Origin of the sequence: Bradyrhizobium sp. 179 (genome assembly GCF_023073535.1) — a bacterium.
Taxonomy (GTDB): Bacteria; Pseudomonadota; Alphaproteobacteria; order Rhizobiales; family Xanthobacteraceae; genus Bradyrhizobium.
Genome location: NZ_JADPJR010000023.1, coordinates 113,943 through 154,520 on the forward strand (window position 1 = coordinate 113,943; position 40,578 = coordinate 154,520).

Consider the following 40,578-nt stretch of genomic DNA (forward strand, 5'->3'; position numbering starts at 1 on the left):
AACGTCGGTCTCGCTCGTTGCTGCGGCCAGCGGCTCGGGCTCACTCAGCGGCAGCGCGATCGTCGGCACCTGGTCGCGCAGCGACGGTGCGGGATCGGCGGTGATCTCAGGCTCCGCCTGTAAGACCGCGAGCACGGGCTGAGCCGGCTCTGGCGCCTGCGCAAACACCTTCTCCTGCGGGCCGTTTCGCCAGGAGGGGCTGCTGACATACTGCTCATGGCTCGCCCGCAGCAGCGCGGCGGCCCCTAGGCCGAACACCAGGATGGAGGTTGACAGCAGGATCGCGGCAAACAGGAAGCGAAAGCCGGGAAGCATCGAGCGGTTGCGAATTTCCGCCCCGGCGGCCAAATGGCCAGGGCCCAAGAGCCATCTGAACGCGGTGACGGTACTGAGTGCCGCATTCGCCACGCGGGGATCGGAGCTCAAAAAGGTGACGAATCAGGCTGATTCGACCATATCGCAACGCTCGGCATCGCTTCGTTAAATTCGAGGCCGAACACCGCGGCAATTGACGGCGCGATACGATTTCCGCCCCCGTGATGCAACGGGGCAACGGTAGTCTTGCGGATCACAAATCGGCAAATCCGGCGCAAATGAGCCTGATACGTCTTGAATGTGCCGCTATCTTCCGTCATTTGGCCGTTAACGGTCCGATCGGGCTTGGGGACTATACAAGAGCGATGATGATCAAACACTTTCTGACGATATGCGCTGCCGCGACAGTCGCTGCGGCGGGAACCTCGCTCGCTCAAGCTCAGAGCTATCCGGTCCAGCAGGCGCCGGGCTATGGCGCTCCGGCTGAATATCGCCCGGGCGATCGCACGCCGAACTTCGACGCCCTGGACGAAGACGACGACGCGATGCCGCAGGCCTCGCTGCCGCCGCCCGGACCGGCGGACGATCCGCGCTACGGCCGTCCGGCCGGCGCGCCTCCGGTCTATTCGGCCGCCCCGCAGGGCCCGGTGATGTCGCCGGATGATCCGCGTTACGGCCGCCCGGCCGGCGGTCCGCCGGTCTATTCGGCGGCGCCGCCCCAGGCCCCCGTGATGTCGCCCGACGATCCCCGCTACGGCCGGCCCGCCGGTCCGCCGCCGGTGATCTATGCCAATCGTCCGGGTCAGGGCCAGGCACCGGCCAATGACGGCCTGCGTCCGCCGGAGGCCGTTGGTGGTCCCGCCGCGACCGGTACGGTCCAGGCCGGCCAGCCGCCCGTCGGCGCCGATGGCCGGCCGATGACGATCGCGTCGCTACCGCCCGAGGAGCAGCCGGATGCTGCTCCCGCGCAGCTGCCTCAGAACCTGCGCCGCCAGGAAGTCGCGTTCCAGACCAAGGAGCCGGCCGGCACGCTCGTGGTCGATACGCCACACACCTACCTCTATTACGTGCTCGGCAACGGCCGCGCGATCCGCTACGGCGTCCGCGTCGGCCGCGACGGCTTCACCTGGACCGGCGTGCAGAAGATCACCCGCAAGGCCGAGTGGCCGGATTGGCATCCGCCGACCGAAATGATCGAGCGCCAGCCCTACCTGCCGCGCTTCATGGCCGGCGGCCCCGGCAATCCGCTCGGCGCCCGCGCGATGTATCTCGGCTCGACCGTCTACCGCATCCACGGCACCAACCAGCCCTCGACGATCGGCAAGTTCGTCTCTTCTGGTTGCATTGGCATGCTGAACGAGGACGTCTCCGACCTGTTCGACCGCGTCAAGGTCGGCACCCGTGTGGTGGTGCTGCCGGGCGGCCCGTCGCCGGGAACGGCGACCGCATCCGCTGCGCCGACTCCGGGTGCTGCCGGTCCGGCTCCGATGTCCGCCCAGGCCGGTCCCGTCCCGGGCACGCAGCCGACGGTGGTGCCGCCGCTGCCTGCGCCGGTCACCGTGCGCTAAGGCGATCGCTCAAACATCGATCGAGAAACGGCGCGTGCGCTTCGGCCACGCGCCGTAATCATTTGACGCATCCTTCCCGCCACGTCCGCACGTTCGCTCGCTTGAATCCGAGCCGGGATCAACTACGTCCCGGCTGGTTGGCAAAAATGCGAGAAACACAAGATGCGAATCTTTGTTGCGGGCGCCACCGGTGCCGTAGGTCGCAAGCTCGTCCCCCTCCTTGTCGCCACCGGTTATTCGGTCATCGCCTCAACCCGGAGCGCCGCGAAGGCCGGCCGTCTCAAGGAGCTTGGTGCCGAATCCGTCGTTGCTGATGGTCTCGATGCGGAGAGCATGCGCGCGGCCGTAAAGGCGGCACGGCCGGACGTGGTCATCCATGAGATGACCGATCTCGCCTCAGCGACCGATCTGCGGCATTTCGATCGCGTGTTCGCGAGAACCAACGAATTGCGCACCCGCGGAACCGACATTCTGCTCGCGGCCGCGCGCGAGGCCGGCGCCAAGCGCTTCATTGCCCAGAGCTTCTGCGGTTGGACCTTCAGCCGCGACGGGGGAGCGATCAAGACGGAAGCGGATCAGCTTGACCCCCATCCGCCGCAGGAACTTCGCCGCACCCTGGAAGCGATCCAGTATCTGGAGCGCGCGGTGCTGGCATCGACTAGGCCCGAAGGGATCGTGCTGCGTTATGGATTCTTCTATGGCCCGGACACCGGCACGCTGTCGCCGCAGATGAGAGAGCAGCTTCGTCGCCGGCGCGTGCCGGTGATCGGCGATGGCGGTGGCTATTGGTCATTCATTCACACTGAAGATGCCGCCTCTGCGACGGTCGCCGCCATCGAGCGCGGACGCGCAGGCGAGATCTACAACATCGTCGACGACCGTCCGGCCCTGGTCAGGGACTGGCTGCCGGCGCTCGCCGAATTGCTCGGTGCCAAGCCGCCGCTTCACGTGCCCGCATGGCTCGGGCGGCTGCTTGCGGGCGAGCATATGACGGCGATGATGACCGAGGTGCGCGGCGCCTCCAACGCCAAGGCCAAGCGCGAACTGGCTTGGCTGCCGGCACACCCGTCCTGGCGTGATGGCTTTGCCGACGCCGCAAGCTCTTCCGCCGGCCAGCGCTCGGCGGCCTGAGATCATGCTCAACAACGCTGGCAGCGAGACGATGATTATCCCGATTTCATGGCGTTTCAGGCCAGCTTGCGCGGCAGCTCGCCGCCCCTGGTGAAGGCGTCGATCGCCTCGACCATCTGGCCGTAATGGATGCGCAGGCCGTCCGCAGTGGCGTAGCCGAGATGCGGCGTCAGCACGAGGTTGTCGAGCTTGCGGAAGGGATGATCGACCGGCAGCGGCTCGACCGAGAACACGTCCAAGCCGGCGCCTGCGATCTTCCTCTGCTGCAAGGCCTCGAGCAGCGCCTGCTCGTCCACGATCGGCCCGCGCGCGGTGTTGACGAGGAAGGCGGTCGGCTTCATCCGCGCGAGATCCGCAGCTCCAACCAGCCCGCGTGAGCGCTCGCTCAGCACCACATGGATCGTGACGATGTCCGCTTTCGCGAACAGCTCATCCTTGCTGGCGTAGCCGACGCCGGCCTCCTTGCACTTCTCCGGCGTCAGGTTCGGGCTCCAGGCGATCACGTCCATGCCGAACGCCTTGGCGATCCCCGCCATCTTGCTGCCGAGCTTGCCGAGCCCGACGATGCCGAGCGTCAGTCCCTCGATCTCGATGCCGGCAAAGGTCTGCCAGGGCTCGCCGGCATGCATGCGCGCATTCTCGCGGCCGATGCCGCGGGTCAGTTCCAGGATCAGGCCCATGGCGAGCGGGGCGGTCGGATCGCGCGAATATTGCGTGCCGCCGACGGCGACGCCGCGCGCTTTCGCGGCCTCCATATCGATGGCGGCGTTGCGCATGCCAGAGGTCAAGAGCAGCTTCAGCTTCGGCAGCTTGTCGAGCAGGCTCTTCGGAAATGCCGTGCGCTCGCGCATGGCGCAGATGATCTCGAAGTCGGCCAGCGCGCTCGCCGCGGCCTGCTCGGACGCAAATGGGTGGCTGAACACGGTGACGTCGACGCGGTCGGAAAGCTTTGGCCAGTCGGCGACGTCGAGGGCGAGGTTGAAATAATCGTCGAGAATTGCACAGCGCAGCCGCGTCATCAGCATTCATCCATGGCGAGAGGTGACGGCGCGAGCGGGGGCGCCCTCCTCGGAGCCGGGCCATGGTTGCGCGCAATCACGCCTGCGCGCAAGCAGCTCACGTCTTCAAAAATCCGATAGGGACGGGCTCAGAGGTCGCGGGGCTTCAGGCGGAACGGCGCGTCCATGCCGTGCTTGGCGCGCCAGGCCGGGCCGGGGCCGCGCATGTAGTGCAATTCGGGCCGGTACGGGTTGAAGGCGGTGGCGAAGAAGCGCTTCCAGAAGCTCTGGATCTCCGAAACGAATCCGGAGACCTGCCCGACGTCTGCCGGACCAGGGAGAGAGTTGGTCTCGATCATGGCCATGACGCTGTCTCGCTGTGCTCCCCGTTCATTCTGAGCGGGTGGCGCTGTTTCCGCGCGACACCGAGCTTTGGCCTGATTTATTAAAAGATGGTTTCAATTGTCCGGATCGGTGGCCGGATGGTGTCCGTTCCGTATTCAACCGTGGTGAACGGACGGAAAACATTGCCCTTTGGGGGCGGGATCGCTACATCGGCGGCAGCAAATTTCCTCAAATCGAAGGTTTCACGGGACCGATGGCGCGCCAGTTCATCTATTTCATGCAGGGCCTGACCAAGAGCTACCCGACCCGGAAGGTGCTCGATAACGTTCATCTGAGCTTTTACCCGGACGCCAAGATCGGCGTGCTCGGCGTCAACGGCTCGGGCAAGTCGACCCTGCTCAAGATCATGGCCGGCCTCGACAAGGAATACACCGGTGAGGCCTGGGTCGCCGAAGGCGCCCGCGTCGGCTATCTCGAGCAGGAGCCGCAGCTCGATCCCAAGCTTTCTGTGCGCGAGAACGTCATGCGGGGCGTCGCCAAGCAGAAGGCGATTCTCGACCGCTACAACGAACTCGCGGTCAATTATTCGGACGAGACCGCGGACGAGATGACCAAGCTCCAGGACGAGATCGAGGCTCAGGGCCTCTGGGATCTCGACAGCAAGGTCGACCAGGCCATGGACGCGCTGCGCTGTCCGCCCGACGATGCCGATGTGACGAAACTCTCCGGCGGTGAGCGCCGCCGCGTCGCGCTATGCAAGCTGCTGCTCGACCAGCCCGAGCTGTTGCTGCTGGACGAACCGACCAACCATCTCGATGCCGAGTCGGTGTCATGGCTCGAAGGGCATTTGCGCAATTATCCTGGCGCGATCCTGATCGTCACCCACGACCGCTATTTCCTCGACAACGTGACCGGTTGGATCCTCGAGCTGGACCGCGGCCGCGGCATTCCCTATGAGGGCAATTACTCGTCCTGGCTGGTGCAGAAGCAGAAGCGCCTCGAGCAGGAAGGCCGCGAGGACGCCGCGCATCAGAAGACGCTCGCCCGCGAGCAGGAATGGGTCGCCTCCTCGCCGAAGGCGCGCCAGGCCAAGTCCAAGGCGCGCTACCAGCGCTATGAGGAGCTGCTCAAGAAGGCGAGCGAGAAGCAGACCCAGACCGCACAGATCATCATCCCGGTCGCCGAGCGGCTCGGCGCCAACGTGGTCGATTTCGAGGGGCTCAGCAAAGGCTTCGGCGATCGTCTCCTGATCGACGACCTCACGTTCAAGCTGCCGCCAGGTGGCATCGTCGGCGTCATCGGTCCCAACGGCGCCGGCAAAACCACTTTGTTCAGGATGATCACGGGCCAGGAGAAGCCGGACTCCGGCACGATCACGGTCGGCGAGACCGTGCATCTTGGCTATGTCGACCAGTCGCGCGATGCGCTCGACGGCAAGAAGACCGTGTGGGAGGAGATCTCCGGCGGCAACGAATTGATCCTGCTCGGCAAGAAGGAAGTGAACTCGCGCGGCTATTGCTCGGCGTTCAATTTCAAGGGGGCTGACCAGCAGAAGAAGGTTGGCGCACTCTCCGGCGGAGAGCGCAATCGCGTGCACCTCGCCAAGATGCTCAAGTCCGGCGCCAACGTGCTGCTGCTCGACGAACCGACCAACGACCTCGACGTCGATACGCTACGCGCGCTCGAAGAGGCGCTGGAGGATTTCGCCGGCTGCGCTGTCATCATCAGCCACGATCGCTGGTTCCTCGACCGCATCGCGACGCACATTCTCGCGTTCGAGGGCGACAGCCATGTCGAATGGTTCGAGGGCAACTTCCAGGATTACGAGAAGGACAAGATGCGCCGGCTCGGCCAGGACAGCATCATTCCGCACCGCGTGAAGTACAAGAAGCTGACGCGGTGATTCCGGCATGATGTGGCGGGCGCTCATCGCTGCGGTGATCACTGTCACTTGTGGCCTGTCGCCCGCCCGCGCCGCCGACGCAGCCTTCACACAGTTCATCGCCTCGCTGTGGCCTGAGGCGCAGGCCGCCGGCGTCTCGCGCGCGACCTTCGAGGAACAGACGCGCGGGCTCGAGCCCGACTACAAGCTGCCCGATCTGATCCTGCCGGGTCGGCCCGCCACCGGTGCGCCGTCGCAGGCCGAGTTCGTGCAAGTGCCCGCCGACTACGTCAAGGAAGCCTCGATCGCGCGGCTTGCAGGCGAGGGGCAGCGGCTGCTGCAAAAATATCGCACCGCGCTGAACGAGATCGAGAAGAAATCCGGTGTACCTGCGACCGTCATGCTCGCGATCTGGGGCCGCGAGACCGATTACGGCCGCTACACGCTGCCTTACGATCTCGTCCGCGTGCTGGCGACGCAGGCCTATGTCGGACGCCGCAAGGATCAGTACCGCAACGAGTTCATCCTTGCGCTGAAGATCCTCGGTGAGGGCGTGGTGACGCGCAACGACATGCGCTCGTCCTGGGCCGGTGCGACCGGCCTCACTCAGTTCCTGCCGTCCGAATATTACAAGCACGGCGTCGATTTCGACGGCGACGGCCGCATCGACATCTGGCATTCGGTGCCGGATGCGCTGGCGTCCGCTGCGCAGCAGCTCGTCAACAAGGGCTGGCAAAGTGGCGTGCGCTGGGCCTACGAGGTGCAGGCGCCGGCCAAGGTCGATTGCACCACCGGCGTGCCCGAGGTGACGAAGCCGATCGGCCAGTGGCTGCGCGAAGGCTTTGTGCCGGTGCGCGGGCAGAAACTCAGCGCGGCCGAGCAGGCGCAGCCGGCCTCGTTGCTCCAGCCCGAAGGGATCTACGGCCCGTCGTTCCTGACCACGAAGAACTACTTCGTCATCAAGGAGTACAATTTCTCCGATCTCTACGTGTTGTTCGTCGGCCATCTCAGTGACCGCATGACCAGCCCGCTGCCGTTCGCAACACCCTGGTCGGCTTCGAAGCAGTTGCGCACCAAGGACGTCGAGACCATGCAGCGCGGTCTCACGCGCATCGGGCTCTACAAGGACAAGTTCGATGGCAAGGCGGGCATGCAGACCCGCGCCGCCCTCGGCGCCTATCAGAAGTCGGCGGGCCTCAAGGTCGATTGCTGGCCGAACGAAGAGGTGCTGCGCTCGATCCAGGCTGCGCGATAGCGCAGCAAAAGAAAAAGCCCGGCCGAGATGCTCGGCCGGGCTTCGATCGCGGCGCGTCTGAGCGCCACGCGAAGGGATCAGTAGCAGACGCGGACCGGGCGGACGACCCAGCCGTAGCCGTCCCAATATCGCTCACGACGCCAGTAGCAGGGCGCGGGCGGCGGGGGCTCAGCCACGTAAACGGGGCCGCCATAGGCGGGACGGCTCGACGCGATGGCGCCGCCGACGATCGCGCCACCGATCAGGCCGGCCGCGATTCCGGCGCCGACGCCGTCACCGGCTTTGGCCGGCGGGGTGGCGGTGACCAGCGAACCGGCGACCGTCGCAACCGTGAGGGCGGCAACTAAAGTCTTCTTCATGCTCAGGGCTCTCCTGGGAGATGGGCTCCCCTTGTTAGAGGCGCCCGGGTTTCAAAGGTTCACGCACACTCTTATGGAATTGACCGTTGGGCTAGGAAGCGCGCAAATGGTCAATCCACGGTAAACGCGCACGGAGCTGTGACGAGAAAAAGCGGTCTTTTTCAGGCTCCAAGATGAACGGCGCCTCCGTAGTGAACCGGTTCAGGGCGACTCAGCCGCAGACCCTGACGCGGCGGGCGCGCCAAGCGTAGCCGTCCCAGAAGCGCTGCTTCTGCCAGACGCAGCCGCCGCCGTAATAATCGTCGGCGACATAGCCCGGGCCCGGAGCGTAGTAGCGGGGCGGATAGTAGCCGGGCTCGTAATAACCGGGGCCCGGTCCGTAATAATACGGAGACGCCAGCGCGCCACCGACAATGGCGCCGCCGATGATCCCGGCCGCCACGCCCGCAGCGACGCCGCGTTGCGCATGGGCGGGTGCTCCGGCCGTCAGGACCAGAGTGACGATGGCAGCGACTGCCAGGAGCGACTTCTTCATTGGCTTGACCTTTCGCATAATCATGCGGAACTCTTTGGGGCAGAGTTCCATACTTCGCTTGAATGATCAATGAACGGCGCCCTTGCCGGGTACGACCAATTCGTATGGACCGCAGCTCCGGGGCGATGATGAGCAACGCGTTGGCAAATGCATTGATTGCGGCCGGGATCGTCTTCGCGATCGGCTACGGCTGGATCACATATCTGCAGAACCGCGGACGCCGGTCCCGCGCAGCAGCCGCTAGCGACGGAGGCCGTAGCAGCGGCGACGGCTATTCGGGAACGAGCGACGGCTTCTCGCTGGGAGGCTGGTTTTCCAGTGACAGTGCGGGGAGCCCGACTGACGGCGGCAACTGTTCCAGCAGCGGTGGCGGCGGCAGCGGCGGGGATTGCGGGGGCGGCAGCGATGGCGGCGGAGGCGGTGGCGGCGACTAGGTCCGCTGCATCTTGATCCAGCGCAACGCCGTAATTTAGAGCCGTTCTAGGCCGTTTGCGAGCCAGTTTGGAATAGCTTCAAATTCCGCTTTTTCCGTTTGCATCCGGCCGGCCCGTTAAATATCGATAATGACGCATCACCGAAGGGCCTGCCGCTTCCATGATCGTTTGTTCTTGTAACGTGCTCAGCGATGACGACATCCGCGCCGCCGTCGCCGAGTCCGACGACGCCGTGCGCCATGCCAAGCAGGTTTATGGGTGCCTCGGCTGTAACGCCGAATGCGGCCGCTGTGCCCGGACCATCAAAACCATCATCGACGAAGCGCTTGGCCCTTGTGCCCAATCCTGCTGTGCCGGCTGTCCGCACAGCCACACTGTGGCCGCCAACGACGAGACGGTCGAACCCGCTCAGTTCGCGCTCGCAGCCTGCTGAAACTTTCCATATGGTCTGCTGAGCCTTTCTCCGGCTACGTGCCCACGAGCCGGTTGCCCTCGCCCGCAAACTCATTTAGAAGCATTCTAAATTCGGTTTAGGGCCGATTTGGACTGCAAGAGCTGGAGTGAACCATGCAGGGCGACGCAAAGGTCATCGAATATCTCAATAAGGCACTGCGTCACGAACTGACTGCGATCAACCAGTATTGGCTGCATTACCGTTTCCTCGACAATTGGGGCCTGCTGGACATGGCCAAGGTCTGGCGCAAGGAGTCGATCGAGGAGATGGAGCATGCCGACAAGCTCACCGCGCGCATTCTGTTCTTCGACGGCTTTCCGAACATGCAGGTGCTCGATCCCTTGCGCATCGGCCAGAACGTCAAGGAGATCATCGAATGCGACCTCGCCGCCGAGATGAGCGCCCGGGCGCTCTACCAGGAAGCAGCGACCTACTGCCATGGCGTCAAGGACTACGTCACGCGTGATCTGTTCGAGAAGCTGATGAGCGACGAGGAGCACCACATCGATTTCCTCGAAACCCAGCTCGACCTGATCGGCCGTATTGGTATCGAGCTCTACACGCAGAAGCACGTCGGCGGGCTCGAAGGCGAGGGGCATTAATCTGGCGCGTTCGCGCTGCATTCCCCACTGTCGTCCCGGCCTTCGCCGGGACGACACCGGTTGCGCCAGCTACAGCTGCGTCTTGTAGAGCTCCTCCACGGTCTCCTGACTCTGCGGCTCACCGAGGCTGGTCTGCTCGTGGATGATTTCGACGATGCTCGGCATCACCGAGCGCTGCACCTTCTCCGGTGACCAAAGCTTCGAGCGCATCAGCGCCTTGCCGCAATGGAAATAGACCTCGCTGACGGCGACGTTCAGCACGGCGCGCGGCGGCTTGCCGAATTCCACCATCGAGGCGAGCAGATCCGGATCGGCCGACAACGTGCCACGTCCGCCGACGCGCAGCGTCTCGTCGATCCCTGGTACGAAGAACAACAGGTGCACGAAGCCCGAGCCTTCGACGACGTTGCGAAAACTGTCGATCCGGTTGTTGCCGGAGCGGTCGGGCATCAACAGCTGGTTGGGACCGGCAACGCGGACGAAGCCGATGCCGCCGCCGCGGGGCGAAGCGTCGACGCTGCCGTCCGCTCCCGATGTCGCGAGCACGCAGAACGGCGACATCTCGATGAATTTTTTCGCATGCGCATCGATCGCGGGCCGCGCTTTCGCAATGACGCGCGGCGATGGCTTGGCATAGATGGTTGCGAGGTCTTCGGCGCAAAGATCGGTCAACGGCATGCCTCCGCTTCTGGTTTGCCTCAAGCTACCCGATCAGGCGCCTCCAGCCAACGAAATCCATCGCGCTAAACCGCATCTGCCGGCGAAAGGCGCGCGATTGCCCTGCGCGTCGGTTCGTATCGTTGGCGCGATTAAGTCCGAGCTGTCAGCGCAATGCATGTTCAAATCATATGCGGCGTCGAGGCGCCGCCTATGATGCCTGGCGAGATGAGGGCGCGTGTGGCGCTCCTACATCGTCCGCTGCGGCGCCGTCTGCAGAAATTGCCGGATCTGCTCGCTGTAGAATTTCGCATTGCCGGTAGTGCCGTGGCCGCGCGTTTCAGTGCTCGCTGGGATCAGGAAGAGTCGGCCGTTCTTGACCCGCTTCATCGCAGCGTCCGTAATGCCAGTCTCGGGCGGGTTGCGCTCGTCGTCGGCGGAATTGATCAGAAGCAGCGGGGCTTCGATTTGCTCCAGCTTCTCCCCGGCATTGTAGTCATGCGAGGACTCCCACTGATAAACGAAGTCGTTGGCATCCGCAGTGATCGGCGTCGCGAGCCGATCGTCGACGATCTTGTCTGCTTTCGCTGCTGTCGGCGCCTGCTGCTGATAGGCCAGCGTGCCACCGATGCTGGCGATGCCATAGGCGGTGATGGCGTATTTCATCATGCGCGGCTGGCTGGTGTAATTGCCGCCATTGTAATCGGGATCGTTGCGGATGGTGTCGAGCATGATCCGCCGCAGCATCCAGTTGCGGGAGGCCATCTCGGTCGGCTGCGAGGCCATCGGGATCAGCGCGTCCATCGCGCTCGGGTATTTTTCGCCCCACAGCCAAGTGTGCATGCCGCCCATCGAATTGCCGATGACGAGCCGCAGATGCTTGATGCCGAGGCCCTCCGTCACCAGGCGATGCTGCGCCTCGACCATGTCGTCGTAATTGTACTTCGGAAATCTCGTCTTCATGCCGTCGGACGGCTTTGATGATTTGCCATGGCCGATGCTGTCGGGAATGATGATGTAGTATTTGGAGGCGTCGAGCGGTTGCCCTGGGCCGAACAGCTCGCCGGCAAAGGCGGGCGACAGCATGCTCGCGCCCGAGCCGCCTGTTCCGTGCAGCACCAGCACGGGCTGGCCGCTCGGTTCGCCCACGGTGGTGTAGTGCAGCTTCAGCTCCGGCATGGTCTCGCCGGTGTGGAACTTGAAATCCCTGGCGATCCAGTCGCCCTGGTTGGGCGCCGGATAATCGGCTGCCCATGCTGACGTCGAGATGGAAAGCAGAACGGCCGACAAGGCCGCGCAAGAAGCCTTCATGTTTCTCTCCCCATGCGGCACGTATTGGGCGGCCGCGTTGCCGCGGAACTTAACAGAAGTGCGGGGAAGGATGTAGGATTTCGCCGTTGCCGACCGTCCTGGGGGATATATCCGGAGAGACTGCATGTGCCGCAACATCAAGACGCTGTTCAACTTCGAACCACCGGCGACGGAGGACGAGATCCACGCCAGCGCGCTCCAGTTCGTGCGAAAGCTGTCCGGCTTCAACAAGCCGTCGCAGGCCAATGAGGAGGTGTTCGAGCGCGCGGTGGCGGAAGTCTCGGAGGCGGCGCGGCGGCTGTTGGCCTCGCTGCACACCCATGCGCCGGCGCGCGACCGCGAGGTCGAGGCGGAAAAGGCAAAGGAGCGCTCGCGGCTGCGGTTCGGATAGGGATTCCGGATGCCCATTCCGTGATCTGGCTCACGGAAGCAAGAATCCTACTGCGCGATGATGACCGCCGGGATTTTGACAGCCCGGAGCAGGATCATGAGCCGCCTCCTTCTTCCTCTGAAAGCAGGTGCCATCGTCCTCACGGTGCTGTGGACTGCCTGGATGATGTGGTGGGGCGGCTCGTTCTCGAGCGTGAACATGATCATCCTCGCCCTGTGCGGCGCCGCAGTAGGCTATCTCTGGTATCGCGCCATGCGCTGGCAGTTCGAGCGCATGGGCATGCTGCCGCGACGCGAAAACAAGGAATAGGGTGTCTGCTAACCCTTGTTGCCGTGCTTCTTCTTTTTCTACTTTTTCCTATCGACCTCGTCTTCGCCGCCGTCGCTCTCGTCATCGGCGGTCGGCTCGTCTGTCTCCTGCACGGCGGCCTCCAGAGCCTCGCGCTCGGCGGCTTCACGCTCGCGCTGGCGGCGGCGTTCGTCCCAGGCGTCGAAGAGCTGCTCGAGCCACGGCAGTACCTGTTCGATCGATCGCAATTGACCGGGCGGCCCGGCCTCGCCACGCGGGCCTTGCGGCCCTGCCGGCCCCTGCGGTCCGACAGGCCCCTGCGCGCCGGCCGGTCCGCGCGGACCGGCTTCGCCTTGCTTGCCTTGCGGACCGGGGTTGCCTGGCGGTACCGCGCGCTAATCCTGATAGGCGGGCACGTCGATTCCGGAGGCGGCATAGAGCCGGATCTTGTTGCGCAGCGTGCGCACCGACAGGCCGAGCACGCGCGAGGCACGCGTGCGGTTGCCGTCGCAGCGCGCCAGGGTCTGGAGCACGAGCTCGCGCTCGACTTCGTCGACGGTCGCGCCGATCAGCAACGGAACGATCTGGTTGGGTGCAAGGAATTGCGCGTCCGGCTGGGACGCGGCGACATGAACCGTGGTCATCAACATACTCCCCGATCAACGCCCGCTTCCATCATTGGAAGCGGATCGAGAACAAACGACCCCCAAGCCGTAGATGTACGGTGGTCGGGTTTGGTTAATGAAAGGTTAACCGTGGACGATCGCACCAATTGACCTCACCAATGCCGCGAAGCCGCCGCGATTGGCGCGGGATGGGAGCTGATCCGGGTCGATCTCGCGTCACACACCGCGTCATCATCCGCGAAAGCGGATGGGCGATGACAGCGCGTATATGGATGCAGCTTGGTCCCTCGTTCACACCGTCCGATATCCGCCGTCCACCATCACGATCGTTCCCGTGACAAAGGCCGACAGATCCGAGGCCAAGAAGATTGCCGGTCCCACGATGTCCTCGGGCTTGCCGGTGCGCGCCAGCGGGGTGTGATCGACGAAGGCTTGCACCAGCGTCGGATTGGTCGCGCGCACATTGGCGTTGATGTTGGTCTCGATGAAGCCGGGCCCGATCGCGTTGACGCGCACGCCTTCCTTGCCGAGCTCGACCGCGAGCGCCTTGGTGAAGCCGAGCACGCCGTGTTTCGAGGTGGTATAGGCCGCCGAGCTCGGCGTGCGCAGATGCACGAAGGACTGGATCGAGCCGATATTGACGATGCGGCCTTTGCTCGCGCGCAAGGGCGCGAGGAACGCCTGCGTCATGTTGAAGACGCCGTTGAGATTGAGCGAGATAATGTCGTTCCAATCCTTCGCCACCGTCTCCGTCTCCGCGGTGAAGGCGTTGCGGCGGGTGATGCCGGCATTGTTGACGAGGATCGAGACCTGCCCGACCTTGTCGGCGACTTGCTGTGCCAGCACGAAGCAATCCTCGCGCCTGGTCACGTCCAGCGCAAAGCTCTCGGCCTTGCCGCCGGCTTTGCGGATCTCCTGCGCGGCCTCCGCGACCGTGTCGGCATTGACGTCGAGCAGCACCACTTGCGCGCCTTCCCGCGCGTAGCCGGCCGCAATCGCCCGGCCGATGCCGGAACCGGCGCCGGTGATGACGGCGATGTGGTTTGCGAGCAACGCCATGACAGTTTCCTCCCGATTTCTTTGTGAAGTTTCACGAAAAGCTAACTCGAAATTAAGGGGTCGGAAACGGCGGCCTTGGCATACTGATCTTGATTGCTAAACGTTGCGCGCATGATGGAACGGCTTGAATCCTGGAAACTGGCGCTCGAGCGCCTGCGGTCGGCGCAGTCTGCCGATTGGGCCGAGGCGGGCCGCTTGGTGGCCGAGATCGCGCGGATGAGCAGTGACGTCACGCTGCGCCAGGCGGCGGAGCAGGCGCTGCCGGTGCTGCGCCAGGCCGTGGACAATGACGATCACAGCGTCACGCTGGCGGCCCAGCGCCGCGTCGGTGTGGTCCTCGATGTCATTCATGATCTGACCGCACCGCGCTTCGGTCGCCGCAATGGCATGCCGAAGAAGCTGTCGCGCGAGGATCGCGCCCGCAAGGTGCTCGGCCTGCCGCTCGCCGTGCAGCTCACTTGCGAGGACATCAACCGGGCCTATCGTCGCGCCGCCAAGGACATGCATCCCGACCATGGCGGCAGCGCGCAAGCCTTCATCGACCTCGCCGCCGCGCGCGACATCCTGATTCATCCCGGTGCGCACAAGGACGCGTGAGAGCGGGTCAGCTCACGTTCACGCAAAAAAAGGCCGGGCAAGAACGCTGGCGTCCTTGCCCGGCTCTTCGTCGGCCGATCGAATCGTTACCAGGTGCAATGGCCGTTCCTGAGCGCCTGATCTTTCACCATCAACGCATCGCCGAACGTCGGTACGGTCGCGCTGACGCGGGCATAGTCGGAAGGCCAGGGCGTCGTCGGGATGCTCTCGTCCCAGATCTGGCAGAAGCCGGTGTCCTGCCAGCGGATCAGGTGATAGCCGGCCTCGGCAGGGCTCGCAGCGACGAACGCAGTGACGGCAAGACCGACGGCAGCGCAGAGCACGGAAATACGATGCATGATCAGCTCCTCAAAATGAAAGATGGATGCGCCTCCCGACAATGACGGGGAGGGGCGGTGCGGGACGTTTTTGGCATACGCCCCGGCAAGATGTGAGTAGGTCCGCCGGCCGATCAGGTTCAAAGCGGACACGCGGGACAATGCGTGAATTTGGCCCGGAAAACGCGAGCCTCTTCCGAAAAGAAAAGGGCGGATCGCTCCTGCGATCCGCCCTTCAAACCGGTCCGTTGCGTGAGCTTCAGAGCGTGCAGCGGCGCTCCGAGCGCAGCTTGATCTGGAGGTCGGAGGCAGCCTGGAAGGTCGGCAGCGGCTTGCTGACGACCTTGTAGGTCGACACGCCGAACTGGAACGGCTTGTATTGCAGGTCCTCGTTCCAGACCTGGCAGATGCCGGTGTTGTCCCAGCGGATCACGTAATAGCCGGCCTTCGCCGAAGCGGGCACGGCGAACACGGAAGAAGCGATGCCGGCAACGGCACAGAGCGCGAGTGCGCGACGCATGAAGTATCTCCTTGTGGGGGAAGTGTGTGACGCGAAAATTCGTGCGGTAAAAGCAGGTTCTTGGCAAGCCGGAGAGCGGCCGTTCACGGACATGTCAGACAGCGCCGGGCATTTGGTTTGGCCGCGTGCCCGGCAAGTCACACGCACTTCGTGCGGCTCACTTCGACAGCGATGCCACCGCCTCGATCGCGATCAGCATCTTCGGATCGGGCAGCGCCTGCACCACGCAAGTTGTGCGCGCCGGGTAGGGCGGCGGGCCGAAGGCGCCGGCATAGAGCGCGTTCATGGCGGCGACGTCCGCAGCGCGGGTCAGCAGCACGTTGACCTTGGCGAGGTCGCGGATGGTCGCGCCGGCCTCGTCGAGCACGCGTCTGATGTTGACGACGACGTTGGCGAACTGCGCCTCGAACCCATCGGGCAGCGCGCCATTGGCATCGAAGCCGGGAATGCCGGAGACGAACAGGAGGTCGCCGACGCGCGTGGCAAAGGACAGCGGCGGCGCCTTGACGTGCGGCGGGGGCGCGAAATGCTGGATCGGCATGGATCACCTCGGTCGGTGTTCTCGTGTTTCAGGAGCGTAGCGGCAGGCCGGGGCCGCTCAAAACAAAATATGCGAAAACAACCCCATGCACAGTAGAAAAGCCGAGACGTGTCAACGTGTTCGGGAAGTCCGAAATAATCGTTGACCCGTCGGGCAAAACACTGGCAGAATGGCATCATGGCGACAATGCGCTGTAGCTTCAAACTCCACCGTCATGCTCCGGCTTGCCGCCTTCGCTAAAGCTTCGGCGGCCGAGCACCCTTGAGGCCCCGGCGTAGCCTTGGCGGAGCCGGGACCGGGGTATCGAGTACGCCGGGGCCTCTCGGCTCAACCATGACTGCTTCTGGAATACTGGATCGCCCGGCGCGGGCGATGACAGTTGGATGCGCTGCTGCATCTTGCACGTCACGTCCGCCCCCATCATGTTGCCGCCGCGATCGATCGGATAGATTTGTCGCGTCTGATTCGATCCCCCCTAAAAATAGCCCCCCGGAGACACCCATGAAGTTCGCATCCACCTTCCGCGCCGCGCTGGTCGCCATCATCGCCCTGGCTGGCCTCGCGACTGCGGCACGGGCCGACAGCGGCTTCGTGACGCTGACGATCTACAAGGCGGGCTGGATCATCGGCGGCTCGGGCGGCAGCGGCGTGCTCAGCTTCCGCGGCCGCACCTATGGGCTCTCCACCGGCGGCCTCGACTACGGTCTCGTGTTCGGCGGCTCGAAAACCGTACTGCGCGGCCGGGTCTCCAACATCAACCGTCCCTCGGATGTGGCTGGCGTCTACGGCGCCGCCGGTGCCGGCCTTGCCGTCGGCCGCGGCGCCCGTGCCATCGTGCTGACCAACCAGAAGGGCGCGGTGCTGGAATTGACCGGCCAGCAGATCGGGTTGATGGCGAATGCGGATCTCAGCGGGCTTGCGATCACGATGCGGTAGGAGGGCTGTGTAGGGTGGGTTAGCCGCTCACGAACGCGGTCCTTCACTACGGAACGGCGCAAGGCGTACCCACCTCCTCCTCCGTCTCCGTGGCGACAGAAGCGGTGGGTTACGCCGCGCGGCCTGCGCTTCGCTTTGGCCGCGCAGCTAACCCACCCTACGAGTTCGTCGTGGTGAACACCGCAAGCTGCGCATCGAAAGCCCGCCTGAAAGCCGGCCGCGCCTCGCCGCGGGCGACATAGGCGGCAACGGCAGGATACTCGTCCAGCAGGCCCGACGTGTTCAGCCTGCGCAGCACCGTCACCATCATGAGATCGCCGGCGCTGAACGCGCCGTCGAGCCAGTCGGCACTGCCGAGGTGGCGGGACAATTCGCCGAGCCTGACACGGACGCGGTCCTGGAGCATGGGCAGGCGCTCCGCGTACCAGCTCTTGTCGCGCTCGAACAGCATCGCCATGGCGAGCTCGACGATCGGCGGCTCCACCGTGCTGAGTGCGGCAAACATCCACGCGATTGCACGGCTCCTCGCGTTCGCATCCTTCGGGAGCAAGCCATCGTGGCGCTCGGCGATCTGCAGCACGATTGCCCCGGACTCGAACAGGACGAGATCGCCGTCCTCATAGGTCGGGATCTGCCCGAAGGGATGCAGCGCGCGATGCGCCGGTGCCTTCATCGCCTCGAATGACACAAGGCGAACGTCAAAGGTTTGGCCGACCTCCTCCAGCGCCCAGCGCACCCGCATGTCGCGCGCCTGGCCCCGGCCGCGGTCGGGGGAGTTTTCGAAGGCGGTGATGGTGGGCGGCATGTGGGGCTCCGGGGTGCGATTGGTCAGAGGACGAATGATGGGTGCGGATTCCGACAGGCTGTCTCGCCATTCCCGCTGCGTAGGGTGGGTTAGCCGATCACGAACGCGGTCGCTCGATACGCGACCGGGCAAGGCGTAACCCACCACGTCCGCATCCGCGGTAACAGAAGCGGTGGGTTACGCCACGCGGACAGCGCTTCGCGCCACCGCGAGGCTAACCCACCCTACGAGCTACGAGCCGCAGCCGATCCACGCCGCCAGTTCGCGCCACGGCTCGATCGTCCAATGCCCGGACGCCGCACCGGACGGCGAGGGAAGCACGAAGACCTCCGGCAGGCTCGCATCGCGCGCCTGCCGGCCCAGCGCAATCGCAGCTGACGGCCTGCCATAAAACAAGCTCGCCGCCTTCTTGCTCGTAAACGCAATCGTCCGCGGCCGATAGGTCTCCATCTTGGCCCTGAAGCCCGGCACGTCGATCGTCTCCGTCGCGATCTGGTGATCCATCCCGGCGCCCGTCTTGGAGAGATCGGTGAAGCCGATCCCGAGCGCGAGCAGCGATGCAAACTCGCTCGGTTGATAGCGCCGCGGCGTGATCCCCGCTTCATGGATCGCCCGCCAGAAGCGGTTGCCGGGATGGGCGTAGTAGTGCCCGAGTTCAGCCGAGCGCGCAGAGGCGGCGGTGCCGACGAAGACGAGGCGGAGGCCCGCGCGGAGCTGGTCGGGGAGGCGGTGGAGGGTAGGGGTGGGCAAATCGACCAACCTTAGCGTTGCACAGAGCGTCAGCGACATCCGGGCCGCTGTCAATCTCGGATGTCGCTTCGCTCGTCCTGGCTACGCTGCGCTCTAAAAAGAAGCCGAGCTTTCGCCCGGCTTCTCGCTCCTGATGGATGCTCGAGCAAGCCCGCGCATAACGAGCGGAGAATTACAACACCCGATTACTCTCCTTCACCTTCTCCGCATCCAGATATACGCTCGATCCCATCTCCTTGAACTTCTCGCTCATCTGCTTCATGCCGTCTTCGACGGTGCCGGCCATCGACATGCCCACCGAGTTCGGATCGTTCAGCGTCGCCGCGTAATCCCGCACGTCCTGGGTGATCTTCATCGAGCAGAATTTTGGGCCGCACATCGAGCAGAAATGGGCGACCTTGTGGGCTTCCTTGGGCAGGGTCTCGTCGTGGAAGCTCTTTGCGGTGTCCGGATCGAGGCCGAGGTTGAACTGGTCGGTCCAGCGGAATTCGAATCGCGCGCGGGAGAGCGCGTCGTCGCGCAGTTGCGCGGCGGGGTGGCCCTTGGCGAGGTCGGCGGCGTGGGCGGCGATCTTGTAGGTGATGACGCCGGTCTTGACGTCGTTGCGGTCGGGCAGGCCGAGATGCTCCTTCGGCGTGACGTAGCAGAGCATGGCGCAGCCGAACCAGCCGATCATGGCCGCGCCGATGCCTGAGGTGATGTGGTCGTAGCCCGGCGCGATGTCGGTGGTCAGCGGTCCAAGCGTGTAGAACGGCGCCTCGCCGCACTCCTTGAGCTGCTTGTCCATGTTGATCTTGATCTTGTGCATGGGCACGTGGCCGGGGCCTTCGATCATGACCTGGCAGCCCTTGTCCCACGCGATCTTCGTCAGTTCGCCGAGCGTCTCCAGCTCGGCAAACTGCGCGCGATCGTTGGCATCCGCGATCGAGCCCGGACGCAGGCCGTCGCCAAGCGAGAACGAGACGTCATACTTGCGCATGAGGTCGCAGATCTCGTCGAAATGCGTGTAGAGGAAGCTCTCCTTGTGATGCGCAAGGCACCACTTGGCCATGATCGAACCGCCGCGGCTGACGATGCCGGTGACGCGGCTGGCGGTGAGATGGATATATTGCAGGCGCACGCCGGCGTGGATGGTGAAATAGTCGACGCCCTGCTCGCACTGCTCGATCAAGGTGTCCTTGTAGAGCTCCCAAGTCAGCTTCACGGGATCGCCGTTGCACTTCTCCAGCGCCTGGTAGATCGGCACGGTGCCGATCGGCACCGGCGAGTTGCGCAAGATCCATTCGCGCGTGGTGTGGATGTTGCGTCCGGTGGAGAGGTCCATCACGGTGTCGGCGCCCCAGCGGATCGCCCAGACCATCTTCTCGACCTCTTCCTCGACCGAAGAGGTCACCGCCGAGTTGCCGATATTGGCGTTGATCTTGGTCAGGAAGTTGCGGCCGATGATCATCGGCTCGAGCTCGGAATGGTTGATGTTGCAGGGGATGATGGCGCGGCCGCGCGCGATTTCGTCGCGCACGAACTCCGGCGTGATGAAGGCGGGCACCGATGCGCCAAAGCTCTCGCCGTCGGCGAGCGCGGCTTCCGCGCGCTCGAGCTGCTGCTTGCGACCGAGATTTTCGCGCTCCGCGACGTAGATCATCTCCTTGGTGATGATGCCGGCGCGGGCGAATTCGAGCTGCGTGATCTTGTGGCCGGGAAGGCCGCGCAGCGGCTTGTGATAGGCCGAGAAAGCGCGCGCGGCCTTGTCGGTGGAGACGCTGCCATTGTCCTCCGGCTTGATTTGGCGCCCCTCATATTCCTCGACGCCGCCGCGCTCCAGCACCCATTGCTTGCGGTTGCGCGCAAGGCCGGCGTTGACGTCGATGGTGACGGACGGGTCGGTGTAGGGACCCGAGGTGTCGTAGACCGGCAGGTTCGGCTCGCCGGCGCCTTCGGAGAGGATGATCTCGCGCAAGGGCACGCGCAGGTCGGGCGCGGCGTCGGGCGTCGCGAAGATTTTTCGCGAGGAGGGAAGGGGACCGGTGGTGACGGCGGGGACGGTCTTGTCGGGGTTGGAGCGGATGTTCATGGGGATTCTCCGGTTAATTCTGTTCTGCGTGCGTTGGCGCGACTACGGTGAATTCTTGCTCCGTCATTGCGAGGAGCCCTTGCGACGAAGCAAATCCAGACCGCCTTCGCGGAAAGTTCCTGGATTGCTTCGCTTCGCTCGCAATGACGGGTGGTGAGAGCGGAGCGATCATCACGCAGCCTCCACTGTCAGGTCGAGCCATTGCCGCACGCGCGCATCCGGGTCGGGATTTTGCGTGACGTCGGAAACCACAGCGATGGAATCCGCGCCTGCGGCAAAAATCTCCGCAGCGTGCTCGAGCTTGATGCCGCCGATCGCGACCAGCGGGATATCGCCGATGCGCTTTTTCCATTCGGTGATTTTTGGAATGCCCTGCGGCTCGAAGCGCATCGATTTCAGCGTGGTGAAGAAGATCGGGCCGAGCGCGACGTAGTCGGGTTTGGCTTTGAGCGCGGTCGCAAGCTCGTCGTCGTCATGGGTGGAGATGCCGAGCGACAGCCCGGCCTCGCGAATGGCCTTGAGATCGGCATCCGCCAGATCCTCCTGGCCGAGATGCAGATATTTGGCGCCGGCAACGACCGCGGCGCGCCAATAGTCGTTCACGACCAGCTTGGTCTGCGTGTCCTTGGTGATCGCCAGCGCATCGGTGACGATCTGCAGCGCGTCGGCGTCGTTCAGCTCTTTCGCGCGCAGCTGGATGGTGCCGACGCCGAGTTTCGTCAGGCGCTCGACCCATGTGAGGCTGTCGACGACGGGATAGAAAGGATCAGGATACGGCATGCCAGAACGGGGTCCCAACGACAGGGGTGGACGGGGAGGCGAAGTCGCGGGCGTCCATCAGCCCGGCTTCGTAAGCGGTGCGGCCGGCCTCGACGCCGAGACGGAAGGCGTTGGCCATCGCGACGGGATCGGCGGCCTTTGCGATCGCGGTGTTGAGCAGCACGGCATCGTAGCCGAGCTCCAGTGCGTGGGCCGCGTGGGAGGGCGCCCCCAAGCCGGCGTCGACGACCAGCGTGATGTCGGGCAGGCGCTCGCGCAGCAGTTTCAGCGCGTCACGGTTGATGATGCCGCGGGCCGAGCCGATGGGGGCTGCCCATGGCATCACCACCTTGCAGCCGGCATCGACCAGGCGGTTGGCGACCGAGAGATCCTCGGTGCAATAGGGGAACACTTCAAAGCCGTCCTTGATCAGGATGCTGGCGGCCTCGACCAGGCCGACGACGTCGGGCTGGAGCGTGTCGTTGTCGGCGATCACTTCGAGCTTGATCCAGGACGTGCCGAACAATTCGCGGGCGAGTTTTGCGGTCGTCACCGCCTCGCGCACGCTGCGGCAACCGGCGGTGTTCGGCAGCACCGTGACGTCAAGCTCGCGGATCAGCTTCCAGAACGCGTCTCCGGTCTTGCCGCCGGCGGATTCGCGGCGCAGCGAGACGGTGACGATGCTCGCGCCGGAGGCGCGGATCGCGGCCTGCATGATCGCGGGCGAGGGATAGAGCGCGCTGCCGATGAGGAGGCGCGAGGCGAAGGTCTTGCCGTAGAAGGTCACCATGTGAAAGGTGTCTCCTTGAATGATGATGTCATCCCCGCGTAGGCGGGGATCCAGTACGCCGCGGCAGCGCGGCTAGGACCGTGAAGCCGCGGCGTACTGGATCGCCCGGTCAAGCCGGGCGATGACAGCGGAGCGTGTGGCGCGTACATCATCCTCACCCTCCCTGCCGCGGCGTGATGATCTCGATCTCGTCGCCGGCTTTCAGCTGCGTCTCCGCCCAGCGGCTTTTCGGCACGACGTCGTGATTGAGCGCGATGGCGAAATGGGTGCCCTCGTAGTCGAGCTCGGTGAGCAGCGCGTCGACGCTGGCCGAGCTCACTTCGCGTTGCTCACCGTTCACGATCACCCGCACTGCATCACCTCATTGTCGATCTGGCCACGCTGGACATAGGCAAGTGTCAGCTCGGCGAGCGCCGGCGCGAGCAGGAAGCCGTGGCGATAGAGGCCATTAACGGCGATCTTCTCGCCGCGAATCCCGATGCGCGGCAGATTGTCGGGATAGGCGGGACGAAGCCCGGAGCCGAATTCGACGATGCGGGCTTCGCCGAAGGCGGGGTGCACGGCGTAGGCGGCGCCCAACAGCTCGAGCGCCGAGCGCACGCTGACGCCGGTGTCCTCGGCCTCGATCGAGGTCGCGCCCAGCATGAACAGATTGTCCTCGCGCGGGATGACATAGAGCGGCCAGCGCGGATGGATCAATCGCACCGGACGCGCAAGCTGCACCTCGTCGGTCTCGATCAGGATCATCTCGCCCTTGACGCCGCGCAGCTCAGGCTGCTCGTCGCGCGCGGAAAGGCCGCGGCAGTCGATCACGATGCCGTCGAGCTCGGCGGCGCTGACGCGGCTTTCGAACTTGATGGTGCCGCCGGCGGCGCGGATGCGCTCGTGCAATTTCGGCAGCACGCGGCGCGGCTCGACATGGCCCTCGCGCGGGAAGAACAGGGCTTCGCGGAAGCGGCCCTCCAGCGACGGCTCCAGCGCGGCAAGGCCGGCCGCATCGAGCCGCTCGTGACCCTCCGTCATGCGGGCAAAGCGCTCGAAATCATTGCGCTCGCGGGGATGGGCGACGACGAGCGAGCCGTTGAACGGCGTTTCCGGCAATTCGCGGCGCCAGATGTCGAGGGAGCGCAGGCCGAGGCGGCTGACCATGGGTTCGGCCACCTCCGCCTCGCAATAGGGCGCGAGCATGCCGCCGGCCCAATGGCTGGTGGCATCGGTCATGGCGGCGTCACCACGCTCGTGTAACGTCACGGCATGGCCGGCCTGCGCGAACAGCAAGGCCTGCCAGGCGCCTGCGATGCCTGCGCCGATGATAGATACCGGTGAATCCGGTCGCTTGGTGGTCTGCAACATCCCTGTCCCTTCGCCGGCATGACCCGGATCAGGTTCAAAGGGTCACCGCGGTCCTGGGCGGTATTGCCCATTTAGCGGTATCTCAGCTCCTCCTCGGAGCACCCCTCGGAACGGCTCTAATGTATGCCAGTGACGGGCGGTGTCAACGCGTTAAGCCACACGGCCGTCATTCCGGGGTGATGCGAAGCATCGAACTATGGTGCGCAATTGCGCACCTGAGAATCTCGAGATTCCGGGTTCGGTCCTGCGGACCGCCCCGGAATGACGATCTCTAGCGAGGAACCTGCGCCCGGGCGTTGCGGACGCGCTGGACGAGCTTCCTGGGCGACGTGGCGCCCAACATCGGCTGCGGGTTGCCGTTCGGCTCGAGCCAAGTCTCCCCTAAATTGGTCTCGCCCATATTGGTCGTGCCCAAGTTGGTCGGGCCGATAGTGGCGACCTGCACGGCCTCCTGCCGCTGCCGCTTTGCCGCATAGTAATAGCCGCCCGCGAAATAACGCACGGCTCGGGCATGGTCGCCATTGGCAGCGCGATAGGCGCCGGCGAGATATTTAACCGCATAGGTGAGGTTGGTGTTGGGATCGCGCAGGCCTGCGGCATCGCCGGTGTAGCCGACGCCGCGGGCGGTCGCGAGCTTGATCTGCATCAGCCCGATGGTGCCGCCACGGCCGACGAGGCCGGGCTGATAGCGGCTCTCGCGCATGATCACGCGGTGGACCAGCGCCTCCGGCACGCCGTTGGCGCGGGCATGGGCTGCGACCATCTCGGCGTATTCGGCTTGGCCGGCGAATGCGCCCTGCGGCAAAATCAGTGCGGCTGCGAGCAGCGCGGCAACGCGTAAAATTTTCATCGAAATATTCCTTGGCAGAACGGACCTGCACCCGTGCGGGTTAGGCCGTGGGAACACGGCGATGATGTGGCGAAACGCCGCCTTCGGCGATTTTCGTTGGGCCGTCGCTTTTACGACTCAAACTCACGTTAAGCTTGGGGCTGGCGGAGCGCCTTACGCGACGGCTGGTCTGTCCATCCGTGTCTCCGCCCAAAAATCGCTGTCAAAACAGCATTCGGGAGGACGTCCATGACCCCGCCACGCATCGACGACATTCCCACGCAGAACCCCTGTGCACAGTGCGGCACGCCGATTCCGTTCCCGGACTGGATCGAGCCGGGCGAAGGCCGCGTTTCCTATCTCTGGAATTGCCACGCCTGCGGCTACCGCTTCGAGGCGGTGGCGATCTTCGATGAGCACGCCATCAAGCAGCCGCCGCTCGCGGCTTGAGCTACGCCGCCGGAATGAGCGCGGAAACTCCAGCAATTGCTACAGGCGGTCCAGCAATCGCAATCGTCGTCCTCCTACGGTGCCAAGGGCAGCGCGCCGAGCGTCGCGCGCTTCTCCGCGCTGCTGATCGACTACAAGAGCTGAGCTGAGCGACGTTCGGTCGGCGCGTTGTTCGCCGCGATCGTGCTTCTCTCCAGGGCGCGTGGGCGGAATCGTGCGCTGCAATATGTTCCCGGGTGACGCAGGAACATGCCCTGGGCGCTTTTCGGCTCGCGCATCGCGCGACGAAATTGCCGCCCGCACGGAACTGGGCGTGATCAGCGCTGTTTTCTCCGCACAAGGTTTCTGTCGAAGGAGAGGACAACATGATGAAGTCGATCGTCGCCGGTCTTGCCGGCACAGCACTGCTCGCGACCGCTGCGTTCGCGCAAACGCCGCCCGCCACCACCGACAAGGCGCCGGCCGCGGCCACCGCCACGACGACGAGCGCGTCCGACCAGTGGCGCGTGTCGAAAATGTCGGGCGTCAAGGTCTATAACGAGGCTAACGAGAACATCGGCTCGATCAACGACCTCTTGATGGACAAGAGCGGTAACATCAAGATCGCCGTGATCGGCGTCGGCGGCTTCCTCGGCATGGGCGAGCATCTGGTCGCGGTGCCCTATGAGAAGCTGAAGTTCGTCAACGAGGCCGTCGCCTACTCCGGCACGGGAGCCACCAACCCGCCCGGCCGGCCGGCTGCGACCACGACGACTGGCGCGGCGACCGGCACCGACAAGACCGCGACGACCACGACCTCGTCGGCGTCGAAATGGTATCCGGATCATGCGGTGTTCAACGCCAGCAAGGACGAGCTGAAGAACATGCCAGAGTTCAAGTACTCGGAGTAATGGACTTCTAAACCCCTCAACGAAGCGCGCCCGGTTTCCCCGGGCGCGCTGTCGTGTCTTTCGTCATTGCGGCGAACTTGCGTATGACGACGCAGTTCAATGCCCCTTCACCAGAGGGCAGCCGCCCTTGTCGAGCGGACGGAAGGCCTCGTCGCCGGGTACGGTGGCGATCAGCTTGTAAAGGTCCCACTCGCCCTTGGATTCCTCGGGCTTCTTGACCTCGAACAGATACATGTCGTGGACCATGCGGCCGTCGATGCGGATCTTGCCACCTTTGGCGAAGAAGTCGTTGATCGGTGTCTTGCGCATCTCCTCCATCACCTTCGGCGCCTCGTCGGTCTTGATGGCGTCGATCGCCTTCAGATAGTGCATGGTCGCCGAGTAGAGGCCGGCCTGGATCATCGTCGGCATGTGGCCGACCTTCTCGTTGAAGCGCTTGGAGAAGGCGCGCGTCTCCTCGTTCATGTCCCAGTAGAAGGCGTCGGTGACGATCAGGCCTTGGGTCGCCTTGATGCCGAGCGAATGCGTGTCGGTGATCTCCTGCAACAGCGCGATCATTTTCTGGCCGCCCTGGGTCAGGCCGAACTCGGAAGCCTGCTTCAAGGCGTTGGTGGTGTCGCCGCCGGCATTCGCCAGCGCGACCACCTTGGCCTTGGAGGCCTGGGCCTGGAGCAGGAAGGAGGAGAAGTCCGACGAGTTGAGCGGATGGCGGACCTCGCCGAGCACCTTGCCGCCGCTCTCCTTCACCACGTTGGCGGCGTCGCGCTGGAGCGCCATGCCGAAGGCGTAGTCGGCGGTGACGAAGAACCAGCTGTCCTCGCCGCGCTTGACCATTGCCTTGCCGGCGACGTTCGACAGCGCATAGGTGTCGTAGGTCCAGTGCACCGTGTTGGGCGAGCAGGCGGTACCGGTGATGTCGGACGAGCCGCCGCCGGAATTGATGTGGATCTTGTTCTTCTCGCGTGTCAGCGCCGAGACCGGCAGCGCCACCGAGGACGTCGGCACGTCGAAGATCGCGTCGACCTTGTCGTTGTCGTACCAGTTGCGGGCGATGTTGACGCCGACGTCGGGCTTGTTCTGGTGATCGGCGGCGATGACCTGAACCGGCTTGCCCGCAACCTTGCCGCCGTAATCGGCGACCGCCATCTCGACCGCGGCGAGCGAGCCCTTGCCGGTCGCGTCCGCATAGAGGCTCGACATGTCCGTGAGCACGCCGATCTTGACGGTGTCGTCGGAAATCTGGGCCTGTGCGGTGCTGCATGTTGCGGCAAGCGTGAAGCCCGCTGCGACCGCGGCGATGAGTTTTTGCACGTTCTTTCTCCCTGCGTGTTGTTGTTTGGGTTTTGTTGCGCGCCTGTTCTAGCCGCAATCGGCGCCGCCGGCTAAGCCAGGAGCGCCGTAGCGGAATGCAAAAAGGCGGGGGCTGAGCGGGGTATTGGGAGTTCTTCGAGATCGCTTGGCGACGCCGGTCAGGCGCTGCTGCTCTTGAGCCGTTCGTTGCGCCGACGCAAGCCTTCCAGGGTAGCGAGGAGGACGACGGATACCGTCGTCAGCACCACCGCCGCTGCCGTGATCGTCGGGCTGATGTTCTCGCGGATGCCGGCGAACATCTCGCGCGGCAGGGTGCGCTGCTCGGGACCTGCCATGAACAGCACGATCACCACCTCATCGAAGCTGGTCGCGAAGGCGAACAGCGCACCCGACGCCAGGCCGGGCAGGATCAGCGGCAGGATCACGCGGCGAAACGCTTGAAGCGGCGAGGCGCCGAGTGAGGCGGCGGCGCGCGCCAGGTTGGTGTCGAAGCTTTGCAGCGTCGCGCCGACAGTGATCACCACAAACGGCGTCGCCAGCGCCGTATGGGCCAGGATCAAGCCGAGATAGCTGCCGGTCAGTCCGATCGGCGCGAAGAAGAAATACAGACCGACCGCGGTGATGACGCCAGGTACCACGACCGGCGACAGCACGAAGGCCAGCACGAGCGGCTTGAACCGGCTCCTCCACTGCGCCAGTCCCAGGGCGGCCAATGTGCCGAGCACCATGGACAGCACGGTCGAAGCGACGCCTATGATCATGCTGTTCTTCAGCGAATTCATCCAGCGCGGCGAATTGATGAAATCGTCGTACCAGCGCAAGGAGAGGCCGGGCAGCGGATAGGTCAAGTAGGAGCCTGAGCTGAAGGACAGCGGCATGATCGCCAGGATTGGCGCGATCAGGAAGATGAACACCAGCGCGGAGACAATGATCGTCGCGGTCCACGCGATGCGCTGGCTGGGCGTGCGGAGGGGGGAATTGTCGCTCAATTCTTCATTCCTCCCGTAACCTGCTGCCCATGCACCAGCTTTCCGTAGACGAGAGCGAGCAGAAGAGTGGCCAGCAGCAGCACCGCGCCCAACGCCGAGGCAAGTCCCCAATTGGCCGTCTCGGTCGTGTAGAGCGCGATGAAGTAGCTGATCATCTGATCGGCGGCGCCGCCGACGAGCGCCGGCGTGATGTAATAGCCGAGCGCCAGGATGAAGACGAGCAGGCTTCCCGCGCCGATGCCGGGCAGGGTCTGCGGCAGGTAGATGCGCAGGAAAGCGGTCAGCGGTGGCGCACCGAGCGAAGCGGCGGCACGCATGTAAGCAGGCGAGATCGCCTTCATGCTGCTGTACAGCGGCAGAATCATGAACGGCAGGAGAACGTGGGTCATCGCCACGCAGACACCGAAGCGGTTGTAGATCAAGCGCAACGGCTCGTCGATGATGCCAAGCCAGTGCAGGCTGTCATTCACGACGCCCTTGCTCTGCAACAGCACGATCCAGGCGCAGGTGCGGACCAGAAGCGACGTCCAGAACGGGAGCAGGACGAAGATCATCAGCAGGTTCGACCGGCCGGGCGGCAGCGTCGCCAGTAGGTAGGCGACCGGGAAGCCGAGGATCAGGCAGAGCGCCGTGACGCTGATGCTGATGAGGAAGGTGCGGGCGAAAACATCGCGGTAGATGGCCTGATCCGGCGCGGCCGCGACGATCGCGCCGTCTGCGTTTCGCGTCAGGTCGAGCGCCGCCAGAAGGTAGAAGCCGGTCACCGGACCGCTGGCGTCCTTGATCGTCGTCCAGGTGGCGCGTTCGCGCCAGGCCGGATTGATCTTGCCCAGCGTCTCCTTGGCCGTGCCGGGCTCCGGCACCGCCTTCAGATTGCGTGCCGTGCTGGTCAGGATCGTGCGGAAGCCATTCAATGCGTAGTTCAGCCGCTTGGCCGCAATGGCGATGGTGCCGGAGGCGCGCGCCGCCAGGATGTCGCTGGCCAGCGCCGCATAAGCCTTTTCATCCGGCAGGTCCCTGCCATCCCAGCTGGCGAGAGCAGCTACCGTGTGAGGGAAGACCTGGCGCACCTCCCTGTCCTCGACCGAGCGCCACAACATGCCGGCGATGGGCCCGGCGAACGTGAAGAGCAGGAAGACGAGAAGCGGTGCCACCAGCGCAAATGCCTTGACCTGCCGTGTCCGCTCGGCACGCCTCAGCCGGCGCTTGAGCGGCACCTCGGTCGACGCATTGGCGTCGGTCGAGAGCGCGTCCGTCATCGGTCGAGCCCCTTTGAACGGATATCCCTCGCTAATTCGGGTAGGTCAATCTCATCTGGCCTTTTGGAGCGGCCGGTGCAAGCGCCTCGTCCGTCGAGACGACCGCTTCGCGGTCTCCTCAGGATGAGGCTTATTGACATAGGTGCCTGAAAGGTCGCTGCCACAGACTCAGACCTCATCCTGAGGGCCCGCCGTAGGCGGGCATCTCGAAGATGCGCCACGGGCGAGTTGTCCGCCACGCACCCTCTACCTGTTGCGTAAGTCGGTTGCCGCCGCGCGCTATCTCGCCGCCCATTTGTTGAAGCGTTCGGTCAGGCGGTCGATGTTCTCGAGCCAGAAGCCAACGTTGATCTCGACCGCGTTCTTGATGTTGTCAGGCGCCGTCGGCAGGTCCTTCAGAACGGCGGGCCGTAGCCGCGCGGCTGCGTCCTTGTTCGAGGTGCCGTAAGCAATGTTCTCCGACAATTTTGACTGGTTCTCCGCCTTGCCGACGAAGTCCAGGAATTTGTAGGCGGCGTCCTTGTTCGGACTCGCCTTCAGAATGACCCAGCTGTCGAGAGTGAAGAGCGCTCCATCCCATACGATGCCAAAGTTCTTCTTCTCATTCTTGTTCGCGGTGTCGATGCGGCCATTGTAGACCGAGGTCATCGCCACCTCGCCGGACGCGAGCAATTGCGGCGGCTGGGCGCCGGCTTTCCACCAGACGAGGTCGCCCTTGATCGTGTCCAGCTTCTTGAAGGCGCGATCGATGCCCTCGTCGGTCGCCAGCACCTTGTAGACGTCCTTCGGTGCGACGCCGTCGGCCATGAGAGCGATCTCCAGCGTCGTCTTTGGGCCCTGGCGCAAGGCGCGCTTGCCCGGATATTTCTTGATATCGAAGAAGTCGGCCCAGCCCTTCGGCGCCTCCTTCAGCTTGTCCTTGTCGTAGCCGAGAACGAAATCATAAAGGATCGCGCCGACGCCGCAGGGATTGACCGCCGGTGGGATATAGGCGGACTCGCCGCCGATCCTGGAATAATCCAGCTTCTCGAACAGACCTTCCTCGCAGCCTACCGCGAGTTCGTCGCTCTCGACCTGGACCACATCCCATGTGGCGGCGCCCCCCTGCACCTTGGCGCGCAGCACCCCGATGCCGCCGTCCCAGGACTCGTCGTTCATCGCAATCCCGGCCGCCTTCTTGAAAGGCTCGAAATAGACCTTCTTTTGGGCATCCTGATAGGCGCCACCCCACGATACGACGGTGAGGTCACGCGCCTGCGCCATTGTCGTCAGCCCGGCGCTGGCGGTGAGCGCCGCGGCGAAACCCAAGACAATCTTGCCAATCTTGCGCTTCAGCATGGTCCTTGTTCCTTCTTCATGTGAGTTGCGTTGAGATGCCCGACCGCTTGTTTTGGATGAAGGCTGCAGGGTTGAATCAGACGGGATCGAGGGCCAGGCAGTCCTCCGGGCGAAAGGTGATCGACACGCTTTCGCCTTGTCTCAGACTGTGATGCGCTCCGGGCTGAAGCTTGACCATGAACTCCGCATTGCCGGCGACGCCGAGCACGGCCAGCGCGTGATCGCCGAGATAGATGGTGCTCTGCACCTTGGCCGGCAGGCGGTTCGGTCCGTCGTTGGAGGTGCCATCCGGGACAATGGAGATCCGCTCCGGCCGTACCGAGAGGGAAGTCGATGCGCCTGCGCGTGATACATTGACCGCCCGCGCGGTCACGGCGCCGCCACCGGCCAGCGCGACGCGGCAATATTCCTTTTCGATCGTTTCGACGGTGCCGGCCAGCACATTGTTCTCGCCGATGAAGTGGGCGACGAAGCTGTTCACCGGATGCTCGTAAAGCGAGTCGGGCGTATCGATCTGCTGCACAATGCCGTCGTTGAATACGGCGATACGATCCGACATCGTGAGCGCTTCACTCTGATCGTGGGTCACGTAGACGATCGTGATGCCCATTGTCTCGTGGAGTTGCTTGATCTCCAGCTGCATCTGCTCCCGCAGACGCTTGTCCAGCGCGCCCAACGGCTCGTCCATCAGCACGAGCTGCGGATTGAAGACCAGCGCACGGGCCAGTGCGACGCGTTGCTGCTGACCGCCGGACAACTGCCCGGGCCGCCGGTGTGCCAGGCTTTCCATCTTGATCATGCGCAAAGCCGCGCGGACGCGCTCCTGCGCTTCCGCCTTGTTGGTTTTGCGAACGGATAGCGGGAAGGCGATATTCTCCGCAATCGTCAGATGCGGAAACAAGGCATAGTTCTGGAATACTATGCCGATGTCGCGCCTATGCGGCGGCACGTTCTTGATCGGCCGGTCAGCGAGGTAGATCTCGCCATGGGTCGGAACCTCGAAGCCAGCGAGCATCATCAGCGTGGTCGTCTTGCCCGAGCCCGACGGGCCGAGCAGGGTAATGAACTCGCCCTTCTTGATCTCGAGGTCGAGGTTCTTCACCACGAGGTGCTCGCCATCGTAGGTCTTCTGAATGCCGGAAAAGCGTACCAGTGCCGGCGCAGGCGTGACCATGCCGGCTTCCATGTCGTCCTCGCGTTATCAGCTACGATGCTGTCAGCACCTCGTTCGAGTTGCGAGGAACAGCTTAGCATCCTCCGATGAGAATGCCAGCGGTGCAAGCGAAGACGCGCACGGACCCGGTGAGCAAAGGCGGGCTACATCCCCGACAGCTTCGTCACAACCACCTTCAGCGAGCCGCCGGCTTCGGCGACGACGCGCAGGGTCTTGGAATCGAAGGCGATGTCGGCAAGCGTCAGGCTGTCGATCTTGGCCTCGACCTTGAGGCCATCCTCGCTCTTCTGGTAGTCGGCGATCGCGACTGCGATCTTCTCGCGGGCGTTGGCGGCGATCGGCTTCAGGTCGAGCGTCGCCTTCTGCAGCAGGGCCTGCTGCATCTGCGGCACCACGGCACGCGCCGCGGCTCCTAACAGGCCGAACGCCGCCTCGGATTCCACCGCGAGCTGGATGTCGGCGAGCCGCAGCGTTTGCTGCGCCTGGTCGAGCATCGGCCGGCCCCAGATGTGCACGGTCGCCTCGGCGCCGAGGCCAAACCAGCTCTTCTTCTCCTTGGCGCGCACCAGCAGCGAGATCAGCAGGCGGTCGCCCGAGGGGGTCACGTTGACGGTCTTGACGGTGACGTCGACCGGGCCGGAGCCGTCCTCGGGATAGGTATGGCCGACCATCTGCGCCGCGATCAGCTTGTTGATCTCGGTGAAGGGCACGTCGATCGGCACGCCGATGTTCACGCCCGTGCCGGTCGGCGGCACGATCGAGATCTTGTCGGGAAACGGACACTCCGGCTTGGTCGGCGTCGAGGTCACGCGTGTCTCGGCCTCGAGGCCGAGCAGCAGCGTCACGGCCTGCGCATCGACGCGCGGCTGCGCCGCGATTGCGCGCACCGGCTTCATCTCGAGCCAGAGCGGCGGCAGTGCGGCCGATGAGCCCGAGCCTTGCAGCGAGATCGAGCGGCACGCCTTGGCCCATTGCGCCCTGGCATTCTCCCGCAGCGAGGGATCGTTGCGGATGCGTTCGGAGACGGCGTTGATCTGCTCGCCGACATTCTTGTCGATCAGCGGCTTCACCTGCGCCGGCACGTTGACCTTGGCGCCCGCGACGGCAACGTTGGTGTCGCCGAGATTGACCTGGGCGCCGAGATTGGGCTCCAGATACCAGTTGGCCGCGAGCTTGGGGCGCGAGGTGATGACCACGTTACCCTTGATTTCGGCGCTGGCGTTCAGGTTCTTGATGTTGACCGCGCCGATCCGTTTCGCGGCGTCGCCGCCGAGCACACTGCCGAGCGCGTCGCCAAGCGCACCGGTGGCCTTCGAGGACAGCGATCCCGTCACGTTCAGCCTGCCGGTGAGCGGCGTCGACAGCGTCAGCACGTCCTTGTCGCCTGTTGCCGCCATCGGTCCGCGCGCCGCCGTCCATCCGATGTCGGCGTTCTCCAGGATCTGCGAGATCGGGTTGTCGGCCTTCCCTGCGAAATTGCGCGGCGAAGCCCTCTCGGCCTGCTCGCGGATCACCGACAGCGCGATCGCGACCGGCGCGATCACGATGGAACTCTTCGAGGCCGGCGGCAGCGGCGGCAGTTGCGCAACCGTCGGCGCCGAATTGGTCACGCGCGGCGACAGCAAGTCCATGGCCTTGAGGCTGATCAAGAACGACGCCACGAGCACTGCGACGGCGATCAGGATCGTCTTCAGATTCAACGTTAGTCGCATCAATCCCCCAAGCCGCCCCGACGGGTTTTTACAGGGCCGGCGAGGAGGGCGCTAGAGCGCACAGGTGGGGTGGAATTGGGGCGAACAGGTTAACGGCTTGCGAACGCCCCGTTGCCGCGCGTTCAAACCGTCATCGCGAGGCTAGCTGCGTCGGGGACGGCGGACCGCCCTCACATTGCCGCGACCGCCGCCGCCGCAGAAGAAGCGATCGCCGCCGTCCGACTCCAAACCTGAGACCATCGTCCCGGCGGGCAGGTCGAGCTGCTCGAGCACCTTGCCCGTATCAGGGTCGATCCGCCGCACGTCACTCTCTTCGTTCTCCCAGGTGCCATGCCAGAGCTCGCCATCGACCCAGGTCACGCCGGTCACGAAGCGCTTGCTCTCGATGGTGCGGAGGACCTTTCCCGTTTCGGGATCGACCTGATGGATCTTGCGCTCGCGATATTGCCCGACCCAGAGCGAGCCTTCGGCCCAGGCCAATCCGGAATCCCCACCGCCGCCGGGCGCCGGAATGGTGCTGAGCACCCTGCCGGTGGCGGCGTCGATCTTCTGGATGCGATCTTCGGCGATCTGGAACAGGTGCCGGCCGTCGAACGCCGTTCCCGCATGCGCGGCGACATCGATGGAGCGCGCGATCTTGCCGTCGGCCGGATCGACCGCGTTCAGCTTGTCGCCGGACGCGAACCAGACATGTTTGCCGTCATAGGTGACACCATGAACGGCTTCGACGCCCGCGAAAGGCCCATACTCCTCGATGATCTCGGCGGCTGTACGCTTCATGTGCTCGATCCCTGTGATGTGACCTCACCCTACGTCTTCAGGAGCGGCGTGGGGAGTAACAAGCCTGTCGGGAAACCCGGGATGGGCGGGGTCATCCAACGCTTCGCCCGGCCATGCCCGAAGGACTGCACCTTGTGTGATCGCGCCAGGTCGTCGAGGGCCCGCTGCACGGTGCGGGCGCTCGTTCCGAGCGCCAGCGCGAGCGCCGAGCTCGACCAGGGTTCGCCGTCGGACAGGAAGGCGAGCACCGCGGCGTGCTTCTCCTCGACCGGCCGCGCCAGCACCAGAACCTGTCGCGTCTTGCGCGGTGTCAGCGCAAAGCCGTGTTTGGTCGCGCTCACATCGGCAAGAGGCTTGAGCTTGGCGCGAAGCCGACCGATCTCGACCCGCAGCCGGGCGCGATGCGATTCATCGACGTGCCTGGCGTGAAACGCGGCGGTCATCAGAGCCTCTCGGGACACGTCCGCGGGCCACGCCTGCGCCAGGGGGCGGGCGAGCGCGAACAGCACCGGCCGCGTTCCCAGTGACACGACGATGCCTCCCCTGCGAACGGTGTGATGGAACGTGTCCACGACGAGCGCTTGAGACGCGGCCAGCGCTTTGACCTGTCCGAGCAACAACGGATGCTCCTTGCCGCGTGCGATCAGGCGCGCCGCGGGCGTGTCGAGCACGAGGTTCGTGCTTTCGACTTCGGCCGTGAGCGCTGGAATCCCAGCCGACCGTGCCGCGTCGGCGGCGCGGTCGAGCGCCGCGCGCGCATCTTTGGTTTTGAGCCGCCGGATTGCGATGCCGGCGATCACGAGTTCACGGACGACCTGAGATGCCGGCGGAAGAGGGCCCGCGCCGAGCTCCGCCAGTGTGCGTTCGGCCTCGTCGAGGCGCCCGAGCAGAAGAAGGCGGCGAGCCTCGATGTGACCGGCATGGGCGGCATTGGCGAGATCGCCGTGCCTTGCGAGTGTCGCGCGCGCCGCTGCGAGCGTCTTCGCCGGCCAGCTCAGGTCGCGCGAGACCAGCGCGATCTCGGCCTCGGCAACGACGCATCTTGCGCGCGCCACCGCCTCTCTCGGACCGAAGGCACGTGCCGCGCTCCGCAGCAGCGTCTTGGCCTTGGCGAAATCGCCGAGCTGCGCCATCGCGATGCCGCGCAGTGCCAGCGACGGTGCGTCGTTGCGCAGCGCAACGCGGTTCAGCGCACCGAGCGGATCGCCCGCCTCGAGCGCGCGCGCCGCGGCCGTGATCAGCGATTCCATTCAAATCCCGCCACACTTGTTACTCCCACCCCGCAACCGCGAGATGCCAGAAACAGTTTACGACCGACGATGTGCGGTGAAGGGCGAGGGGTTCCGCGTCTGTCATAACGAAATGCGGAATGATCGCCCAGGCAAGAGGTTTGGAGAGCCATGATGACATCAGTTGAGAACGCAGGGACGAACGGACATTCCGCCATGCAAACACCACCCGTGGTGTCGCCGCAGGACTGGGAGGCAGCCCGTCTGCAACTGCTCGTGAAGGAAAAAGCGCATACCCGTGCCCGCGATGCCCTGGCCGCCGAGCGGCGACGCATGCCCTGGATGGCGGTGGACAAAACCTATGCGTTCGAGGGCCCCGGCGGCAAGCTCAGTCTGGTCGACCTATTCCAGGGCCGGCGGCAATTGATCGTCTACCGCGCCTTCTTCGAGCCGGGGGTGTTCGGCTGGCCCGACCATGCGTGCCGGGGCTGCTCCATGGTCGCCGACCAGGTCGCCCATGTCGCGCACCTCAATGCCCGCGACACCACCCTTGTCTTCGCCTCGCGCGCGCCGCAGGCCGATATCGCGCGGCTGAAGCAGCGGATGGGCTGGATCATGCCCTGGGTCACCATCACCGACAGCTTCGATGCTGATTTCGGCGTTGACGAATGGCACGGGACGAACGTGTTCTACCGTGACGGCGACCGCGTCTTCCGCACCTATTTCGTCAAGAGCCGGGGCGATGAGCAGATGGGCGGTACCTGGAATTATCTCGACATCACGCCGCTCGGCCGCCAGGAGGTCTGGGAGGATTCGCCGAAAGGCTATCCGCAGACGCCGACCTACAAATGGTGGAATTGGCACGACAGCTACACGGAAGGTGCGGCGCCCGACGAGAAGTGGGTCGAGATCTCGACCGCCGGCGAGAAGGCTTTTCGCAAGGAGGCTGCGGGAGAACGGAAATGACTGCTTCCGCCAGCGCGGCCGCCAGCGTCAACCGCGACAGTGTCGCGGCCGCGCGTCACCTCGCCCGATGGTTGGGGCTGGCGGCCACGCCGACCTTCGCGATCATGGCCCTGCTGACGGCCGCGCTTGGCGGCGGTGCGGCGGACATGCTCTGCTCCGCCGGACAAGGATCCGTGCTCGTTGGCATGGTTCCGATGTATCTGTTGATGAGCGCGTTTCATTCCGCGGCGTGGCTGAGATTGATTGCGGAGCGAAGGCGCGGCGGTGAGCGGTAACGGACCGCCCAGTGTGAACGCCTCGTCCTTGGGGACGCGCGCAAGCGCGCTCCTCAGGATGAGGCTAACCGGCATCTTCGCCTCGGTGCAAGCGCTTCGTAGGGAACGGCGGGCCGCCACACTCCGCCCTCATCCTGAGGGCCCGCCGCAGGCGGGCGTCTCGAAGGATGGCCACGATGACCGACATCAAACAAGAACGACCCGCTTAGCCTAGGTCGTTACTGCGAAGCCGCCTGCAGATAGGCAACCACCTTGGCCGCTTCCTCGGCCGAGATGCCGCCATAGGGCTGCATCTTGTTGCCCGGCACCACCTCGTCCGGCTTGACCATGAAGCGGGTAAGCTTGTCTTTGTCCCAGATGAAGCCGGCTTCCTTCATCGATGACGAGTAATTGTAGTTCGGCAGCGCGCCGGCCTTGCGTCCGACGATCTTGTTAAGATTGGGACCCAGGCGATTGTCGCCCTCTTTCATGGAGTGGCAGGTGCGGCAGGAATTGTTGAAGGCCTGCTGGGCTGCATCGTCGCTCGCCGGCTGCTGCGCGCGCGAGAGAGGCGGTGACAAGAGCAACGTCAATGCCCCCGTGCCGATTGCGAGCAGCCATGCGCTTGACGAACGTTGCGTGCGTGCTTGCATCTGCGCCTCCATGCAATCGCGCTGCAGCAAGCGCGCTTCGGGATGTCGAGGGCAAACGAACACGGCCCCGGTGGGTTCCGGGGCCGTTTGCGTCACAATGTCCTGTCGCTCAGCGCATCGCAACTCCAAGCTCGGCTCGCCGCTCCGTCATCGGCAGCACGATCACCTTGGTGCCGACATTGACGCGGGCGTAGAGGTCGGTGACGTCGTCATTGGTCATGCGGATGCAGCCCGACGAGACGTGCTTGCCAATGGTCTCGGGCGCGTTGGTGCCGTGAATGCGGTAGATGGTGCTGCCGAGATACATGGCGCGGGCCCCTAATGGATTGCCGGGGCCGCCGGCCATGTGGCGCGGCAGATAGGGCTGGCGGGCGATCATTTCCGGCGGCGGAGTCCAGGCCGGCCATTCGGCCTTCCGGCTCACCGATTGGATGCCGGACCAAGTGAAGCCGTCACGGCCGACGCCGATGCCGTAGCGCAGCGCCTGGCCGCCTCCGAGCACGTAGTAGAGATAGGTGTTGGGCGTATCGATGATGATGGTGCCTGGCGCTTCCCGCGTTGCATAGGAAACGGTCTGGCGGCGGAAGCGGGCCGGCATCTCGACCGCGTCCTGATCCTCGGACGGCGCGGCCTGATAAGGCATCGTCTGGTAGGGCTGGTACGGCTGGAGCGGCTGCGGCGCCGTCATCGGCGGCAGCGGTTGGACGAAGGGGAAGAGCTGCACCGGCGCAGCGTTGGCTGTATCTGCGAACGCGATTGCAGAGATCGCGACTGCACTGATCGCAATGGCGCGCGAATAGTTCTTGAACGTGTCAAGATTGATCATTGATCGCCCCTGTTTGCTCGGTGTTGTTGATCACCGCGGCACCGTTTCGGTGCTCCGTTGGGGTGATCACTAACGGCAAAACATTTCGGGACATTTGCGTGGAAAACCGAAAACGGCTTCGTGGCGGCAAGAATTGTTTCATGACAGTTTCGTGGCCGCGCGGGCCCGTTAACGAACAAAACAGAGCGCCGACACTTCTGTGACGTCATACGCCTGAAATATCCTTCGTTGATGGTCGGAAACCGAGAATCATCAAACTCTCGGGATTTTCCCATGCGGGTATTAATCGCGACCGACGCCTGGCATCCGCAGGTCAACGGCGTGATGCGGACGCTGACCTCGCTGGCGAGCGCGGCCAAGGCCCTCGATGTCGAGATCGACTTCCTGACCCCGGACGGTTTTCCGTCATGGCCGCTGCCGACCTATCCGGGCCTACGCATCGCGTTGCCGAGCTTCAGGGAAATCGCACGGCGGATCGAGAAGGCCGCTCCCGAGGCGCTGCACATCGCGACCGAAGGCCCAATCGGCTGGGCCGCGCGGGCCTATTGCCGTCGCAACCGACTTGCCTTCACCACATCCTATACGACGCGCTTTCCCGAATATGTTTCGGTGCGGACCGGCATCCCCGCGAGCATCGGTTATGCCGTGCTGCGCCACTTCCACGATGCCGCCGCGATGATCATGGTGGCGACGCCCTCGCTGCGGCAGGAGCTGTCCGAACGTGGCTTCAGGCGGCTCGGCTTCTGGACGCGCGGCGTCAACACCGAGCTGTTCCATCCCGAGAGCCCGGCAGCTCTGGACCTGCCACGTCCCATCTTCATGACGATGGGCCGGGTCGTGGTGGAGAAGAATCTCGAAGCGTTCCTCGCGCTCGACCTGCCCGGCACCAAGGTCGTCATCGGCGACGGCCCGCAGAAGCCTGCGCTGGAAAAGAAATATCCCGGCGCCGTCTTTCTCGGCGAGAAGAAGGGGGCGGATCTCACCGCGCATCTTGCCGCCGCCGACGTCTTCGTGTTTCCCAGCCTGACCGACACCTTCGGCGTGGTGCAACTCGAGGCGCTGGCCTGCGGCACGCCGGTTGCGGCGTTCCCGGTGACGGGCCCCAAGGACGTCATCGCCGATCATCAGATCGGCGCGATCGACCATGATCTGCGCACCGCGTGCCTGCGCGCGCTCACGATGTCGCGCCAGACCTGCCGCAACTTCGCGCTGGAGCGTTCCTGGGAAAACAGCGCGCGCCAGTTCGTCGGCAATCTCACCTCACTTCAGCCCAGCCGCACCTTGCGCGCCTCGCCTCGCATGGCGCAGCGGCCGGTGCGCGGTTGATCGTCCATTTGAACCACAGCGAGAACCTCATCGATGGCTAAGATCATGAACCTTGATGGCACCCAGCAGCTCGACCTCACCCGCGGCACGGTCGAGCAGGCCTATGACCGCTGGGCGCCGGTCTACGACCTCGTGTTCGGCGGCGTCTTCGCCAAGGGCCGGCAGGCGGCGATCGCGGCCACCAACAAGATCGGCGGCCGGGTGCTCGAGGTCGGCGTCGGCACTGGCATCTCGCTGCCGCTCTACGCGCCGAACTTGCGCATCTTCGGCACCGACATCTCGGAGGCGATGCTCGACAAGGCGCGCCGCCGCGTGAGCGAGCAGAAGCTGAAGAACGTCGAGGGCCTCGCGGTGATGGACGCCGAGAAGCTCGAATTCCCCGACAATTCCTTCGACGTCGTCATGGCGCAATACGTCGTCACCGCAGTGCCCAATCCGGAGAAGGCGCTCGACGAATTCGTCCGCGTGCTGCGCCCGGGCGGCGAGCTGATCATCCTCACCCGCGTCAGCGCCGATACCGGCATGCGCCGCTTCATCGAGCAGAAGCTGCAGCCGGTGGTGCGTCCGCTCGGCTTCCGCACCGCCGAGTTCGCCTGGTCGCGCTATGCGAGGTGGCTGGCCGGCGCCCGCGGCATCGAGCTTGCCGAGCGCCGTCTGATTCCGCCGCTCGGCCATTTCTCGCTGGTGCGCTTCCGGAAGGTCGACATCGCCAAGGCGGCGTAGCATCGCTGTTGCCCCTCTTCGTGAGGAGGCGCGCAAGCGCCGTCTCGAACCATGAAGGCCCGCCTGCCGCAGACGGGCCTCGCCCTTCGAGACGCTTGCTGCGCAAGCGCCTCAGGGTGAGGGGCAGGGCTATCGCATATGGCGAAGCATACTGAGGAGGAAGGCATCATCCCAGCCCGCGCGCTTGATTTTGCGTCGAATCGAGGCGGTGTCGGGATGA

Annotated in this window: 48 protein-coding genes and 1 riboswitch (1 of these 49 cut by a window edge); of the genes, 17 read left to right on the top strand and 31 right to left on the bottom strand. The window is 64.6% G+C overall.

Annotated features, from left to right (window positions below; genetic code table 11):
- A protein-coding gene (locus IVB12_RS04495) for a hypothetical protein (RefSeq protein ID WP_247296036.1) crosses the window boundary here: on the bottom strand, positions 1–315 show its beginning. Its footprint begins 492 nt before the window's first position; 315 of the gene's 807 nt are visible here — the first part of the coding sequence; its start codon is at positions 313–315; the stop codon falls past the left edge of the window.
- 368 nt (positions 316–683) lie between these two features.
- Between IVB12_RS04495 and IVB12_RS04500 the strand changes: the two genes are divergently transcribed.
- Both IVB12_RS04500 and IVB12_RS04505 read left to right on the top strand, forming a co-directional pair.
- Positions 684–1,883, top strand: a complete 1,200-nt coding sequence (locus IVB12_RS04500) for a L,D-transpeptidase (protein ID WP_247296037.1) — start codon at positions 684–686, stop codon at positions 1,881–1,883.
- A 162-nt stretch (positions 1,884–2,045) separates the two neighbouring features.
- Positions 2,046–3,014: an NAD-dependent epimerase/dehydratase family protein gene (locus tag IVB12_RS04505; protein WP_247296039.1), complete on the top strand. Its 969-nt coding sequence runs from the start codon at positions 2,046–2,048 to the stop codon at positions 3,012–3,014.
- A 56-nt stretch (positions 3,015–3,070) separates the two neighbouring features.
- Here the strand turns inward: IVB12_RS04505 and IVB12_RS04510 are convergent, their stop codons facing one another.
- Positions 3,071–4,033 (bottom strand): D-2-hydroxyacid dehydrogenase family protein, encoded by a 963-nt coding sequence (locus tag IVB12_RS04510; RefSeq protein WP_247296041.1) that lies wholly within the window; start codon positions 4,031–4,033, stop codon positions 3,071–3,073.
- 128 nt (positions 4,034–4,161) lie between these two features.
- The gene (locus tag IVB12_RS04515; protein ID WP_247296042.1) at positions 4,162–4,377 is read right to left on the bottom strand and encodes a hypothetical protein; all 216 of its coding nucleotides are present in this window, start codon (positions 4,375–4,377) and stop codon (positions 4,162–4,164) included.
- Positions 4,378–4,610: 233 nt separating this feature from the next.
- On the opposite strand from IVB12_RS04515, the gene ettA reads away from it, so the two are divergent.
- Both ettA and IVB12_RS04525 read left to right on the top strand, forming a co-directional pair.
- A complete protein-coding gene (gene ettA, locus IVB12_RS04520; protein ID WP_247296044.1) occupies positions 4,611–6,260 on the top strand; it encodes an energy-dependent translational throttle protein EttA in 1,650 nt (549 codons plus the stop codon).
- Positions 6,261–6,267: 7 nt separating this feature from the next.
- Complete coding sequence (locus IVB12_RS04525; protein ID WP_247296046.1) at positions 6,268–7,494, top strand: lytic murein transglycosylase; 1,227 nt, start codon at positions 6,268–6,270, stop codon at positions 7,492–7,494.
- A 77-nt stretch (positions 7,495–7,571) separates the two neighbouring features.
- On the opposite strand, the gene IVB12_RS04530 is transcribed toward IVB12_RS04525, so the two are convergent.
- On the bottom strand, positions 7,572–7,853 hold the full coding sequence (locus IVB12_RS04530) for a hypothetical protein (protein ID WP_247296048.1): 282 nt from the start codon (positions 7,851–7,853) through the stop codon (positions 7,572–7,574).
- A gap of 211 nt (positions 7,854–8,064) precedes the next feature.
- A complete protein-coding gene (locus IVB12_RS04535; RefSeq protein WP_247296126.1) occupies positions 8,065–8,388 on the bottom strand; it encodes a hypothetical protein in 324 nt (107 codons plus the stop codon).
- Between the two features lie 125 nt (positions 8,389–8,513).
- Here IVB12_RS04535 and IVB12_RS04540 point away from each other — a divergent pair, with 125 nt between their 5' ends.
- The 3 genes from IVB12_RS04540 to bfr all read left to right on the top strand — a co-directional run bounded on the left by IVB12_RS04540 (position 8,514) and on the right by bfr (position 9,878).
- On the top strand, positions 8,514–8,822 hold the full coding sequence (locus IVB12_RS04540; protein ID WP_247296129.1) for a hypothetical protein: 309 nt from the start codon (positions 8,514–8,516) through the stop codon (positions 8,820–8,822).
- 160 nt (positions 8,823–8,982) lie between these two features.
- Positions 8,983–9,255, top strand: coding sequence for a (2Fe-2S)-binding protein (locus IVB12_RS04545; protein WP_247278405.1), 273 nt, complete (start codon positions 8,983–8,985; stop codon positions 9,253–9,255).
- 134 nt (positions 9,256–9,389) lie between these two features.
- Positions 9,390–9,878: a bacterioferritin gene (bfr, locus tag IVB12_RS04550; RefSeq protein ID WP_247278406.1), complete on the top strand. Its 489-nt coding sequence runs from the start codon at positions 9,390–9,392 to the stop codon at positions 9,876–9,878.
- A 69-nt stretch (positions 9,879–9,947) separates the two neighbouring features.
- Here bfr and IVB12_RS04555 read toward each other — a convergent pair whose 3' ends face one another.
- A complete protein-coding gene (locus IVB12_RS04555) occupies positions 9,948–10,550 on the bottom strand; it encodes an MSMEG_1061 family FMN-dependent PPOX-type flavoprotein (protein WP_247296132.1) in 603 nt (200 codons plus the stop codon).
- Between the two features lie 234 nt (positions 10,551–10,784).
- Positions 10,785–11,846, bottom strand: coding sequence for an alpha/beta fold hydrolase (locus tag IVB12_RS04560; protein ID WP_247296051.1), 1,062 nt, complete (start codon positions 11,844–11,846; stop codon positions 10,785–10,787).
- 124 nt (positions 11,847–11,970) lie between these two features.
- Here IVB12_RS04560 and IVB12_RS04565 point away from each other — a divergent pair, with 124 nt between their 5' ends.
- Both IVB12_RS04565 and IVB12_RS04570 read left to right on the top strand, forming a co-directional pair.
- Complete coding sequence (locus tag IVB12_RS04565) at positions 11,971–12,237, top strand: DUF2277 domain-containing protein (RefSeq protein WP_247278408.1); 267 nt, start codon at positions 11,971–11,973, stop codon at positions 12,235–12,237.
- Between the two features lie 96 nt (positions 12,238–12,333).
- Positions 12,334–12,546 carry a hypothetical protein gene (locus IVB12_RS04570; protein ID WP_247296053.1) on the top strand — a complete coding sequence of 71 codons (213 nt, stop codon included), beginning with the start codon at positions 12,334–12,336 and terminating at the stop codon, positions 12,544–12,546.
- Positions 12,547–12,584: 38 nt separating this feature from the next.
- On the opposite strand, the gene IVB12_RS38315 is transcribed toward IVB12_RS04570, so the two are convergent.
- From IVB12_RS38315 to IVB12_RS04590, 3 genes are all read right to left on the bottom strand, one after another.
- Positions 12,585–12,773, bottom strand: coding sequence for a hypothetical protein (locus tag IVB12_RS38315; protein ID WP_247296055.1), 189 nt, complete (start codon positions 12,771–12,773; stop codon positions 12,585–12,587).
- A 147-nt stretch (positions 12,774–12,920) separates the two neighbouring features.
- On the bottom strand, positions 12,921–13,169 hold the full coding sequence (locus IVB12_RS04585; RefSeq protein WP_247278411.1) for a helix-turn-helix domain-containing protein: 249 nt from the start codon (positions 13,167–13,169) through the stop codon (positions 12,921–12,923).
- Between the two features lie 273 nt (positions 13,170–13,442).
- Positions 13,443–14,210 carry an SDR family oxidoreductase gene (locus IVB12_RS04590; RefSeq protein WP_247296057.1) on the bottom strand — a complete coding sequence of 256 codons (768 nt, stop codon included), beginning with the start codon at positions 14,208–14,210 and terminating at the stop codon, positions 13,443–13,445.
- Positions 14,211–14,321: 111 nt separating this feature from the next.
- Here IVB12_RS04590 and IVB12_RS04595 point away from each other — a divergent pair, with 111 nt between their 5' ends.
- Positions 14,322–14,807, top strand: a complete 486-nt coding sequence (locus tag IVB12_RS04595) for a J domain-containing protein (protein ID WP_247296059.1) — start codon at positions 14,322–14,324, stop codon at positions 14,805–14,807.
- An 86-nt stretch (positions 14,808–14,893) separates the two neighbouring features.
- Here the strand turns inward: IVB12_RS04595 and IVB12_RS04600 are convergent, their stop codons facing one another.
- From IVB12_RS04600 to IVB12_RS04610, 3 genes are all read right to left on the bottom strand, one after another.
- Positions 14,894–15,145: a hypothetical protein gene (locus tag IVB12_RS04600; protein ID WP_247296061.1), complete on the bottom strand. Its 252-nt coding sequence runs from the start codon at positions 15,143–15,145 to the stop codon at positions 14,894–14,896.
- Between the two features lie 238 nt (positions 15,146–15,383).
- Complete coding sequence (locus tag IVB12_RS04605; RefSeq protein ID WP_247278415.1) at positions 15,384–15,644, bottom strand: hypothetical protein; 261 nt, start codon at positions 15,642–15,644, stop codon at positions 15,384–15,386.
- 157 nt (positions 15,645–15,801) lie between these two features.
- On the bottom strand, positions 15,802–16,185 hold the full coding sequence (locus tag IVB12_RS04610; RefSeq protein ID WP_247296064.1) for a RidA family protein: 384 nt from the start codon (positions 16,183–16,185) through the stop codon (positions 15,802–15,804).
- A 501-nt stretch (positions 16,186–16,686) separates the two neighbouring features.
- On the opposite strand from IVB12_RS04610, the gene IVB12_RS04615 reads away from it, so the two are divergent.
- Entirely contained in the window at positions 16,687–17,121 is a 435-nt protein-coding gene (locus tag IVB12_RS04615) for a hypothetical protein (protein WP_247296066.1), read from the top strand.
- A gap of 157 nt (positions 17,122–17,278) precedes the next feature.
- On the opposite strand, the gene IVB12_RS04620 is transcribed toward IVB12_RS04615, so the two are convergent.
- The 8 genes from IVB12_RS04620 to IVB12_RS04655 all read right to left on the bottom strand — a co-directional run bounded on the left by IVB12_RS04620 (position 17,279) and on the right by IVB12_RS04655 (position 24,499).
- Positions 17,279–17,926, bottom strand: a complete 648-nt coding sequence (locus tag IVB12_RS04620) for a glutathione S-transferase family protein (protein WP_247296067.1) — start codon at positions 17,924–17,926, stop codon at positions 17,279–17,281.
- 231 nt (positions 17,927–18,157) lie between these two features.
- The gene (locus IVB12_RS04625) at positions 18,158–18,715 is read right to left on the bottom strand and encodes a mismatch-specific DNA-glycosylase (protein ID WP_247296069.1); all 558 of its coding nucleotides are present in this window, start codon (positions 18,713–18,715) and stop codon (positions 18,158–18,160) included.
- 133 nt (positions 18,716–18,848) lie between these two features.
- Complete coding sequence (gene thiC, locus IVB12_RS04630) at positions 18,849–20,747, bottom strand: phosphomethylpyrimidine synthase ThiC (RefSeq protein ID WP_247296070.1); 1,899 nt, start codon at positions 20,745–20,747, stop codon at positions 18,849–18,851.
- Positions 20,748–20,918: 171 nt separating this feature from the next.
- On the bottom strand, positions 20,919–21,527 hold the full coding sequence (locus tag IVB12_RS04635) for a thiamine phosphate synthase (protein ID WP_247296072.1): 609 nt from the start codon (positions 21,525–21,527) through the stop codon (positions 20,919–20,921).
- Positions 21,514–22,296: a thiazole synthase gene (locus tag IVB12_RS04640; RefSeq protein ID WP_247296074.1), complete on the bottom strand. Its 783-nt coding sequence runs from the start codon at positions 22,294–22,296 to the stop codon at positions 21,514–21,516. The genes IVB12_RS04635 and IVB12_RS04640 overlap by 14 nt, the downstream gene beginning before the upstream one ends.
- 154 nt (positions 22,297–22,450) lie before the next feature.
- On the bottom strand, positions 22,451–22,648 hold the full coding sequence (thiS, locus tag IVB12_RS04645) for a sulfur carrier protein ThiS (protein ID WP_247296076.1): 198 nt from the start codon (positions 22,646–22,648) through the stop codon (positions 22,451–22,453).
- A complete protein-coding gene (locus IVB12_RS04650) occupies positions 22,639–23,649 on the bottom strand; it encodes an FAD-dependent oxidoreductase (RefSeq protein ID WP_247296078.1) in 1,011 nt (336 codons plus the stop codon). The genes thiS and IVB12_RS04650 overlap by 10 nt, the downstream gene beginning before the upstream one ends.
- A riboswitch (TPP riboswitch) is annotated at positions 23,637–23,765 on the bottom strand. It overlaps the preceding gene by 13 nt.
- A gap of 155 nt (positions 23,766–23,920) precedes the next feature.
- Positions 23,921–24,499: a lytic transglycosylase domain-containing protein gene (locus IVB12_RS04655; RefSeq protein WP_247296080.1), complete on the bottom strand. Its 579-nt coding sequence runs from the start codon at positions 24,497–24,499 to the stop codon at positions 23,921–23,923.
- Positions 24,500–24,727: 228 nt separating this feature from the next.
- Between IVB12_RS04655 and IVB12_RS04660 the strand changes: the two genes are divergently transcribed.
- Positions 24,728–24,928, top strand: coding sequence for a hypothetical protein (locus tag IVB12_RS04660; RefSeq protein WP_247296082.1), 201 nt, complete (start codon positions 24,728–24,730; stop codon positions 24,926–24,928).
- A 365-nt stretch (positions 24,929–25,293) separates the two neighbouring features.
- Positions 25,294–25,818: a PRC-barrel domain-containing protein gene (locus IVB12_RS04665; RefSeq protein WP_247296084.1), complete on the top strand. Its 525-nt coding sequence runs from the start codon at positions 25,294–25,296 to the stop codon at positions 25,816–25,818.
- A gap of 96 nt (positions 25,819–25,914) precedes the next feature.
- Here IVB12_RS04665 and IVB12_RS04670 read toward each other — a convergent pair whose 3' ends face one another.
- The 8 genes from IVB12_RS04670 to IVB12_RS04705 form a co-directional block, all read right to left on the bottom strand.
- On the bottom strand, positions 25,915–27,129 hold the full coding sequence (locus IVB12_RS04670; RefSeq protein WP_247296086.1) for an ABC transporter substrate-binding protein: 1,215 nt from the start codon (positions 27,127–27,129) through the stop codon (positions 25,915–25,917).
- 158 nt (positions 27,130–27,287) lie between these two features.
- The gene (locus IVB12_RS04675; RefSeq protein ID WP_247296088.1) at positions 27,288–28,118 is read right to left on the bottom strand and encodes an ABC transporter permease; all 831 of its coding nucleotides are present in this window, start codon (positions 28,116–28,118) and stop codon (positions 27,288–27,290) included.
- Positions 28,115–29,377, bottom strand: coding sequence for an ABC transporter permease (locus IVB12_RS04680; protein WP_247296092.1), 1,263 nt, complete (start codon positions 29,375–29,377; stop codon positions 28,115–28,117). Before IVB12_RS04680 ends, IVB12_RS04675 begins: the two co-directional genes overlap by 4 nt.
- A 279-nt stretch (positions 29,378–29,656) precedes the next feature.
- The gene (locus IVB12_RS04685) at positions 29,657–30,715 is read right to left on the bottom strand and encodes an ABC transporter substrate-binding protein (RefSeq protein WP_247296094.1); all 1,059 of its coding nucleotides are present in this window, start codon (positions 30,713–30,715) and stop codon (positions 29,657–29,659) included.
- A 76-nt stretch (positions 30,716–30,791) separates the two neighbouring features.
- Positions 30,792–31,901, bottom strand: coding sequence for an ABC transporter ATP-binding protein (locus IVB12_RS04690; RefSeq protein ID WP_247296096.1), 1,110 nt, complete (start codon positions 31,899–31,901; stop codon positions 30,792–30,794).
- A gap of 131 nt (positions 31,902–32,032) precedes the next feature.
- Positions 32,033–33,601, bottom strand: coding sequence for a DUF4403 family protein (locus IVB12_RS04695; RefSeq protein ID WP_247296098.1), 1,569 nt, complete (start codon positions 33,599–33,601; stop codon positions 32,033–32,035).
- Between the two features lie 141 nt (positions 33,602–33,742).
- On the bottom strand, positions 33,743–34,381 hold the full coding sequence (locus IVB12_RS04700; protein WP_247296100.1) for a PQQ-binding-like beta-propeller repeat protein: 639 nt from the start codon (positions 34,379–34,381) through the stop codon (positions 33,743–33,745).
- Positions 34,382–34,410: 29 nt separating this feature from the next.
- Positions 34,411–35,631: a helix-turn-helix domain-containing protein gene (locus IVB12_RS04705; protein ID WP_247296102.1), complete on the bottom strand. Its 1,221-nt coding sequence runs from the start codon at positions 35,629–35,631 to the stop codon at positions 34,411–34,413.
- A 150-nt stretch (positions 35,632–35,781) separates the two neighbouring features.
- On the opposite strand from IVB12_RS04705, the gene IVB12_RS04710 reads away from it, so the two are divergent.
- Both IVB12_RS04710 and IVB12_RS04715 read left to right on the top strand, forming a co-directional pair.
- Positions 35,782–36,576: a thioredoxin family protein gene (locus IVB12_RS04710; protein WP_247296104.1), complete on the top strand. Its 795-nt coding sequence runs from the start codon at positions 35,782–35,784 to the stop codon at positions 36,574–36,576.
- Complete coding sequence (locus tag IVB12_RS04715; RefSeq protein ID WP_247296106.1) at positions 36,573–36,851, top strand: hypothetical protein; 279 nt, start codon at positions 36,573–36,575, stop codon at positions 36,849–36,851. Before IVB12_RS04710 ends, IVB12_RS04715 begins: the two co-directional genes overlap by 4 nt.
- Before the next feature lie 218 nt (positions 36,852–37,069).
- Here IVB12_RS04715 and IVB12_RS04720 read toward each other — a convergent pair whose 3' ends face one another.
- Both IVB12_RS04720 and IVB12_RS04725 read right to left on the bottom strand, forming a co-directional pair.
- Entirely contained in the window at positions 37,070–37,483 is a 414-nt protein-coding gene (locus IVB12_RS04720; RefSeq protein ID WP_247296108.1) for a c-type cytochrome, read from the bottom strand.
- Between the two features lie 109 nt (positions 37,484–37,592).
- Positions 37,593–38,309, bottom strand: a complete 717-nt coding sequence (locus IVB12_RS04725; RefSeq protein WP_247296110.1) for a L,D-transpeptidase — start codon at positions 38,307–38,309, stop codon at positions 37,593–37,595.
- A 273-nt stretch (positions 38,310–38,582) separates the two neighbouring features.
- Between IVB12_RS04725 and IVB12_RS04730 the strand changes: the two genes are divergently transcribed.
- Complete coding sequence (locus IVB12_RS04730; protein WP_247296114.1) at positions 38,583–39,635, top strand: glycosyltransferase family 1 protein; 1,053 nt, start codon at positions 38,583–38,585, stop codon at positions 39,633–39,635.
- A gap of 33 nt (positions 39,636–39,668) precedes the next feature.
- Complete coding sequence (locus IVB12_RS04735) at positions 39,669–40,358, top strand: methyltransferase domain-containing protein (protein ID WP_247296116.1); 690 nt, start codon at positions 39,669–39,671, stop codon at positions 40,356–40,358.
- Positions 40,359–40,578: the final 220 nt, after the last annotated feature.

Coding starts and splice junctions, on each gene's coding strand:
- IVB12_RS04650 (WP_247296078.1), bottom strand. CDS start 23,649: ATGTTGCAGACCACCAAGCGACCGGATTCACCGGTATCTATCATCGGC.
- IVB12_RS04635 (WP_247296072.1), bottom strand. CDS start 21,527: ATGCCGTATCCTGATCCTTTCTATCCCGTCGTCGACAGCCTCACATGG.
- IVB12_RS04560 (WP_247296051.1), bottom strand. CDS start 11,846: ATGAAGGCTTCTTGCGCGGCCTTGTCGGCCGTTCTGCTTTCCATCTCG.
- IVB12_RS04565 (WP_247278408.1), top strand. CDS start 11,971: ATGTGCCGCAACATCAAGACGCTGTTCAACTTCGAACCACCGGCGACG.
- IVB12_RS04695 (WP_247296098.1), bottom strand. CDS start 33,601: ATGCGACTAACGTTGAATCTGAAGACGATCCTGATCGCCGTCGCAGTG.
- IVB12_RS04700 (WP_247296100.1), bottom strand. CDS start 34,381: ATGAAGCGTACAGCCGCCGAGATCATCGAGGAGTATGGGCCTTTCGCG.
- IVB12_RS04685 (WP_247296094.1), bottom strand. CDS start 30,715: ATGCTGAAGCGCAAGATTGGCAAGATTGTCTTGGGTTTCGCCGCGGCG.
- thiC (WP_247296070.1), bottom strand. CDS start 20,747: ATGAACATCCGCTCCAACCCCGACAAGACCGTCCCCGCCGTCACCACC.
- IVB12_RS04725 (WP_247296110.1), bottom strand. CDS start 38,309: ATGATCAATCTTGACACGTTCAAGAACTATTCGCGCGCCATTGCGATC.
- IVB12_RS04730 (WP_247296114.1), top strand. CDS start 38,583: ATGCGGGTATTAATCGCGACCGACGCCTGGCATCCGCAGGTCAACGGC.
- IVB12_RS04600 (WP_247296061.1), bottom strand. CDS start 15,145: ATGCATCGTATTTCCGTGCTCTGCGCTGCCGTCGGTCTTGCCGTCACT.
- IVB12_RS04605 (WP_247278415.1), bottom strand. CDS start 15,644: ATGCGTCGCGCACTCGCGCTCTGTGCCGTTGCCGGCATCGCTTCTTCC.
- IVB12_RS04515 (WP_247296042.1), bottom strand. CDS start 4,377: ATGGCCATGATCGAGACCAACTCTCTCCCTGGTCCGGCAGACGTCGGG.
- IVB12_RS04715 (WP_247296106.1), top strand. CDS start 36,573: ATGACTGCTTCCGCCAGCGCGGCCGCCAGCGTCAACCGCGACAGTGTC.
- IVB12_RS04510 (WP_247296041.1), bottom strand. CDS start 4,033: ATGACGCGGCTGCGCTGTGCAATTCTCGACGATTATTTCAACCTCGCC.
- IVB12_RS04680 (WP_247296092.1), bottom strand. CDS start 29,377: ATGACGGACGCGCTCTCGACCGACGCCAATGCGTCGACCGAGGTGCCG.
- IVB12_RS04535 (WP_247296126.1), bottom strand. CDS start 8,388: ATGAAGAAGTCGCTCCTGGCAGTCGCTGCCATCGTCACTCTGGTCCTG.
- IVB12_RS04595 (WP_247296059.1), top strand. CDS start 14,322: ATGATGGAACGGCTTGAATCCTGGAAACTGGCGCTCGAGCGCCTGCGG.
- IVB12_RS04655 (WP_247296080.1), bottom strand. CDS start 24,499: ATGAAAATTTTACGCGTTGCCGCGCTGCTCGCAGCCGCACTGATTTTG.
- IVB12_RS04570 (WP_247296053.1), top strand. CDS start 12,334: ATGAGCCGCCTCCTTCTTCCTCTGAAAGCAGGTGCCATCGTCCTCACG.
- IVB12_RS04610 (WP_247296064.1), bottom strand. CDS start 16,185: ATGCCGATCCAGCATTTCGCGCCCCCGCCGCACGTCAAGGCGCCGCCG.
- IVB12_RS04525 (WP_247296046.1), top strand. CDS start 6,268: ATGATGTGGCGGGCGCTCATCGCTGCGGTGATCACTGTCACTTGTGGC.
- IVB12_RS04640 (WP_247296074.1), bottom strand. CDS start 22,296: ATGGTGACCTTCTACGGCAAGACCTTCGCCTCGCGCCTCCTCATCGGC.
- IVB12_RS04590 (WP_247296057.1), bottom strand. CDS start 14,210: ATGGCGTTGCTCGCAAACCACATCGCCGTCATCACCGGCGCCGGTTCC.
- IVB12_RS04505 (WP_247296039.1), top strand. CDS start 2,046: ATGCGAATCTTTGTTGCGGGCGCCACCGGTGCCGTAGGTCGCAAGCTC.
- IVB12_RS04530 (WP_247296048.1), bottom strand. CDS start 7,853: ATGAAGAAGACTTTAGTTGCCGCCCTCACGGTTGCGACGGTCGCCGGT.
- IVB12_RS04735 (WP_247296116.1), top strand. CDS start 39,669: ATGGCTAAGATCATGAACCTTGATGGCACCCAGCAGCTCGACCTCACC.
- ettA (WP_247296044.1), top strand. CDS start 4,611: ATGGCGCGCCAGTTCATCTATTTCATGCAGGGCCTGACCAAGAGCTAC.
- bfr (WP_247278406.1), top strand. CDS start 9,390: ATGCAGGGCGACGCAAAGGTCATCGAATATCTCAATAAGGCACTGCGT.
- IVB12_RS04615 (WP_247296066.1), top strand. CDS start 16,687: ATGAAGTTCGCATCCACCTTCCGCGCCGCGCTGGTCGCCATCATCGCC.
- IVB12_RS04585 (WP_247278411.1), bottom strand. CDS start 13,169: ATGACCACGGTTCATGTCGCCGCGTCCCAGCCGGACGCGCAATTCCTT.
- IVB12_RS04620 (WP_247296067.1), bottom strand. CDS start 17,926: ATGCCGCCCACCATCACCGCCTTCGAAAACTCCCCCGACCGCGGCCGG.
- IVB12_RS04625 (WP_247296069.1), bottom strand. CDS start 18,715: ATGTCGCTGACGCTCTGTGCAACGCTAAGGTTGGTCGATTTGCCCACC.
- IVB12_RS04710 (WP_247296104.1), top strand. CDS start 35,782: ATGATGACATCAGTTGAGAACGCAGGGACGAACGGACATTCCGCCATG.
- IVB12_RS04660 (WP_247296082.1), top strand. CDS start 24,728: ATGACCCCGCCACGCATCGACGACATTCCCACGCAGAACCCCTGTGCA.
- IVB12_RS04545 (WP_247278405.1), top strand. CDS start 8,983: ATGATCGTTTGTTCTTGTAACGTGCTCAGCGATGACGACATCCGCGCC.
- IVB12_RS04690 (WP_247296096.1), bottom strand. CDS start 31,901: ATGGAAGCCGGCATGGTCACGCCTGCGCCGGCACTGGTACGCTTTTCC.
- IVB12_RS04720 (WP_247296108.1), bottom strand. CDS start 37,483: ATGCAAGCACGCACGCAACGTTCGTCAAGCGCATGGCTGCTCGCAATC.
- IVB12_RS04705 (WP_247296102.1), bottom strand. CDS start 35,631: ATGGAATCGCTGATCACGGCCGCGGCGCGCGCGCTCGAGGCGGGCGAT.
- IVB12_RS04540 (WP_247296129.1), top strand. CDS start 8,514: ATGATGAGCAACGCGTTGGCAAATGCATTGATTGCGGCCGGGATCGTC.
- IVB12_RS04665 (WP_247296084.1), top strand. CDS start 25,294: ATGATGAAGTCGATCGTCGCCGGTCTTGCCGGCACAGCACTGCTCGCG.
- IVB12_RS04500 (WP_247296037.1), top strand. CDS start 684: ATGATCAAACACTTTCTGACGATATGCGCTGCCGCGACAGTCGCTGCG.